The organism is Porphyromonas sp. oral taxon 279 str. F0450 (assembly GCF_000292995.1).
GTDB lineage: Bacteria > Bacteroidota > Bacteroidia > Bacteroidales > Porphyromonadaceae > Porphyromonas > Porphyromonas pasteri.
In genome coordinates this window covers 1-57,671 of the sequence record NZ_ALKJ01000021.1, presented here as the reverse complement: position 1 = coordinate 57,671, position 57,671 = coordinate 1, and the positions used below count along the sequence as shown (strand labels likewise).

Annotated in this window: 52 protein-coding genes, 5 tRNA genes and 1 pseudogene (1 of these 58 running past the window's edge); 15 read left to right on the top strand and 43 right to left on the bottom strand. The window is 56.3% G+C overall.

All coding sequences use genetic code 11. The features are described 5' to 3' along the window. The 6 genes from ahpF to uvrB form a co-directional block, all read left to right on the top strand. Positions 1–300, top strand: partial view of an alkyl hydroperoxide reductase subunit F gene (gene ahpF, locus HMPREF1323_RS06205; RefSeq protein WP_009433279.1) — the final stretch only. Its footprint begins 1,245 nt before the window's first position; 300 of the gene's 1,545 nt are visible here — the last part of the coding sequence; its start codon lies off the left edge, out of view; the stop codon is at positions 298–300. 170 nt (positions 301–470) lie between these two features. Next, a complete protein-coding gene (locus HMPREF1323_RS06200) occupies positions 471–3,287 on the top strand; it encodes a TonB-dependent receptor (RefSeq protein WP_009433266.1) in 2,817 nt (938 codons plus the stop codon). Positions 3,288–4,020: 733 nt separating this feature from the next. Further along, a complete protein-coding gene (locus HMPREF1323_RS06195) occupies positions 4,021–5,982 on the top strand; it encodes an LTA synthase family protein (RefSeq protein ID WP_009433249.1) in 1,962 nt (653 codons plus the stop codon). A gap of 17 nt (positions 5,983–5,999) precedes the next feature. After that, positions 6,000–7,355, top strand: a complete 1,356-nt coding sequence (locus HMPREF1323_RS06190) for an MATE family efflux transporter (RefSeq protein ID WP_009433253.1) — start codon at positions 6,000–6,002, stop codon at positions 7,353–7,355. A gap of 50 nt (positions 7,356–7,405) precedes the next feature. After that, complete coding sequence (locus HMPREF1323_RS06185) at positions 7,406–8,326, top strand: mechanosensitive ion channel family protein (RefSeq protein ID WP_009433283.1); 921 nt, start codon at positions 7,406–7,408, stop codon at positions 8,324–8,326. A 117-nt stretch (positions 8,327–8,443) separates the two neighbouring features. After that, positions 8,444–10,465, top strand: coding sequence for an excinuclease ABC subunit UvrB (uvrB, locus tag HMPREF1323_RS06180; RefSeq protein ID WP_009433248.1), 2,022 nt, complete (start codon positions 8,444–8,446; stop codon positions 10,463–10,465). A gap of 100 nt (positions 10,466–10,565) precedes the next feature. On the opposite strand, the gene HMPREF1323_RS06175 is transcribed toward uvrB, so the two are convergent. The 32 genes from HMPREF1323_RS06175 to HMPREF1323_RS06025 all read right to left on the bottom strand — a co-directional run bounded on the left by HMPREF1323_RS06175 (position 10,566) and on the right by HMPREF1323_RS06025 (position 39,314). Then, a complete protein-coding gene (locus tag HMPREF1323_RS06175) occupies positions 10,566–11,321 on the bottom strand; it encodes a porin family protein (protein WP_009433240.1) in 756 nt (251 codons plus the stop codon). A gap of 9 nt (positions 11,322–11,330) precedes the next feature. After that, positions 11,331–12,224 (bottom strand): PCMD domain-containing protein, encoded by an 894-nt coding sequence (locus HMPREF1323_RS06170; protein ID WP_009433258.1) that lies wholly within the window; start codon positions 12,222–12,224, stop codon positions 11,331–11,333. A gap of 152 nt (positions 12,225–12,376) precedes the next feature. Next, complete coding sequence (gene rplS, locus HMPREF1323_RS06165) at positions 12,377–12,736, bottom strand: 50S ribosomal protein L19 (protein ID WP_009433261.1); 360 nt, start codon at positions 12,734–12,736, stop codon at positions 12,377–12,379. A gap of 524 nt (positions 12,737–13,260) precedes the next feature. Next, positions 13,261–14,463, bottom strand: coding sequence for a BspA family leucine-rich repeat surface protein (locus tag HMPREF1323_RS06160; protein ID WP_009433254.1), 1,203 nt, complete (start codon positions 14,461–14,463; stop codon positions 13,261–13,263). Between the two features lie 759 nt (positions 14,464–15,222). Continuing rightward, positions 15,223–15,690: a 50S ribosomal protein L17 gene (gene rplQ / locus HMPREF1323_RS06155; protein ID WP_009433270.1), complete on the bottom strand. Its 468-nt coding sequence runs from the start codon at positions 15,688–15,690 to the stop codon at positions 15,223–15,225. Positions 15,691–15,698: 8 nt separating this feature from the next. Next, positions 15,699–16,712: a DNA-directed RNA polymerase subunit alpha gene (locus HMPREF1323_RS06150; RefSeq protein WP_009433274.1), complete on the bottom strand. Its 1,014-nt coding sequence runs from the start codon at positions 16,710–16,712 to the stop codon at positions 15,699–15,701. Between the two features lie 22 nt (positions 16,713–16,734). Beyond that, entirely contained in the window at positions 16,735–17,340 is a 606-nt protein-coding gene (gene rpsD / locus HMPREF1323_RS06145; protein ID WP_009433243.1) for a 30S ribosomal protein S4, read from the bottom strand. 303 nt (positions 17,341–17,643) lie between these two features. After that, positions 17,644–18,030, bottom strand: a complete 387-nt coding sequence (gene rpsK / locus HMPREF1323_RS06140; protein WP_005468193.1) for a 30S ribosomal protein S11 — start codon at positions 18,028–18,030, stop codon at positions 17,644–17,646. Between the two features lie 11 nt (positions 18,031–18,041). Then, positions 18,042–18,422 (bottom strand): 30S ribosomal protein S13, encoded by a 381-nt coding sequence (gene rpsM, locus HMPREF1323_RS06135; protein ID WP_009433263.1) that lies wholly within the window; start codon positions 18,420–18,422, stop codon positions 18,042–18,044. A 41-nt stretch (positions 18,423–18,463) separates the two neighbouring features. Beyond that, a complete protein-coding gene (gene ykgO / locus HMPREF1323_RS06130; RefSeq protein ID WP_009433293.1) occupies positions 18,464–18,580 on the bottom strand; it encodes a type B 50S ribosomal protein L36 in 117 nt (38 codons plus the stop codon). 12 nt (positions 18,581–18,592) lie between these two features. After that, a complete protein-coding gene (infA, locus tag HMPREF1323_RS06125) occupies positions 18,593–18,811 on the bottom strand; it encodes a translation initiation factor IF-1 (RefSeq protein ID WP_005468188.1) in 219 nt (72 codons plus the stop codon). A gap of 17 nt (positions 18,812–18,828) precedes the next feature. After that, positions 18,829–19,614, bottom strand: coding sequence for a type I methionyl aminopeptidase (map, locus tag HMPREF1323_RS06120; RefSeq protein ID WP_009433296.1), 786 nt, complete (start codon positions 19,612–19,614; stop codon positions 18,829–18,831). 1 nt (position 19,615) lies between these two features. Beyond that, positions 19,616–20,956 (bottom strand): preprotein translocase subunit SecY, encoded by a 1,341-nt coding sequence (gene secY / locus HMPREF1323_RS06115; RefSeq protein ID WP_009433250.1) that lies wholly within the window; start codon positions 20,954–20,956, stop codon positions 19,616–19,618. A 6-nt stretch (positions 20,957–20,962) separates the two neighbouring features. Further along, positions 20,963–21,409 carry a 50S ribosomal protein L15 gene (gene rplO / locus HMPREF1323_RS06110; protein WP_009433238.1) on the bottom strand — a complete coding sequence of 149 codons (447 nt, stop codon included), beginning with the start codon at positions 21,407–21,409 and terminating at the stop codon, positions 20,963–20,965. A gap of 28 nt (positions 21,410–21,437) precedes the next feature. Continuing rightward, entirely contained in the window at positions 21,438–21,614 is a 177-nt protein-coding gene (gene rpmD / locus HMPREF1323_RS06105) for a 50S ribosomal protein L30 (protein WP_009433280.1), read from the bottom strand. 25 nt (positions 21,615–21,639) lie between these two features. Continuing rightward, positions 21,640–22,164, bottom strand: a complete 525-nt coding sequence (gene rpsE / locus HMPREF1323_RS06100) for a 30S ribosomal protein S5 (RefSeq protein WP_009433282.1) — start codon at positions 22,162–22,164, stop codon at positions 21,640–21,642. A 14-nt stretch (positions 22,165–22,178) separates the two neighbouring features. Then, complete coding sequence (rplR, locus tag HMPREF1323_RS06095; protein WP_009433271.1) at positions 22,179–22,523, bottom strand: 50S ribosomal protein L18; 345 nt, start codon at positions 22,521–22,523, stop codon at positions 22,179–22,181. Positions 22,524–22,549: 26 nt separating this feature from the next. Then, complete coding sequence (gene rplF / locus HMPREF1323_RS06090) at positions 22,550–23,101, bottom strand: 50S ribosomal protein L6 (protein ID WP_009433290.1); 552 nt, start codon at positions 23,099–23,101, stop codon at positions 22,550–22,552. 18 nt (positions 23,102–23,119) lie between these two features. Beyond that, the gene (gene rpsH, locus HMPREF1323_RS06085; RefSeq protein ID WP_009433286.1) at positions 23,120–23,515 is read right to left on the bottom strand and encodes a 30S ribosomal protein S8; all 396 of its coding nucleotides are present in this window, start codon (positions 23,513–23,515) and stop codon (positions 23,120–23,122) included. A 1,012-nt stretch (positions 23,516–24,527) separates the two neighbouring features. Next, on the bottom strand, positions 24,528–26,546 hold the full coding sequence (locus HMPREF1323_RS06080) for a GmrSD restriction endonuclease domain-containing protein (protein ID WP_009433264.1): 2,019 nt from the start codon (positions 26,544–26,546) through the stop codon (positions 24,528–24,530). A gap of 9 nt (positions 26,547–26,555) precedes the next feature. Beyond that, complete coding sequence (locus HMPREF1323_RS06075; protein WP_009433255.1) at positions 26,556–27,911, bottom strand: DUF262 domain-containing protein; 1,356 nt, start codon at positions 27,909–27,911, stop codon at positions 26,556–26,558. Positions 27,912–28,466: 555 nt separating this feature from the next. Next, entirely contained in the window at positions 28,467–29,600 is a 1,134-nt protein-coding gene (locus tag HMPREF1323_RS06070; protein WP_044124150.1) for a metallophosphoesterase, read from the bottom strand. Positions 29,601–29,627: 27 nt separating this feature from the next. Beyond that, a complete protein-coding gene (locus tag HMPREF1323_RS06065; protein ID WP_009433273.1) occupies positions 29,628–31,022 on the bottom strand; it encodes an MATE family efflux transporter in 1,395 nt (464 codons plus the stop codon). Between the two features lie 200 nt (positions 31,023–31,222). Beyond that, complete coding sequence (locus HMPREF1323_RS09115; protein WP_009433277.1) at positions 31,223–31,372, bottom strand: DUF4295 domain-containing protein; 150 nt, start codon at positions 31,370–31,372, stop codon at positions 31,223–31,225. A gap of 18 nt (positions 31,373–31,390) precedes the next feature. After that, positions 31,391–31,579 carry a 50S ribosomal protein L33 gene (rpmG, locus tag HMPREF1323_RS06060; RefSeq protein ID WP_009433251.1) on the bottom strand — a complete coding sequence of 63 codons (189 nt, stop codon included), beginning with the start codon at positions 31,577–31,579 and terminating at the stop codon, positions 31,391–31,393. A gap of 10 nt (positions 31,580–31,589) precedes the next feature. After that, positions 31,590–31,841, bottom strand: a complete 252-nt coding sequence (gene rpmB / locus HMPREF1323_RS06055) for a 50S ribosomal protein L28 (RefSeq protein ID WP_009433260.1) — start codon at positions 31,839–31,841, stop codon at positions 31,590–31,592. 210 nt (positions 31,842–32,051) lie between these two features. Then, complete coding sequence (locus tag HMPREF1323_RS06050; RefSeq protein ID WP_009433281.1) at positions 32,052–32,600, bottom strand: FHA domain-containing protein; 549 nt, start codon at positions 32,598–32,600, stop codon at positions 32,052–32,054. A gap of 4 nt (positions 32,601–32,604) precedes the next feature. Continuing rightward, positions 32,605–34,317 (bottom strand): S41 family peptidase, encoded by a 1,713-nt coding sequence (locus HMPREF1323_RS06045; protein WP_009433241.1) that lies wholly within the window; start codon positions 34,315–34,317, stop codon positions 32,605–32,607. A 71-nt stretch (positions 34,318–34,388) separates the two neighbouring features. Then, positions 34,389–35,090, bottom strand: coding sequence for a YggS family pyridoxal phosphate-dependent enzyme (locus HMPREF1323_RS06040; RefSeq protein WP_009433276.1), 702 nt, complete (start codon positions 35,088–35,090; stop codon positions 34,389–34,391). Beyond that, a complete protein-coding gene (locus tag HMPREF1323_RS06035) occupies positions 35,071–35,517 on the bottom strand; it encodes a DUF4494 domain-containing protein (protein WP_009433257.1) in 447 nt (148 codons plus the stop codon). Before HMPREF1323_RS06035 ends, HMPREF1323_RS06040 begins: the two co-directional genes overlap by 20 nt. A gap of 48 nt (positions 35,518–35,565) precedes the next feature. Next, positions 35,566–37,389, bottom strand: a complete 1,824-nt coding sequence (locus tag HMPREF1323_RS06030) for an AMP-dependent synthetase/ligase (RefSeq protein ID WP_009433294.1) — start codon at positions 37,387–37,389, stop codon at positions 35,566–35,568. Positions 37,390–37,451: 62 nt separating this feature from the next. Continuing rightward, positions 37,452–39,314 (bottom strand): RNA-binding domain-containing protein, encoded by a 1,863-nt coding sequence (locus HMPREF1323_RS06025; protein WP_009433289.1) that lies wholly within the window; start codon positions 39,312–39,314, stop codon positions 37,452–37,454. A gap of 427 nt (positions 39,315–39,741) precedes the next feature. On the opposite strand from HMPREF1323_RS06025, the gene HMPREF1323_RS06020 reads away from it, so the two are divergent. Genes HMPREF1323_RS06020 through HMPREF1323_RS05995 form a run of 6 tightly spaced genes read left to right on the top strand, consistent with a single transcriptional unit; the run spans position 39,742 to position 45,228 of the window. Beyond that, the gene (locus HMPREF1323_RS06020) at positions 39,742–40,119 is read left to right on the top strand and encodes a DUF3276 family protein (RefSeq protein WP_232203992.1); all 378 of its coding nucleotides are present in this window, start codon (positions 39,742–39,744) and stop codon (positions 40,117–40,119) included. 28 nt (positions 40,120–40,147) lie between these two features. Further along, complete coding sequence (locus tag HMPREF1323_RS06015) at positions 40,148–40,555, top strand: hypothetical protein (protein WP_009433244.1); 408 nt, start codon at positions 40,148–40,150, stop codon at positions 40,553–40,555. Continuing rightward, positions 40,552–41,862 carry a tRNA (N(6)-L-threonylcarbamoyladenosine(37)-C(2))-methylthiotransferase MtaB gene (gene mtaB / locus HMPREF1323_RS06010; RefSeq protein WP_009433268.1) on the top strand — a complete coding sequence of 437 codons (1,311 nt, stop codon included), beginning with the start codon at positions 40,552–40,554 and terminating at the stop codon, positions 41,860–41,862. Before HMPREF1323_RS06015 ends, mtaB begins: the two co-directional genes overlap by 4 nt. Before the next feature lie 13 nt (positions 41,863–41,875). Continuing rightward, positions 41,876–42,835 carry a lysophospholipid acyltransferase family protein gene (locus tag HMPREF1323_RS06005; protein ID WP_009433291.1) on the top strand — a complete coding sequence of 320 codons (960 nt, stop codon included), beginning with the start codon at positions 41,876–41,878 and terminating at the stop codon, positions 42,833–42,835. A 16-nt stretch (positions 42,836–42,851) separates the two neighbouring features. Further along, positions 42,852–43,889, top strand: a complete 1,038-nt coding sequence (locus HMPREF1323_RS06000; RefSeq protein WP_009433267.1) for a glycosyltransferase family 2 protein — start codon at positions 42,852–42,854, stop codon at positions 43,887–43,889. Positions 43,890–43,917: 28 nt separating this feature from the next. After that, positions 43,918–45,228, top strand: coding sequence for a replication-associated recombination protein A (locus tag HMPREF1323_RS05995; RefSeq protein ID WP_009433297.1), 1,311 nt, complete (start codon positions 43,918–43,920; stop codon positions 45,226–45,228). A gap of 111 nt (positions 45,229–45,339) precedes the next feature. On the opposite strand, the gene HMPREF1323_RS05990 is transcribed toward HMPREF1323_RS05995, so the two are convergent. Beyond that, the gene (locus HMPREF1323_RS05990; protein ID WP_009433259.1) at positions 45,340–47,343 is read right to left on the bottom strand and encodes a DUF4954 family protein; all 2,004 of its coding nucleotides are present in this window, start codon (positions 47,341–47,343) and stop codon (positions 45,340–45,342) included. Between the two features lie 443 nt (positions 47,344–47,786). Between HMPREF1323_RS05990 and HMPREF1323_RS05985 the strand changes: the two genes are divergently transcribed. Beyond that, complete coding sequence (locus tag HMPREF1323_RS05985) at positions 47,787–48,860, top strand: acyltransferase family protein (RefSeq protein WP_009433239.1); 1,074 nt, start codon at positions 47,787–47,789, stop codon at positions 48,858–48,860. A gap of 19 nt (positions 48,861–48,879) precedes the next feature. On the opposite strand, the gene HMPREF1323_RS05980 is transcribed toward HMPREF1323_RS05985, so the two are convergent. The 10 genes from HMPREF1323_RS05980 to HMPREF1323_RS05935 all read right to left on the bottom strand — a co-directional run bounded on the left by HMPREF1323_RS05980 (position 48,880) and on the right by HMPREF1323_RS05935 (position 56,148). Beyond that, a complete protein-coding gene (locus HMPREF1323_RS05980; protein WP_009433288.1) occupies positions 48,880–50,193 on the bottom strand; it encodes a cobyrinate a,c-diamide synthase in 1,314 nt (437 codons plus the stop codon). A gap of 24 nt (positions 50,194–50,217) precedes the next feature. Next, positions 50,218–51,054 carry a 4-(cytidine 5'-diphospho)-2-C-methyl-D-erythritol kinase gene (gene ispE / locus HMPREF1323_RS05975; protein WP_232203991.1) on the bottom strand — a complete coding sequence of 279 codons (837 nt, stop codon included), beginning with the start codon at positions 51,052–51,054 and terminating at the stop codon, positions 50,218–50,220. Between the two features lie 63 nt (positions 51,055–51,117). Beyond that, positions 51,118–51,201 (bottom strand) — tRNA-Leu (locus HMPREF1323_RS05970). A 41-nt stretch (positions 51,202–51,242) separates the two neighbouring features. After that, positions 51,243–51,325, bottom strand: a tRNA-Leu gene (locus tag HMPREF1323_RS05965). Positions 51,326–51,413: 88 nt separating this feature from the next. Next, complete coding sequence (locus tag HMPREF1323_RS05960; RefSeq protein ID WP_044124149.1) at positions 51,414–53,087, bottom strand: THUMP domain-containing class I SAM-dependent RNA methyltransferase; 1,674 nt, start codon at positions 53,085–53,087, stop codon at positions 51,414–51,416. A gap of 140 nt (positions 53,088–53,227) precedes the next feature. Next, positions 53,228–53,302, bottom strand: a tRNA-Pro gene (locus HMPREF1323_RS05955). 66 nt (positions 53,303–53,368) lie between these two features. Further along, positions 53,369–53,445 (bottom strand) — tRNA-Asp (locus HMPREF1323_RS05950). Positions 53,446–53,512: 67 nt separating this feature from the next. Next, positions 53,513–53,583 (bottom strand) — tRNA-Gln (locus HMPREF1323_RS05945). Positions 53,584–53,816: 233 nt separating this feature from the next. Next, entirely contained in the window at positions 53,817–54,986 is a 1,170-nt protein-coding gene (locus tag HMPREF1323_RS05940) for an OmpA family protein (RefSeq protein ID WP_044124148.1), read from the bottom strand. Between the two features lie 28 nt (positions 54,987–55,014). Then, positions 55,015–56,148 (bottom strand): OmpA family protein, encoded by a 1,134-nt coding sequence (locus HMPREF1323_RS05935; protein WP_009433292.1) that lies wholly within the window; start codon positions 56,146–56,148, stop codon positions 55,015–55,017. Between the two features lie 232 nt (positions 56,149–56,380). Between HMPREF1323_RS05935 and HMPREF1323_RS05930 the strand changes: the two genes are divergently transcribed. Continuing rightward, on the top strand, positions 56,381–56,869 hold the full coding sequence (locus tag HMPREF1323_RS05930) for a hypothetical protein (RefSeq protein ID WP_009433269.1): 489 nt from the start codon (positions 56,381–56,383) through the stop codon (positions 56,867–56,869). 464 nt (positions 56,870–57,333) lie between these two features. After that, positions 57,334–57,671: pseudogene (locus HMPREF1323_RS05925) on the top strand (GTPase HflX); the annotation flags it as partial.

The following is a 57,671-nucleotide window of genomic DNA, read 5'->3' as shown; positions in this document are numbered from 1 at the left end:
GGCACGAAGGTCACGGGCCTCACCATCGCTCCACGTGATGGCGGCGACGAAGAGACGATCGCCCTCGATGGCCTCTTCGTACAGATCGGTCTCGCGGCTAACACCAAGCCCTTCGAGGAGCTGGTCGAGCTGCGCCGTGGCGAGATCGTCATCGACGAGCGCTGCCGTACCTCTGTCCCCGGCATCTATGCTGCTGGTGACTGCACGACGGTGCCCTATAAGCAGATCGTCATCGCTATGGGCGAAGGCGCAAAGGCTGCACTGACCGCCTTTGACGACCGCATCCGCTCGGCGAAGTAACCCCACCCTATCTTTAGTCCATAATGCCGCAGGCCCTCGCTCTCTGGAGCGGGGGCCTGCACTGCTTTTGGGGGGATCTACAAGTCCTTTTCAAAAAATTTACGCTGCGATTAAACGCGCCCTCCAGCTCGTACTCTAAGAGAGAAAGCGAACTCAAGAATACAGCATTTATGAATAGACTCCGTAGCCGCTCCATCATCGGCCTTATGAGCCTCCTGCTCTTGCTGCTTGGCCTGCCTGCAGGCCTGCGCGCTCAGGACTCATTATACACGATCACGGGCCGTGTCCTCGACGAAAAGAGTGAAGCACTCCTCGGCGCCAGCGTGAGCCTCCTCCAGAGTGACGGTAAGCTCAAGACGGGTGCCATCACCGCCAAGGATGGCGCCTTCCGCCTCAAGGGAATCGCCGGTGGGAGCTACACGCTACGCGTCTCCTTCGTCGGGTACAAGACCCACACCACCCCCATCCGTCTCGAGAAGCAGTCTCTCACGCTGCCCACCATCACCCTCCAAGCTGAGGGTGAAGTCCTCGAAGGTGTGAAGGTCGTCGGGAAGACCAGCGACGTCGTCATCAAGGGCGACACGATCGAATTCCACGCTGGCAACTTCACCACGAACCAAGGGGCGGTCGTCGCTGACCTCATCAAGAAGCTCCCTGGAGCCAGCATCGATGAGAATGGCAATATCACCATCAACGGGAAGACCGTCAAGCAGATCATGGTCGACGGCAAGCGCTTCTTCGAGGGTGACCCGAAGGTAGCAGCCAACAACCTCCCCGCCGAAGTCGTCGAGAAGGTACAGGTCCTCGACCGCGATAGTGAGTCCGCCCGCCTCTCAGGCTTCTCCGACGGCAATGAAGAGACCGTCATCAACCTCACCATCAAGGCGGGGAAGAAGAAGGGACTCTTCGGTACGGCCTACGCTGGTGCTGGTACGAGCAAGCGCTACGAAGCGAACCTAACCCTCAGCCGCTTCGCTGACGACAATCAGTTCTCCATCATCGGAAGTCTCAACAATACGAACAACGCTGGCTTCACCGACATCAGCCAAGACGGCAATCAGCTCGGCTTCATGATGGGTATGGGCGCTGGTCGCCGTGGCAACAGAGGTGGTGGCGGTATGCCCCGCCGTGATGCCAACGGTATCCTGACCTCGAGAATGCTCGGCGGCAACCTCAATCAGACGCTCTCCTCGAAGCTCCAGCTCAATGCCAACGCCCTCGGCGGTCGCAATACCACCAATAAGATCACGGACAGCTGGCAGCAGAACTACCTCTCCACGGGCTCGACGACGGAGACGGGGAAGAGCACGGAGCGTAGTGACAAGGACTCCTACGGAGCGAACATCCGTATGGAGTGGAAGCCCGACAGCCTGACGGAGATCATCGTCTCCCCCGAGCTCCGCTACGGCCGCAGTCAAGGCACCTACACCTCCACGACGAAGACCCTCGAGGATGCTACGAGCACGCTGATCAACTCCAGCGATCTCACGCAGAACACCCTACAGAAGAATATCAACGGGACACTGCGCCTCGATGGTAGCCGTCGCCTAAGTACCGCAGGGCGTACCCTCACGCTCTCCACGCGCTTCGGTATCGAAGATGAGACGGGCGAGGGGAAGTACCTCTACAACCTCTTCGACCGCACCTCGACGACGAATCAGTCCGTCGACCAGCGCATCGACAGCCGTACGCGTAGCACCAGTTATCAGGCACGCCTCGGCTGGGTAGAGCCTCTCGGCAAGGGCTACTTCACGCAGCTCACCTACCAGATCAAGGGCTCACAGAGCAATAGCTCACGCGACGCCTTCGACCCCGACGCTACGGGAGCCTACACGGTGCACAATGCGACGTACAGCAATGAATTCCGCTCAGAGTACCTCACGCATCAGGCAGGTATCGCACTGAAGAAAAAGGGCAAGACCTACGATGTGACCGCTGGGGTCAACCTCGAGTCATCGAGCATCAGCAGCCACTCCGTCGTCGGTGGTATCACGGCTACGCCTATCTCCCGCACGACGCTGAACTTCTCCCCTACCCTGCGTATGAGCTACAAGCCTCAGCGTGGCACGGAGCTTCGCCTCGACTACTTCGGCCGTAGCTTTGCTCCTACCAACGAGCAGCTCGCCCCCGTACAGGATGTGACGAATCCCCTCATCTCCTACGTCGGGAATCAGGATCTGCTCCCAGGCTTCCAGCACAACCTCTTCGGGCGCTTCAGCAAGTACTGGACGAAGACGCAGACGTCGCTCTCCGTCTTCGGTCGTGCTCAGGTCGTACAGAATGATATCATCCAGCGCTCACTCTACGACGTCACGACGGGTAAGCGCACCATCGACTATACCAACGTAGACGGCAATGCCTCGGTAGGTATCGGTGGCTTCCTCACGCAGACCCTCCCTGGGAAGAAGTTCTCCATCCGCGTAGCTTCCTTCAACGACCTGGCTCGCAGCAACACCCATATCAATGGTGACAAGAACCGTAGCCTCTCCCTCCGCCTGCGTGAGGAGCTCGGTCTGAACTACCGCGTCACGGGCATCGATATGACCCTCAAGGGAGGCTTCGGCTACTACAACGCCTCCAACACGCTGGAATCAGCCGTCACTCCCGCGACGAAGGACTACTCGCTCGGCTATACGACCAATATCACCCTACCGCTGGGCTTTGCCTTCGAGGGTGAAGCAACCTACACCACCTCACGTGGCTACGCCGCTGGCTACAATCAGGATCAAGTCCTGCTGAACGCAGGTCTCTCCTATAGCTTCCTCGCTGGGAAGAAGGCGACCATCCGCCTCAAGGGCTACGACCTCTTGAATAGCCGCCGCAGCATCTACCAGAGCATCACGGCGATGTCCAGCACCATCGAAGAGTCCAACACGCTCGGCCGCTACGCTATGCTCCACTTTATCTACCGCTTCGACAGCTTCAGCGGTGGTGGTAGCAAGAGCGACATGAAGCGTCAGGGGCCTCCAGGACCACCCCCATTCTAAGAAAGGAGTAGTGTATTAGAGCGTGTATTTTCAGTGTATATGCAAGTGTGTGTGATGTGTGGCGGTGAGACTTCGGTCTCATCGCCACATTTCTTTGCCACGCACCTCGATAGTGAAGCGAGCTACACTATATGAGTACGTGGGTAGAGCTATATAGCTTTGGACTGATTCCGTATAGCTTTGTGAAGTGACCTCTATTAGGCCGTTGCTCCGCGTAGGGATAAAACTTATGGACGAGTGGCAGAAAAGTTTGGGCTACGTACGTAGCTCTAATATCTACGTACGTGGATATTTGGATTTACGTGCCTGGTCTTTAAGACTACGTGCGTAGACAGAGGGAAGCACTACGTGAAGGCGCTTTTTTCTTCGCAAGAACAGCACTTTTCCCTCCGCTGAATAAGAGGAATACGCGCGATAAAGCGAAGGGCTTGTGTATCACTTCGGAGAGGCATATCGGGGGCTGAGCACGCGATGCCTTAGCACTCGAAATAGCGAACAGGACTCGTGGCAACAGTCTCTATATGAGGGAGAGGTATAAACCACTATGGGGTTGGTGGTTCATACTACCCCCTCTTACGGACGACGCTTCTGCAGGCAGAGAAGCGCCCCATCTAACGGGGAAGGAATAGGCACTATGAAGGGGCAAGCAAGGGCTTCTTCTTGCAAGCACGCCCCCAGTTGCTTGGACTAAGATTTGTACCTTTGTAGCCAAATAGATACATAGTAATTACCGATGACCTCCTCGTCTACGTCTTCGGCCCTCACGCCGCTCGGCGCTCAGGTCCGACTTCTCCTCCTGCGCTTCCTCCTCTCCTTCGTCATTTATAGCATCTGTCGAGGGATATTCTGCCTATACAATCAGGATCTCTTAGAGATCGACTCGGCTGGGCAGCTCGCCCTGATGTTCTGGGGCGGTCTACGCTTCGACCTCAGCGCTATCGTCTACACGAGCCTACTGCTGACGACGCTAAGCCTCCTGCCCCTGCCACAGGCCTACAGCCGTGGCTACCAGCGTATGCTGACGGGGCTCTATCGCATCGTCACGAGTCTGGCTATCATACTGAACCTCGGCGACGTCGTCTACTACCGCTTCACGCTGAAGCGTACGACGCTGGCGGTCTTCGAAGAATTCGGAGATGAGAATCCATTCCAGTTCCTCCGCTTCTTCGTGGACTATTGGGGGATAACGCTCTTAGGGATCGGACTTATCATTCTCTTCTGTATCATCGAGGGGAAGTTCCCCCGTCCTAAGCAGCGCCCCACGGGCCGTATGTGGGCCTTCTACCTCACGTCACTGATCCTCCTCGGCGGGAGCATCTACCTCTCCATCGTCGCTGGGCGCGGTGGCTTCACCAGTGAGACCCGCCCCATCACACTGAGCAATGCGAACATCTATATACGCCGTCCTCAGCAGCGTGCGCTGGTGCTGAATACCCCATTCAGCCTCATCCGCACCATCGGCAAGTCAAGCCTGCCAGAGTACCAATACATGCCCTTCACGGAGGTGCCGAAGTACTTCAACTCCGTCTACACCCCTGGCTCGACACCTGTCTCAGGGAAGTACAAGGGGCGCAATGTCGTCCTCATCATCTGGGAGAGCTTCGCACGAGAATGGGTCGGCGGGCTCAACCAAGATATCCCAGGTTACCAAGGCTTCACGCCCTTCATCGACTCGCTGATGCAGCGCTCCTATGTCTTCGCCAACGGCTACTCGAATAGTCAGAAGTCCATCGATGCGATGCCTGCGATCTTCGCCTCGGTCCTCAAGCCCCACGTCCCCTTCGTCCTATCGATCTACTCGGGGAACAACATCACGGCTCTACCCGCACGCCTCGACTCGATGGGCTACTCGACGGCCTTTTTCCACGGTGCACCAAACGGCTCTATGGGCTTCAATGCCTTCGTAATGCAGGCAGGCGTCAAGGAATACTATGGTAAGACGGAGTACGCCAATGATGCTGACTACGACGGCAACTGGGGTATCTGGGATGAGAAGTTCCTCCAGTACGTAGCTCGCCAGATCGGCTCGCTTCGTCAGCCCTTCTTCGCGGCAGAGTTCACGCTCTCCTCGCACCACCCCTTCCGTGTGCCCGAGGAGTATCAGAAGGTCTTACCCAAGGGTACGATCCCGATGCACCAGGCCGTAGCCTACACGGATATGGCGCTGCGGAAGTTCTTCGAGACGGCGAGCAAGCAGCCTTGGTATGACAATACCCTCTTCGTGATCGTCGCTGACCACGCCGTACCAGGTGCGCTGCCCCAGTACAAGAACTCGACGGGTGCCTTCCGTATCCCTATCATCATCTTCGACCCACGAGGCGAACTCGTCGGCCGCGATACAGAGCACCTCGCCTCCCAAGCCGACCTACTCCCCACGATCCTCGACCTCGTCGGGGATGATAAGCCGATGGTGACCTTCGGTGGTAACCCCTTCGACACGATGCGCCCCCGCTTCGTCGTGCAGGATATGGATGGCATCTACCAAATGATCGAGGGAGACTACGCCCTGCACTTCGATGGGCAGAAGGTGACCGCCCTCTACAACCTCAAGACCGATCCCCAGCAGCTCCACAACATCAAGGACCAGCCGGGGACGCCTCTCCCCTCGATGCTTCTCCGCCTGAAGGCCTACCTCCAGGACTACGCTTGGCGTATGAAGTACAACAAGCTCACCGAGCTCCACCCTCAGCGATAACGCCCGTAACAAACCCAATGCAAGACAAGATAAGAGACCTCACCCAAGGCGACCTCTCGAGCCACCTCTACCGCATCGCCCTGCCGATCATGGGGACGAGCTTCGTGCAGATCGCCTACAACATCACCGATATGATTTGGCTGGGGCGACTAAGCTCGCAGGCCTTAGCAGCGGTGGGTGCGGCCTCCGTCTTCCTCTGGATAGCTGCCTCCTTCGCACTCATCAATAAGATCGGGAGCGAAGTGACGATCTCGCAGGGTATCGGTGCTGGTCATCGTGACGAAGCCAAGAACTATGCCTCGCAGAACGTCTGCATGAGCCTCCTCCTGAGCGTGGGGATGCTGGCGATCTACCTGCTCTTTGCAGGCAATCTCCTGGACCTCTATGCGCTCATCCCGAGCGTACGGGCCGAGGGCTTGAGCTACCTCTACCTCTCGCTCGTAGGCTTCCCCAGCATCTACCTCACCGCCTCCTTCACGGGTATCTACAATGCTATTGGCGATAGCCGTACGCCCTTCCGTATCTCCATCCTCGGGCTGGCGACGAATATGCTCCTTGACCCGCTCTTCATCTTCACCCTCGGCTGGGGTGTGTCGGGTGCGGCACTGGCTACCGTCGTGAGCCAAGGCTTAGTGCTCCTGCTCTTCCTCTATCAGGTGAAGCGTGACAAGCTCTTCGGGGGCTTCCCCTTCCTTGTCCGACTGCACTGGACTCAGATACGACGCATCCTACAGATAGGTGTACCGCCGGCCTCGCTGCAGATTCTCTTCGCTTTCGTCAGCATCTACATCGGTCGTCAGGTATCCACTCTCGGTGGGCATATCGGCGTAGCGACGATGACGACGGGTGCACAGATCGAGTCGCTGACGTGGAACACCGCCTCGGGCGTCACCGAAGCCCTGACGACTATCGTCGGGCAGAACTTCGCCGCAGGCAAGCTCCGCCGCGTCTATACGGCCTTCTGCCGAGCCCTGAGCTTCACGCTCATCATCGGCGTACTGGGTACCTTCCTCTTTGTCTTCTGGGGTGAAGAGATCTTCTCCCTCATCGTCCCCGAGGAAGCTGCCTACAAAGCAGGTGCGGTCTACCTCGGTATCGTCGGACTCTCACAGGCCTTCATGATGCTGGAGATCACTGCCGAAGGGCTCTTCTACGGGCTCGGACGCACCTACCTCCCCGCAGCGGTCAGCATCGTCGGCACGTACCTACGCATCCCGATGGTCCTGCTCTTCGCCTCGTGGGGCTGGGGTATCCGAGCTGTCTGGTGGGCGATCTCCATCTCCTCGATACTCAAGGGGCTCACTATGCTCTACTTCTTCCTACGCTGGAGACACCGCACTCGGGAGGAGCGGAGACAGCAGGGCCTCGCATAGCTAAGCCATCCTATATATCAACCAGTATTCAATTCTAACTTATTCCTCTCATGAACCCTCTTTTCTTCGCACAGATACTACCAGCTGACTCGGCTGCAGGCTCGGAGCTCAAGGAAGCTATCGGTGCTGCCACGCAGCCCCTCAACCTTGACATCAAGCATTGGTTCAGCCGGAGCATGCTCGAGGAGTGGCTCAATGCTGGTATCAACTTCGGGCTGCGCGTCATCCTCGTGCTCGTCCTCTTCTGGCTCGGTAAGGTCGTCATCACCCGCCTGAAGAAGATCTTCAACGGGATCCTCCGCCGCCGCAGTATCGAGGGAGTAGCCGTCTCACTCCTTGACTCGGTCTTCACTGCGATACTGTACATCGCCCTCTTCCTCTTCTTGGCGGGTGTGCTCGGCGTAAAGTCCGTATCCTTCGCTGCCGTCCTGGCCTCTATGGGTCTGGCTGTCGGTATGGCTCTCAGTGGCCAGCTGCAGAATCTGGCTGGTGGGGTCATCATCATCGTCACCAAGCCCTTCAAGCTCGGCGACTTCATCTCGTCGCAGGGTACTGATGGCACGGTCAAGGCCGTCCGTCTCTTCCACACCGAGGTACTGACGCCCGACAACAAGACCGCCTTCATCCCCAACAGCCTCCTCAGCAGCAACAGCGTCGTCAACTACTCGCACGAGAATACCCGCCGTGTCGACTGGACCATCGGTATCGAGTACAACGAGGACATCGACCGCGCTCGCAACCTCCTGCGCAGCATCATCGAGTCCGACTCACGCATCCTCAAGACCCCCGACTACACCATCGCTCTGCTCTCTCTCGGTGCGAGTAGCGTGAACATTGTCATCCGTGCTTGGACGGCAAACGAGAACTACTGGGACGTCTTCTTCGATATCAACGAGCGTATCTATAAGGAGTTCAATGCCGCTGGCATCGGCTTCCCCTTCCCACAGCTCACCGTCCATCAGGCGAAGTAATCGCCCTCCCCTCGGATCCATCCAAATCCCCAGCAGTGGATCATCTCCATCACCCGCTGCTGAGGGTGGAGGCGACCCACTCTCTATATCCTCTATATCCCCTCTATCGCTCCATCTATGTCCTTCAAGCTCACCTCACGCTTCCGCCCCACGGGGGACCAACCGCAGGCCATTGACGAACTCGTCCACGGCTTCGAGGCGGGTGTTCCCTTTCAGACGCTCCTCGGGGTCACAGGCTCGGGGAAGACGTTCACCGCTGCCAACGTCATCGCCCGCCTCGGCAAGCCCACACTGGTGCTTAGCCACAATAAGACCCTCGCAGCACAGCTCTATGCGGAGTTCAAGGCGTTCTTCCCCGACAATGCCGTCGAGTACTTCGTCTCGTACTACGACTACTACCAGCCCGAGGCCTACATAGCCGCCTCCGATACCTATATCGAGAAGGACATGGCTATCAACGCCGAGATCGAGAAGCTCCGTCTACGCGCCACGGCTTCCCTCCTCTCGGGGCGTGAGGATGTCATCGTCATCTCCTCCGTCTCGTGCCTCTATGGTATGGCGGATCCCAAGGCCTTCGAGGAGAAGATCCTGCGCCTACAAGAGGGACAGCGCTACAGTCAGGAGCAGCTCAAGCGTGACCTGGTCCTCAATCACTACGTCAACGACCGCCTGACCTTCACCCCGGGCTACTTCCGTGTCAAGGGCGACACCATCGATATCTTCCCCTCCATCGAAGGCTTCGACGGTGTGGCGTACCGCGTGACCTTCTGGGATGATGAGATCGAGCGCATCGCTTCCTTCGACCCACAGAGCGGTAGAGAATACGGGCCGATGACGCGCCTCGTCGTCCACCCTGCCAACCTCTTCGTCACGACGCAGGAGCAGGTCAACTCCGCCGTCGGGCAGATCGACGTCGACCTCGGTCAGCGCGTGCAGGAGCTGGAGGAAGAAGGCCGTGCCTTCGAAGCCAAGCGCCTCTACGAGCGTACCACCTATGATCTGGAGATGATCCGCGAGCTGGGCTACTGCTCGGGGATCGAGAACTACTCCCGCTACTTCGATGGTCGCCAGCCTGGTGAGCGCCCCTTTTGCCTCCTCGACTACTTCCCGAATGACTTCCTCCTCATCATCGACGAGAGCCACGTGACCGTGCCACAGATCCATGCGATGTATGGTGGTGACCGCTCGCGTAAGACGAGCCTCGTGGAGTACGGCTTCCGCCTGCCCGCTGCGCTGGACAATAGACCGCTGAAGTTCGAGGAGTTCGACGACCTCACCCCACGCATCCTCTATATCAGCGCGACGCCCGCCGAATACGAGCTCACCAAGAGTGAAGGTGTCGTCGTCGAGCAGCTCATCCGCCCCACGGGCCTTCTCGATCCGCCTATTGAGGTACGCCCCACACTTCATCAGGTCGATGATCTCGAGCATGAGATACAGATCTCCATCGAGCGAGGTGAGCGCGTGCTCGTCACTACGCTCACCAAGCGCATGGCCGAGGAGCTCTCCGAGTACCTCATCAAGCACGGCGTCTCATGTAGCTACATCCATAGCGACGTCGACACGCTGACACGTGTGCAGATCATGGAGGACCTGCGTAAGGGCGTCTATGACGTGCTCATCGGTGTGAACCTCCTGCGTGAAGGTCTTGACCTACCCGAGGTAGCCCTCGTCGCCGTCCTCGATGCCGACAAGGAAGGCTTCCTGCGTAGCCACCGCTCGCTCACGCAGACGGCAGGGCGTGCCGCGCGAAACGTCAACGGCCGTGTCATCTTCTACGCCGACCACATCACCGAGAGTATGCGCCTGACGATGGACGAGACCGCCCGCCGCCGTGCCAAGCAGATCGCTTACAACGAGGCCAACGGCATCACACCCCAGCAGATCGTCAAGAATAGCTCCTCTGCCTTCCCCGACAAGAAGGGTGCCGACGAAGCCATTCCCTACATCGAGGCTTCGCCCGAGGCTGCTGTCGAAGACCCCATCGAGCAGTTCCTATCGCTCGACCAGCTCCGCGAGCTCGCCGAGACGAAGCGCAGCGAGATGATGGCCGCCGCGAAGGAACTCAACTTCGTCGATGCCGCCCGCCTGCGCAACGAGCTACAGCGCCTCGAGGAGAAGATTCGTCTACTGCAGTAGCCCTCCCCTATCCCCCCAAAAGCACTCCGCCCCGCTATGCTCACTCGTTGGTGAGACATAGCGGGGCGGAGTGTATTAGCGGATATCGCTCGCAGCGGGGCTATCGATTGATGCGGTAGCTGACGCCGAGGTTGAGGAAGACGTGGCGCAGCGAGTAAGGCATAACCTCGAAGCTCTTATCAAAGATCTTCGGCAGGCCTACGTTCATACGCGCTGTAAGCCCCCAGTGCGGGTCGATCTGATAGTCTGCACCGAAGCGCACACCGACGTCATTGCGCACGAGGAAGTCCCCGAGGCTGAAGGCAAGCACCGCACCCTCCTGATAGACACGACCATCCATGAGGCCGTCACCATCAAGCTTAGCGGTGAACTTACGCTTGAGCGCGTGAGCATAATAGCCCCCAGCCATGAGGCGGAAGGAGCTATTGGGCAGAGCGTAGCTCACCCCCACGGGCACCACGACGTAGCGCGTATCCATCTCGACACGCTGGTAGCCCGTGTAGTGCTGCTCCTTGAAGTCCTCACTCTGATAGCGGATGGGCATATCTTCGGCTTGGACGGTGGTGCTAAAGCTACGGATATCGTACTCCACCCCGAGGAGGAGGGAGAAGGGGGTTGCAGGTGTGAGGCGGTAAGAGAGGTCCAGCCCCACGTTGGGTGTCCCCCCGGGCATGAAGGCCGTGACCTTCTTGACGGGCTTGGGTACGGAGGGAGGCAGAGCACCACCGATGTTGAAGCCGAGGTGCACGCCTACACCGAGGCGTGAGGGCTGCTCGTCACCCGTCTCAGCGGCGCGAGCGGGGAGTGCGAGGAGGCCAAGAGAGAGGCTGAGGAGGAGCGTTCGAATCATCTTCATACGGCAGGATTAATGATGGGGCTTAATGCGGTCCTGGAGCTTGACCTCGCGCAGTCGTAGCTCGCTACCCACAGCACCGATGTACTCGGCACCACGGAAGCTCGAGGAGAAGACCAGAGCCAGACGATACTTCTTCGTCGTGAAGTCCACGGCTTCGTAGCGTGCTTCGTCGACGGGTGTGAGGCGCAGGCGATAGGTCTGCCACGTGTCAGCGGGAGTCGTAGGCTCCAGCTCGACGTAGCCCTTCGCTACGATACGCGCGTCCGTCTGCAGCGTCACGCCATTGAGGTAGCTATCATCGTCGGTGACTTCGTAGAAGACAGCCGAGACAGCAGCGCGGTCTTCGCTGGGAAGCTCGACCTTCTTATCCTGCCCATGGATGACCTTCTCCCCCGCCTTGTACTGATAGGTGAAGTCCACGATCTCGGGGATACCGCTGGAGTAAGGCTGGCCGAAGAGCGTCGACTCAAGGGGCTTCCCCACGAGATTGCGCGCATCGACCTGACCCGTATAGAGGGCACCCGCAATGACCTTCGTCCCGATACCGAAGAAGTAGAAGCCCTTGATCGAGCGGATGATGGCGCCATGAGCGGCTCCATTCTCCTCAAGTGGCACGACGGGATAGTCCGTAGGCGAAGAGGCGAGCAGGGTGTAGCCCTGATTGCTGGCCGAGGCCCAATAGGTATTCTTAGCGTCTTCGTCAGCACTGATAGCGGGCAGACGATAGGCGCCCTTGCTCACATCGATCCAGCGCGTGAAGTCAAAGCTCTGGCTGGCGGTGAGTACGCCCTCCTTGTACTGGCGATCGATGAGGCTGCGCTCCTTGCGCGTGATGGGGTCATCACACGAAGCGAAAGCCACGGCAAGAGCCATGAGGGCAAGTGAAGTGGAAATTCTTTTCATCAACATCTATATAGATATAAACTGGCTATCCCCCGAGGGAATAAGCAAGCATCAGCCCCATCACCGAGCGTGTCGGCGATGGGGCTGTATGCTTGGCATGAAGGCTGGGGGCACCCATCCGCCGTGAAGCGGAAGATATCCCCAAGGTCTTCTTACTTCTCAGCGACATAGCGGCGCTCCTTGATGCGCGCCTTCTTACCGGTGAGGGCACGGAGGTAGTAGAGCTTAGCGCGACGTACCTTACCGAACTTCTCGACAGTAATCTTTTCGATGAAGGGGCTTTCGATCGTGAAGATACGCTCTACGCCTACACCTTCGCTGATCTTACGAACCGTGAAACGCTTCTTGTCACCGTGACCGCTGATGCGGATGACGACGCCACGATAGCGCTGGATACGCTCCTTACCCCCTTCGCTGATGCGGTAGTCAACGGTGATAGTGTCACCACTACGGAAGGCGGGGTGGCTCTTACCAGTAGCGAAAGCTTCGTTGACGATCTTAATAAAGTCCATTGTTTGTCCTTTAGCTTATTTGATTAGTACTACACTAAACGCAATATAACAGGCCACACTTATTCATATATTCCTGACAGAGATTACGCAAAGCGTCGCAAAGGTACAAAAAAGCGCGCAATCACAAGGCCTTATCACGCAACACGTACGACGATTCACCCCCGACGACCGCCTCCCGCGCCCAAGGGACAGGAGGAAAAAGGCGTCGATTAAGCTCCCTCCTCATCGTCCGCTACCCCACCTCTCCGCGAGAAGGGTGTGTCAACCTATATAGGTCACGGCTCCGACTGCAACGGGCTCATAAAGGGGGACAGGTAGTTGGCGAGCTCATCATAGCCAGTGAGGATGGGGAAGATTTGAGCGTAGGGGGTCGTCGTCGACCACCTTTGCTGTGTTGAAGGTGGTGTCTTCGATGCCACCTCGTTAGAGAGCCATGCACAACATCTCCGTACATTTCGCGCCCTATCGAAATAGAACGTCAGTGTTTTCTTATCAGCGCTGAGATGTACATAAGCCTCATCCTTTTACGACAACACTTTCTTGGTGAAATATCCCGTTTCGGGATTTGCCATGCTTACGTCGTAACTATTTCCGACATTAGTCGCCGCACCTCTAAGAGAATTGCAGCCTGAGAACATATCATCTGAGAGTCTGTCACTCCATGATGAGTTGCAATAAATTGTGGTCAAAGATTCGCAACTATAGAACATCCCCCTCATATCCGTCACCTTTGAAGTGTCAAAGCTGGAGAGATCGAGGGCTGTCAATGATTTGCAACTATAGAACATCCCCCTCATATACGACACCTCTGAAGTGTCAAAGCTGGAGAGATCGAGAGCTGTCAATGATTCGCAACCAGAGAACATCTCCTCCATATCCGTCACCTTTGAAGTGTCAAAGCTGGAGAGATCGAGAGAAGTCAAAGATCCGCAACCTTCGAACATCCCCCTCATATCCGTCACCTTTGAAGTGTCAAAGCAGGTGAGGTCAAGAGAAGTCAAAGATCCGCAACCAGAGAACATCCCCTCCATATCCGTCACCTGAGAAGTGTCAAAGCGGGTGAGGTCAAGAGAAGTCAAAGATCCGCAACCTTCGAACATCCCCCTCATATCCGTCACCTTTGAAGTGTCAAAGCAGGTGAGGTCAAGAGAAGTCAAAGATCCGCAACCAGAGAACAGACCGCTCATAGACGTCACCTGAGAAGTGTCAAAGCGGGAGAGGTCAAGAGAAGTCAAAGATCCGCAACCTTCGAACATCCACCCCATATCCGTCACCTTTGAAGTGTCAAAGCAGGTGAGGTCAAGAGAAGTCAAAGATCCGCAACCAGAGAACAGACCGCTCATAGACGTCACCTTTGAAGTGTCAAAGCGGGAGAGGTCAAGCGAAGTCAAAGATCCGCAACCCCAGAACAGACCGCTCATAGACGTCACCTGCGAGGTATTGAGGTGTTCCAATCCTTCTATCCTTTCAAGTAAGTTGAGCTCGTAAAACCATCCTTCCGTGGTGGTGGGGCGAAAATCACGGAACGAAGCATCAAAGACAGCTGTGAGAACGGTGGTACTGCGAGGGTTAAAATCACCAGCCCAAGCAGGGCAGGAGAAAAAGGCATCCCAATCCCTTATTCCCCACGTTGTTCCGTTGCGATCGGTACGGAGGGTGTCGTAATAGAAGGTGAGGGTTGTTTTGTCTGTACTGAGATGTACGTAGGCTTCGGGAGTGGTGGTCATAAGGGAAAGGGGATGTGTAAATGGTGAAATGATGGGAGGCGGTTTTTATCCTTCTCTTTTTAGGGATTATCCCAGTAGAGGGATTTTAATGAGCAAATATAAATGATATTTTACATATGAGCAAGGTACAGGGCCACCGTACGACGATTCACCCCCGACGACCGCCTCCCCCACCCAAGGGGCAGGAGGGAAAAAGGCGTCGCTGAAGCTCCCTCCTCACCGTCCGCTACCCCACCTCTCCGTGAGAAGGGTGTGACGACCTATATAGATCACTGCTCCGACCTATATAGGTCACGCGCGCGACCAATAGTGGTTCGTCTGCGAAGCAATATAGGTTCACGTGCAGACCACTATAGGTTTCACCTGCATTCCACTATTGGTCCGCATATGGTACCAATAGTGGGATGAACGCAAACGACTATTGCTTTGACCCTCCCCCACTATTCCTCCTCCGACACGCCCCATACAAAGCCCCCCTTCAGCAGTGCATCTGATAGAGATGCACTGCTGAAGGAAAAAGCAACCAGTACTGGTCGGCGTCCTGACCAGTACTGGTAAGTGGTGGTGAGCAGTACTGCTTACTGAAGTGACCAGTACTGATCCGATCGGCGACCAGTAGTGGTCACTTTTGCCCCTCCCGAGAGACACTCTATCTCAGCCCGCCAAGAAGGAGAGCCTGATGCGCGAACGCAAAAGTGCCCGCTGCGACCGAAGTCACAGCGGGCACTAGCCGATAGAATATCGAAGGGGGGAGAGCTACTATTCTGCGCTTTCAGCAGCAGGAGCTTCAGCCGTAGCCTTCGTAGAGCGACGTGAACGACGCGTCTTAGGAGCAGCCTTCTTTTCAGCCTTTTCCTTGAGCATGTTCTCGTTGAAGTCTACGAGTTCGATGAAGCAGACAGCAGCGTTGTCACCGAGGCGGTTACCCGTCTTGAGGATACGGGTGTAGCCACCGGGACGGTCAGCGATCTTCTCAGCAACGGAGCCGAAGAGTTCCTTGACAGCAAACTTATTCTGCAGCTCAGCGAAGACGATACGACGTGCGTGCGTGGAGTCTTCCTTAGCGCGGGTCAGCAGGGGCTCGACGTATACGCGAAGAGCCTTAGCCTTAGCGACCGTGGTGAAGATGCGCTTGTGCAGGATGAGCGATGCAGCCATGTTGGAAAGCATAGCCTCGCGGTGCGCCTTCTTACGACCGAGATGATTGAATTTCTTATTATGTCTCATCTTTCTACTTAGTCATTATCTAAATTGTACTTGCTAACATCCATCCCGAAGGTGAGTCCGAGTCGCTCCATCAGCTCGTTGAGCTCGTCCATAGACTTCTTACCGAAGTTGCGGAACTTGCTGAGCGTATCAGCGTCGAGGACGACGAGGTCGGCCAGACGGAATACGTTGCCGGAGCGGAGGCAGTTCTGCGCACGGACGGAGAGATCGAGATCCTTGAGATCAGTACGGAGCAGCTGAGATACGCGATCGATCTCCTGCATGTCCAGTACCTCCTCGTCGCCTTCCTCGATGACTGCATTCTCTTCTACCTCGACAGGGTCAGAGATGAAGAGGCTGAAGTGCTCGATGAGGATAGCTGCTGCGTCCTTGAGAGCCTGCTGGGGATGAATGCTCCCGTCAGTGGTGATCTCGAGGGTCAGCTTCTCGTAGTCAGTCTTCTGCTCTACACGATAGTTCTCCGTGAAGTACTTGACATTACGGATAGGCGTATAGATCGAGTCGATAGCGATCGTCTGCAGCTCATTCTCCTGAGCCGTGTCGACCAGCTTCTCATCAGCGGGGATGTAACCACGCCCCTTGTTGATGGAGAGCTCGATAGTAAGGGTATACGCCTCATCGATGTGGCAGATGACCAGCTCGGGATTGAGGACTTCGAAGGAAGTAAGCTTGCCGTTGAGCTCGCCAGCGAGGAACTGCTGCTGACCAGAGATCGTCAGGCTGACGGTCTCCTCAGTAGCGTCCTGGACGAGGGCACGGAAGCGGACTTGCTTCAGGTTGAGAATGATGTTAGTTACATCCTCCAAGACACCCGGAATAGTAGCAAATTCATGATTGACACCTTCGATCTTGATGGTCGAGATGGCGTAGCCTTCGAGTGAAGAAAGGAGTATACGACGCAGGGCATTACCGACAGTGGTACCATATCCCGGCTCAAGAGGGCGGAACTCGAACTTAGCGTACGAGTCCGTCGCATCCATCATGAGGACGTTTTCGGGCTTCTGAAATGCTAATATTGCCATGTGAGTGAGATAATAGGGATTATTACTTAGAGTATAGTTCGACGATCAGCTGCTCCTTGATCTCTTCGGGGATGTCTTCACGCTGAGGAGCGCTGAGGAACTTACCGGAGAGAGAAGCCTGATTCCACTCGAGCCAGCTGTAGCTGCTGTGGCTACGACCAGCCAGAGAGTCGGTGATGACCTCTAAGCTCTTCGCCTTCTCACGGACGCCGACGACCTGGCCGGGCTTGAGGGTGTAAGAAGGGATGTTGACTACCTGACCATCGACGGTGATGTGACGGTGCGAGACGAGCTGACGAGCAGCTGCACGCGTCTTAGCGATGCCGAGGCGATAGACGACGTTGTCGAGGCGGCTTTCCAGGAGCTGGAGAAGCACTTCACCCGTGACGCCCTTCGTGCGCTGAGCCTTTTCGAAGAGGTTGCGGAACTGACGCTCGAGTACGCCATAGGTGTACTTAGCCTTCTGCTTTTCCTTGAGCTGGATGCCATATTCGCTCGTCTTACGACGGCGGTTGTTGCCGTGCTGTCCAGGAGGATAGTTCTTCTTGGAGAGTACCTTGTCGGCACCGAAGATAGGTGCGCCAAGCTTACGGGCGATCTTTGATTTTGGACCTGTATATCTTGCCATTGTCTTCTATTGTTGAAGCAGTACGAGCGACCTCTCGGGGAGAGGCAACGCTGGAGGCAAAGAGCAGCGGGTGGCGGGAGGGAGGCGGAGTGCAGCCGCGACCGGTTATGAGGAGAGGATAGATATATGAAAGTATAGCCAATCTTTCACTCGTCGTCTACCTCGGCGCCTTGCTTAGCTCAGGACTCTTAGCGTTCGCTCGCACCCTGGTGCCCGATGGAGGGAGCACAGTGAGCGGAGCGTCTCTGGGAGTGTACTGCGATCTTTATGAAACTACTCTGTGATCTGAAGCGAAGTCAGGGATTAGACGCGACGACGCTTAGGAGGACGGCAGCCATTGTGTGGCATTGGGGTCACGTCGACGATCTCAGTGACTTCGATACCAGCGCCATGGATGGTGCGGATAGCAGACTCACGGCCGTTACCTGGACCCTTGACGAAGACCTTGACCTTGCGCAGACCGAGGTCGTAAGCGACCTTAGCGCAATCCTGGGCCGCCATCTGAGCAGCGTAAGGGGTGTTCTTCTTAGAGCTACGGAATCCCATCTTACCAGCCGAAGACCAGCTGATGACCTGACCGTCGTTGTTGGTCAGAGAGATGATGATGTTATTAAAAGAAGAGTGGATGTGAGCCTGGCCCACAGCGTCGATCTTGACGACCTTCTTCTTTGCGACTACTTTCTTTGCCATATCAATCTCTATTACTTAGTAGCTTTCTTCTTATTTGCGACAGTCTTCTTCTTACCCTTACGAGTACGAGCATTGTTCTTCGTACTCTGACCGCGTAGAGGCAGACCGATACGGTGGCGGACACCACGGTAGCAACCGATGTCCATCAGTCGCTTGATGTTGAGCTGGACTTCGGAGCGCAGATCCCCTTCGACCTTGTACTCGGCACCGATCACCTCACGGATAGCGGCAGCCTGGTCATCGGTCCAGTCCTTTACCTTGATATTGCGATCGACCCCAGCCTTATCGAGGATCTTGGTAGCGCTGCTACGACCGATCCCGAAGATGTAAGTCAAGGCAATTTCTCCTCGTTTGTTTTGTGGCAAGTCGACGCCAACAATTCTGATAGCCATACTTATCTTAGTTCGTTAAAATATAGTCCGATGGTTAGAGACTACCCCTGGCGTTGCTTGAACTTGGGGTTCTTCTTGTTGATTACGTACAGACGCCCCTTGCGACGAACGATCTTGCAGTCGGCGGTGCGCTTCTTGAGTGATGCTCTTACTTTCATATCTATATAGGGTTATTTATATCTGAATGATATACGCCCCTTAGTCAAGTCGTAGGGAGACATCTCTACCTTGACCTTGTCACCTGGGAGGATCTTGATGTAGTGCATACGCATCTTCCCAGAGATGTGGGCGGTGATGACGTGTCCGTTCTCGAGCTCGACCTTGAACATTGCGTTCGAGAGCGCTTCGAGGATGACACCGTCGAGTTCTATTGCTGCTTGCTTCGGCATATACTGTGGTTGCGAGATTAAAACTCTCTGTCTACCAAGACTTCCTTGATAAAGTCAAACGAAGAGAGGATATCGGCCTTGCCATCGCGGATAGCGACGCAGTGCTCGAAGTGGGCTGAAGGCTTGCCCGTCTTAGTACGGACGGTCCAGCCATCGCGATCGAAGATGACATTCTTCGAGCCCATGTTCACCATTGGCTCGATGCAGATGCACATCCCAGAGCGGAGCTCAGGCCCCGTGCCACGGCGCCCGAAGTTGGGCACACCTGGCTCCTCATGCATGTTCTTCCCGATCCCGTGGCCTTCAAGTTCGCGGACGATATGATAGCCACGTGCTTCACAATACTGCTGGACCGCAGCGCCGATATCACCGACGCGCTTCCCCGCTACAGCATGCTCGATGCCGATGTAGAGGGATTCCTTCGTCGTGCGAAGGAGGGCGAGAGTCTCGGGAGCTACCTCACCTACAGCGAACGTGTAGGCGGAGTCCCCAGTGAAGCCTGCGAGCTTCGTGCCGCAGTCGACGGAGACGATGTCACCGTCCTTGAGTACGACCTTCGAGGAAGGGATCCCGTGCACCACATGGTCATTGACCGAGGTGCAGAGACTCCCAGGGAAGCCATTGTAGCCGAGGAATGCGGGAGTCGCACCGTTGTCACGGATGAACTCCTCAGCGCGCTTGTCCAGCTGCAGGGTCGAGACCCCAGGAGCTATGATCTTAGCGACCTCGGCGAGCGTACGGCCTACTAAGAGGTTGGCCGCGCGCATGAGTTCGATCTCTTCGTCTGTCTTTAAGTAGATCATCTTAGTAAGCAGCTACAGAGCCGGTACGTCCCTTGATACGACCACTCTTGAGCAGACCATCGTAGTGGCGCATCAAGAGGTGGCTCTCGATCTGCTGGAGCGTGTCGAGGACGACCCCGACAAGGATCAGCAGTGACGTACCACCGAAGAACTGAGCGAATCCCCCAGAGATACCGATGACACGAGCGAAGGCAGGCATGATAGCCACGATAGCGAGGAAGAAGGCACCGGGGAGGGTGATGCGGTCCATGATCGCATCGAGGTAGTCCTTCGTAGCCTTGCCAGGCTTCACACCGGGGATGAACCCATTGTTACGCTTCAGGTCATTGGCCATCTGCGCAGGGTTGATCGTGATCGCTGTGTAGAAGTAGGTGAAGAGGAGGATGAGGATCGCGAAGACCAGGTTGTACCAAATACCCGTATTGTCCATAAAGGCCTGTACGAAGCCATTGGCACTGTCACCCTGTGCCCAGCTGAGGAGCGTGATAGGGAGCATCATGATCGTCTGCGCGAAGATGATCGGCATGACGTTAGCGGCATTGACCTTCAGTGGGATGTACTGGCGAGCGCCTCCGTACTGCTTGTTCCCGACGACGCGCTTAGCGTACTGTACGGGCACACGACGCGTACCCTGGACGAGCAGGATAGCACCGGCCATGACGGCGAGCAAGAAGACGATCTCGAAGAGGAACCACACGAGCCCCCCAGCACCGCCAGAGGCGCGCGTCCCCCATTCGGCGAGCACAGCTCCTGGGAGGCGGGCGATGATACCGATCATGATGATCAGAGATACACCGTTGCCAAGACCCTTGTCTGTGATACGCTCACCAAGCCAAAGGACGAACATACTGCCTGCAGCCATGACGACGATCGCATAGATATCGAACCACAGTCCTTCGGGCAGTGAGCCCCCTGCTTGGCGCAGCTGCATGTTCAGGTTGACCAGATAGGCCGAACCCTGGACGAGCAGCAGGACGACGGTTAGATAGCGTGTCCACTGGTCGATCTTGCGGCGCCCGCTCTCCCCTTCCTGCTGTAGCTTCTGGATAGAAGGCACAGCGATAGCGGCGAGCTGCATCACGATAGACGCGGAGATATAAGGCATGATCCCCATAGCGAAGATCGAAGCATTAGAGAATGCTCCCCCTGAGAACATATCAAGGAGTGCCATCAGACCTTCGCTTGTCTGCTTGTGCAGGGCGCTGAGCTGGTTAGGATCGATCCCTGGGATGACGATGTACGATCCCAGGCGATAGATCAGGACGAAAAACAAGGTGGTGAGGATCCGCTGACGCAGCTCCTCTACCTTCCATATGTTTTTCAGTGTCTCTATTAAGCGCATGAGCTATTAGAGTTTTACTGCACTACCTCCCTGTGCGATGATAGCTGCTTCTGCGGACTTGGAGAAGGCGTTAGCCTCGACCTCGAGCTTCAGGCTGAGCGTACCGTTACCGAGGATCTTGACGAGGTCGTTCTTGCCGACCAGGCCAGCCTCGATGAGGTCTGCCTTAGCGATGCGAGTCAGGCTCTTAGCTTCTGCCAGGCTCTGCAGCGTGGAGAGGTTGACAGGTGCATATTCAACGCGGTTGATATTCTTGAAGCCGAACTTAGGCAGACGACGCTGGATAGGCATCTGACCACCTTCGAAGCCGATCTTCTTTGAATAACCCGAGCGGCTCTTAGCCCCCTTGTGACCACGAGTAGAAGTACCCCCGAGACCAGAACCAGGACCACGACCGATGCGCTTACGCGTCTTGACGGAGCCCGCTGCGGGCTTCAAACTTGATAAATCCATTTTTCTTCTGTCTTTCTTTATAGGGTGATTACTCTACGATGCGCACCAGGTGCTTTACCTTCTCGACCATCCCGCGGATCTGGGGATTGTCCTTGTGCTCGACCGTCTGGTTGAGCTTCTTCAGACCAAGTGCCTGAAGCGTGAGCTTCTGAGTCTTGGGGCTCTTGATCTGGCTACGTACTTGCTGGATCTTTATCGTTGACATTGTACTTAGAGTCTATGGATGATGATTAGCCCTTGAAGACCTTTTCGACAGAGATGCCACGCTGACGAGCGACCATCAGAGGCGAGCGCATCTGACAGAGAGCTTCGATCGTAGCCTTGACGAGGTTGTGAGGGTTAGACGAACCCTTGCTCTTAGCGAGGACGTCCGTTACGCCGACACTTTCCAGGACGGCACGCATAGCACCCCCAGCCTTAACCCCGGTACCGGCAGAAGCAGGCTTGAGGAAGACGCGAGCACCACCGAAGGATGCGGACTGTTCGTGAGGGATCGTACCCTTGTGGAGGGGGATCTGCTTGAGGTTGCGGCGAGCAGCAGCACCACCCTTCTGGATAGCTGCGGATACTTCACCAGCCTTACCCAGGCCGAAGCCGATACGGCCTTCTTCGTCACCGACGACGACGATAGCTGCGAAGGTGAAGGTACGACCACCCTTGGTAACCTTAGTTACGCGGTTGATGGCCACGAGGCGCTCTACGAGCTTATCCTTCTGCTCGGTATCTCGGTTTGTCTTTGTGCGATTATCTGACATTGCGATAGACAGTATTAAAAGTTAAGACCTGCCGCACGTGCAGCATCAGCGAGCTCCTTCACACGGCCGTGGTAGAGGTAGCCATTACGGTCAAATACTACGGTGGATACACCTGCGGCCTGGGCAGCCTTAGCTACCTCCGTACCTACGAGTGCTGCGATCTCCTTCTTCGTACCTTCAGCATTGAGCTTGAGGGAAGAGGCACTTGCGATCGTGACGCCATCGACGTCGTTGATCACCTGAGCATAGATCTGCTTGTTGCTTCGGAATACCGTCAGGCGAGGACGCTCTGCCGTACCGCTGATCTTGGCACGTACACGCGTCTTGATCTTCTGTCTTCTTATTTCTTTCTTCAACATGATTGCTTTATACGTGTTTTAAGCGGTTACTTACCAGCTGACTTACCCGACTTACGGCGGATGACCTCACCTTCGAAGCGAATACCCTTACCCTTATAAGGCTCTGGCATACGGAAGGAGCGGATCTTAGAGCACACCTGACCCAGCAGCTGCTTGTCAGCAGAAGAGAGGATGATCAGGGGGTTCTTGTTACGCTCAGTCTTCGTCTCCAGGTTGATTTCCTTAGGGAGCTGGAGGAAGATGTTGTGCGTGAAGCCGAGGCTAAGCTCGAGGATCTGACCCTGGTTGGATGCACGATAACCGACACCGACCAGCTCAAGCGTCTTGGTGAAACCTTCGGAGACACCGACGATCATGTTGTTGATGAGGGCACGATAGAGGCCGTGCAGTGAGCGCTCCTGGCGATCATCGCTACCGCGACGGACGACGACCTGAGCATCTTCTACGGCTACTTCGATACGAGCATCTACGCTCTGAGTGAGTTCGCCCTTAGCGCCCTTTACAGTGACGACACCATCCTTCACGGACACCGTTACGCCAGCAGGGATGCTAATGGGGTGCTTACCTATTCTTGACATAGTTTGTACCTCCTTGCTTTAGTAGATGTAACATAGCACTTCGCCACCTACCTTGAGCTGCGAAGCTTCCTTATCGGTCATGACACCCTTCGAAGTAGAGAGGATAGCGATACCGAGACCATTGAGTACGCGGGGCATCTCACGATAGCCGACATACTTACGAAGACCTGGGCGAGAGACGCGCTTCAGGGCCTTGAGGGCATTCACACGACCCGAGCGGTCGTACTTCAGAGCCACCTTGATGCTCCCCTGAGGGCCATCTTCGACGAACTTAAAGTTGAGGATGTACCCCTTGTCGAAGAGGATCTTCGTGATCTCTTTCTTTAGATTAGACGCGGGGATCTCGACCACACGATGGCCAGCCTTCACTGCATTACGCAGGCGCGTCAGATAATCTGCAATAGGATCTGTCATTAAATTGAGAATTAAATTGATCCGGACGTCCCGGACAATATTTAAACATACTGCTTAGTGCCTTCTCTACGACCAAGCGCCCCTCAGAAAGGAGCATATCGGCGCATAAAAAGCATGCAAATTTACAAACTATTTGCCACACTTGCAACTCACACAAGCATAAGCATATCGCATCAACTCAGCACAGCCTTAAGACACCCCCTATCCGAGGTATAATCCACCCCCTCCGTCACAACAGAAGCGCAACCTTCGTCACCACACGCTCCACCTACCGCAAAGGAGATAAAACCCTCTACCTCACCCGCTAATCCTTCGCAAGCCTTCACCCAAGCGACGCCCGCCTACTACCTGCCATCGCCTTCCCTCCCGAAAGAAACTCCCCTCTCTACAAGCCCGTAGAAGCAACCACTATATGGAGCCTCTTGCCGCAAGTCCCGCCCTCTATTTATTATGCTAAGGCATCGCACGCTCAGCCCCACGATATACCTCTCCGAAGTGACCGATCAAGCCCTTCGCCTTATCGCAAACATTCCTCCTATCCAGCGGAGGGAAAAGTGCTGTTCTCGCAAAGAAAAATGCTCCTTCCCGTAGTGGTATTCTTCTATCTATGCACGTAGTCTTAAAGACCAGGCACGCAAATCCAAATATCCTCGTACGTAGATTTATCGTCCACGTACGTAGTCCCAACTTATCTACCACTCGTCCGCAACTTTTACCCCTACGCGGAGCAGCGACCTAATAGGCTGAGCCTCCAAACCAAATAGTGGTATGAGTGCAAACGAGTAGTGGATGACACCTCGTACCACTATTCGTTTCACTGCAATCCAATAGTCGTTCGCACCGCATACCACTACTCGTTTGCACCCCACACCAATAGTTATTTGCACTCCTCCCCCGCAGAAGCAAGACTAAAGAACAACGCCACCCTCGGGGTTCTCTCCCGAGGGTGGCGAACTAACAGCGCATACTACTATCACAAGGTGCGTGCGCGAAAAGCGGAGAACCCTATAGCCTATTCCTCTTCTATGGCTTCCTGCACAGCCTCACAGAGTAAGCTGATCATCTTCTCCTCATGCTTGGCGCACTTTGACTGCCTCCACAGCTTCGCCGCCACTCCAGGCTTTTCTGTCTTACGCAACTTATCTATTATCTCCCCCATCTTTCGGAGCTTCAGGCTACCCTTCTGCACCATACCCCTATAGGTATCCATCTTCGATGCTGGCGAGAGATTGGAGAACTTGGAATTGACGCTTCGAGAGATGATGCACAGGTTCCCGAAGACATCTCTTTCATCCCATGGCTCAATGCTACCATCGGAGGGATGCTGTGGATACCAGTGCTCGACAGAATTGCGAAACTCAAATACAAAGTCCTTGTACGTCTTCTTTGCCTTCTTCCACAGCAAGTAGTCTAAGTAGTTGAAGACAATGTGCGGAGTCCCCACCCCAAAGGCATAGTCCTCCGACTTATATTCCTGAAGGTCATACGCTCCCATTTCCTCAAGCGTCTTCTCAAAGAAGCCCTCTGCCACAGCCTCTGCAGCTATACGCTCCGCCCTATCAGACAACTTGGGTAGCTTAAGCTTAGCATCGAACAAGCACTCCAACAACCGCGTCACCCAGTGCATAACCTTGGGCGAGGTGTACGATACACGAAGGGCAGACTGGATCATTAGACATTCTCTATTCCGCTCCAAAGACTTCTGCTCCTTTCCCCTCTCTCTGTAGTAGCCAAACTCCGTATTCGCATAGTAAGGCTTCTTATTAGGGGCACGTAGCTCCTTCAGACTCCAACTCCCCTCCTGATCACCCTCGACACGCTCACGCTTGATGATGAACTTATCAAACAGGAAGCGTGAACGCAGCAAGAACTGAATAAACTCACGAGCGAAGCCACCCTTATTCTCCTTGATAGGCCTACCATCCATTTGACCACAAGCGATCACCTTATTGTAGTCTGCAAGCAAGCACTTGTCATCAAGCAGACTACCAAGCTCCTCAGCACCATCCATAGACAGCCTTTTGACACGGCAGAAGACCCTGAGCACATGCAGCAGGAAGTATGGAAAGTCTATAATACTCTCGAAACGAGCCTCGGCATCACGCTCCTCCTGAGTACCATCCTCGTCCTCCTCCTTGTATTTAGAGTCAATGATCTCAGTAATATCCAGCCCATCCGACTTGCCTTCACTCCGTCTCTTGCCTCTACAAAGCTCCCTAAGAGCATCCTCTGAGGAAAGAGAAGACCACTGCTCTACGAAGAGCTTCTCCCGATCCTCTACAGAAAAGTGCATCTGGACGTAGCCCGTCATATCGCTACAAGCCTCCCAAATACGAGCGAAGGCCTCACGCTCACATGCGTCATCCAGGTAATTCATCAAGCGAGCCTTGAGAATATCATGCTGCTCCAGCTGCTCGCCTCGGGTATTCATGATCTCGAAGTAGCGATTGAGATCAGTATGCTCGGGGACCTCAATGCGGTAGAGCACCACATGCTTTAGGCGATCGACAAACTTCTTTTGATCCTTCACCCTATCACCAAACTCCCTCGCCAACTTCTTTTTAATGATATCAACCGCCAGAAGGATGGACTGATCCAGCAGCTCCTCTTTGCCCTCAGACTTCTGAGCATCACTCCGGATATAAGCCAGCGTACAGTTCGACTTAGAGCGGCAGTCAAACGACAACGCCTCCCCTACGCTTACCTCCCCTCGCGAGAAGTAGCCCTCATCCAGCAAGCACTGCAGTAGCAGGTAGATCGTAGTCAGGCGCTGCTGACCATCGATGACCTCATACTCCACCCCGTCATCCGCCTTCCGACGAGCGACTATGAGCGAACCGATGTAGTAATCCCTCTTAGGATCATTGTCATCGCAGATGTCATCTATCAGCTGCTCGATCTCCTTCTCCTCCCACGCATAGGCGCGCTGATAGCGTGGTATCACGTAGCGCACACCCACCTCGCTGAAGAGCGTCTTCCCCGCTCCTGCCAGTATCGTTAGCCTGTCGATCTCTCTTCTTTTCTTATTCATAGCATCCGCTTATTCTATGATAGTAGCGTCACATTGATTTAGCGCACGGAGCCCCTTTCGTAGCCTCTCCCATTTCTCATCACTTTGCCTTGGCTCCACATCTACCTTGAGCGATATATCTGAGATCTCCGTATGCTTACGCGCAGAGACTATCATTGAAAGGACAGGTATCACATTGGTGTATTGGTCTTTCTGAGGATCACGCTCCCCGATGGCGTATTTATTGATAGAGGCAAAGCCGAGATGCTGCATATTTACGCGAAGCATCATTGCCCACGTGAAGAGCCTCTTCACAGCCCGTGCATCCAAGACACCAAAGCGATCATAGTAGCAGAGCAGGGCGCAGAAGAAGAGGCGACACGCATGGCGGAAGCCAACAGGCTGACGATCTAAAGCCTCGTCTAATTCCTCAGCAGACGTTATCAAAGTATTCTTCTTATCCCTCCCAGAGGAAGCGATGAGAATCTCTTTCACCTCCTGCAAAGCTGGGTTCACTGCGATCTCCCGCTTGAGATCTTTCAGCATCTGCATATAGTGGTGCACCATCTTGAAGAAGTCACGCCCCGCAGGGAAAGGCTCTGTGATCTGATAGCGTGCGCCTGTCCGACGCACTCGGTACGCGTATGCGTACTCCGAATCAGGCTCAACACCCTTATAAAGATCGATATCTGCAGTAGTAAAGCCCCCACACTTACGCCTCCTCGCCCAATGCCAAATCGGGAAAAGGTAATCCCTAAATAGCTCTGCTATCGCCTTCGGATCTTTTACCTCCCACTCCTCGACAGCACGCTCCTCCCCCTTCTTCCCCGATATGATCCGAAGGTGGTAGGCCTTGAGCAAGTCATGAGGATACAGCGCTCGACCTCGGCTATTCTGCGAGTCAAAGAGCTGGAAGGCCTCGCTAACCTCATCGACCGTAATGACGACTACCTCCAAGTGCTTCTTCATAGCCTGCTTGAAGTCTTTACGCATCCCCGTAGAAGCGAAGGCGAACCACTCCCGTATGGCTTGACAATTCTCATGGAGATTCTTCTGCGTGACCTTGCTGGAGAACTTGGCAGATAGGAGACTACATGTAAAGTTTGGGCTCAGACACAGCTTCAATAGCAGGAATGAGAGAATACGCTGTTGTCCATCGACGATGTCATACGTCAGCTTCCCCTCCTCGATCTTCTTATGGAGGATCACAGTACCTACGCGATACTTGAAGTCCTTATACTTTTTCGCCTCGCGGATACTCGTCTCTATGTCGAGAAGCAGGTCTGTGATATTCTTCTTCGTCCACTTATACGGACGCTGATAGGGAGGGATCTGCAACTCTCTGCCCAGCAGCTCTTCAACTGAGCGTATTTCGGCCTTACTCATCTCTTCTACATCGATAATCTATACTTGGGGGAAATTCGCAGAGGCGTGATGGCGAACACCAGCTCGTATACCTCCGCTTTCGGCGGGCAAATATAGGCAACTTCACCTCATGAAACAATCAACCACCTCACAAACACTTACCCACCCCACACGATTTCCCGACCAAGAGTACCAGACACATAATCAGAAGACAATGCTACCCCCCCCTACTCTACCGTGCAAGGTGGCATCTCACTCCGAGGCTGAGAAAAAGGGGAAGCCGAGGAGGGGAATATCAACCTATACTGGTCGGCGGGCTGACCTATATTGGTCCACGCAGCGATCTATATAGGTCACAAGACGAATCTATATAGGTCAGCCCGCCGACCAATATAGGTTCACACCACCCCATCCATAGAGATCCCACGATGAAGCCATACAGACTGACCGCATACACTTATAGCAAAGCGAGATATACCGAGCTACGCAGCCGGCCCGACAAAGGACGAAAGCCAAGCGCCAGCCCTCACAAGAGAGCTGGCGCTTGGCTGTATTCGTATAGAGCGGTATAGCCCGCTACCAGTAGAGGTCGTAGACGCGGATCTCACTGCGCGTACCTACGCGGTAGGTCGCCCCCGCCGAGCCGACACCTGAGGAGATGCACACCTCACGCTCACCCACAGGGCGCGTACCCGAGACCATGCCGTAGCGCCACCAGACCATCAGTTGGCCGGGCCAGATCTGTCCACCATGGGTATGGCCACAGAGGATGAGGTCCACGGGGCTATCGCCGATGCTATCTATCGAGGCGGGCGTATGCTCCATGAGCACAACGGGCCCACGCAAGGGATCCGCTTCGTTGGCGATGACCTCGAAGGGCTTTCGGTTGCCATTCACCCAGTCATCACGCCCGATGAGCGTAAGCGGGCCATTCCCAGGGAAAGCGATACTGTCGCGAAGGAGCGTGCCACCGACTTCGGAAACCCAGCGGATATTGGCCTCCAGATCGTCACGATATTCGTGATTCCCCAAGACATAGTACACACCCAGAGTCGCATGGAGCGAGCGAAGCGAAGCCATCACGCGCGGATCATAAGCGTAGACGGCGCGGTGATCGATGAAGTCCCCACCGCAGAGGATGAGGTCAGGCTGCTGGTCTTGGATGAGCTTCACCGCACGAGCGATATAGTCAGGCGTCATCGCCTCGCCGATATGCAGGTCGGAGAAGAAGACCAGACGCATGCGCTTCTCGGGCTGTGCCCCTTCGGGCACTAGACGCTTGACGGTGTACTTCTGATACATGACGCGCGGGTAGCGCACATTGCGGTGGCCGATGACCATCGTCGTGAAGAAGACCGCAAGGGTAGCGATGAAGGCGACGACCTTCACCCCCTGCTTTACCGCGGGGCGAGCCGAAGTGTAAAGCTTGAGCGTGCGCGCATCGATATAGCGTAGGATATTCACCCCGACGACGACGGCCGTGGCGTACATCGTAGAGAAGAAGATGTACACGCTACCATTCATCACGGCACTCATCCAGTCAGCTTCGAAGCGGCGATGGATGAGGAGCGCGATGGAGAAGAGGACAAAGATCAGCACCAGCAAGCCCCAGAAGACGCGGCGCAGACGTGGCCCCAGCACTTGCCCTGCGCGCCACCCGAGGTACGGGAAGAGGAAGAGGCAGCAGAGGACCGAATACAAATAAACCATAGTATAAAGGGAAAGTGGCATGCGACCTTAGAGCCCCTCGGAGGAGAACTTACGGTCGAAGATCTTGAACTGATAGTACATCAGGATCATCCCCAGCACCCCTGCAGCGATGTCCGAGAAGGGCATAGCGAGCCATACACCCGTAGAGCCCCAGAGCAGAGGGAAGAGGAAGAGCGCAGGCAGGAGGAAGAGGATCTGACGCGAGAGACTCAAGAGAAGCGCCTTACCCCCGAAGCCAATACTTTGGAAGAACTGCGTAGCCGTGACCTGGAAGCCTACGAAGGCAAAGCCATAGAGGCAGAGGCGCAGCGCATGGACAGAGGCCTCGATCATCTCAGGCGAGCTGGTGAAGAGCGAGGCGATCAAGCCTGGTGCCACTACCGCTACGATAGTCACGAATGCACCGATACCGAAGTTCGTCATCGAGCAGATCTTGAAGGTCAGACGCACACGATCCATCGCACGGGCTCCGTAGTTATAGCCCACGATGGGCTGCATCCCCTGAGCGATACCGAGCATGAACATGAAGCCCACAAGGGCCGCGCTATTGATGATCCCATAAGCCCCCACCGCGCGGTCAGCCATCAGAGGGTTCTCTGCATAGCGTGCCAGGGTGGAGTTGATGAGGAAGGTGATACCACTACTGAGGAGCTGCAGGAAGAAGGGCGACATGCCGATAGAGAGGATCGCCAGGATCTGCTCGGAGGAAAGGCGCATATTGCGTCGGCGGAACTGCACCTCGCTCTTGCTACTGAGGAAGTGCTGCATCACAAACGCAGACGACACTGCCATAGCGATCACCGTAGCCCAAGCAGCCCCCTCGATACCCCAGCCAAAGCCATAGATGAAGAGCGCATCGAGGAGCGTATTGAGCCCTGCCCCGATGAGCATCGTGACCATCGCCTTGTAGGGATAGCCCGAAGCACGCATGATCGCATTGAAGCTGAAGCAGAGCGTCGAGAAGATATTCCCCGGGATCATGATCTTCAGATAGTCGTAGGCGAAGGGGAGCGTACGGTCGTTAGCCCCCAGAGCTCGGAGGATTTCGTCGAGCCAGATCATCACCGGCACTAAGGTCAGCACCTGCGTGACCAGAGTCAGCAGAAGGGCATTACTCAGGATACGCTCAGCCTGATCGTGCTTGTTCTCGCCGAGGAGGATGGACACACGAGACGAAGCCCCGACGCCGATAAGCATACCGAAGGCTTGGAGGAAGATCAGGATAGGGAAGGTCAGAGCAAGCCCTGTGATAGCAAATTCACTGACGCCCTGACCGATGAAGATGCGGTCGACGACGCTGTAGAGCGCGTTGACCATCGTCCCCACAATAGCTGGGACACCATAGTGAATGAGTAGGCGTGGGATGCGCTCGTGAGCTAAGCGCTCGATGCGCTCGGTGTTTTTTTCTGCCTGCGTAGACATGAAGATCTCTGCTTTATAGGGTCGGCACCGCTACTGATAGAGGCGCGGTGAGAGGAGTTAACTCGGAGGTCTCGAAAAGATAAGAGGCTGCCCGCTTGCATTGCATGGGGCAGCCTCTTGTAGGTGTGTGCTACACTCGGGTAGCGGCGGTGGGTGCGACCTCTATAGCGAGGGCAAAGCACCCGACGAAGTTCGTTCGATTAAGAGAAGAACTCCTTGACGGCTTCGTTGGGGACCATCTCTTCCTGGAAGATGTAAGCACCCGTCTTAGGGGACTTGACCATCTTGATGACCTTAGAGTAGGTACGACCGTCGGCCTTCTTGAATGATGCGACTGCTTTCTTTGCCATTGTCTTGTCTCCTCGTGATTACTTGATTTCCTTATGGACCGTCATACGCTTGAGGATGGGGTTGTACTTTCTCAGCTCAAGACGCTCGGTCGTATTCTTTCTGTTCTTGGTCGTGATGTAGCGGGACGTCCCTGGCATACCACTCTCCTTGTGCTCGGTGCACTCGAGGATGACCTGTACTCTGTTTCCTTTAGCTTTCTTTGCCATGATCTTCCTACTACTTTACTTTGATTTCACTTAGGTAGCCATTGTTTGCAGCCTGACGCACAGCGGCATCGAGACCGATCTTGTTGATGAGGCGGAGGCCTGCGGCAGACACCTTCAGGACGATCCAGCACCCTTCTTCTGGCCAGAAGAACTTCTTGGTAAACAGGTTGACTTCGAAGCGGCGCTTTGTCTTGCGATTGGAGTGCGAGACATTGTTGCCGACCAGGGCTTTCTTACCTGTAATCTGACAAATCTTTGACATTACTCTTATATTTTAGTTTGTTATTTCTAACGTAATCAGCGACTTGTATCTTCACCTCCCTCAGGAGGACTCTACAATCGGTCTGCAAAGTAAGCAAAAAATACGCACATAAGCAACCCACTATACCATGCAGACGTAAAAAATCGTCCACCACGACGAGAGCGGTGAGCGTAGCTCGTTGGCCCCGCGAGTGGAGAGGGAAGGCGCAAGCTACGACTCCTCGATGGTGGGATCTTCGGAGAGGGGTTCGTCGCTGAAGATGATGGAGGTAGCGCCGAGCGTGAGCACGTCTCCAGGCTGGAGGTAGCGCCACTCCTTCGGGGCGAGAAGCTCGCCTGCGAGGAAGGTCCCCACACGGCTATCGTCATCTGCCACAGCGAAGCGGAGCTTCCCCGTGCGCCCCTCAGTGACCTTGATGATCGCATGATGGCGGTCCATGCTGGGGTCGGAGGTGATGACAGGGATATCCGTAGCGGTATCCTTATTTCGACGGCCGATAGCATTCACCCCGACGTAGAGGGGGAAGAGCTGCTTATAGCCGAAGACATTCTCTACCACGATGATATGCCCGACGGAGGTGCGCTGCTCTTGTCGCTTCGTGCTCTTAGCCGAAGGCAAGCGCAGACGCAGGTTGAGCTGATGCGTGCACTGCGGGCAGATGATCGAGAGGCGATCCTCTCCCGAGGCCTGCAGCTCCTCGATACGCTCCCTCCTCAGAGGGATTGCCGTATCGCACTTGGGGCAAAAGATTTTCTTCATCGCACTACTTCGCTGTAGGGGTAGCAGCGGTCTTAGCCTCGGGGCGGCTCAGGACCTTCGTGTAGCGTGCGGGATCTGCGAGGAGATCCTCTGCGGCACGCACCATCTTGTCCTCGGCGACGCTGCGCTCCAGCGCCCCTCGATTGTAATAGTAGCGGGTGAGGATAGCCCCCGTCAGATACTGCTCGATGAAGGGACGATGCTCCTCGAGGTCGTGCTTGAGGTCGGGGACGAGGAGCTTCTTCAGCGCCTCGAAGGCCTCACGACTCTTGTTGTAATAGCCCTCGAACTTCGCCAAGTCCTCCAGCTTCTTCAGCTCCTTGCCACTCTGGCGGTCGTAGTCGAACTTCTTCTCGATCATGTGATTAGAGAAGGAGGCATAGTCTGCATCCGTGAGCTTGAAGTCACGGGGCGAAGCGATCGTGCGGTGGCTGCGCACATAGTCGGTGATCCAGTCGAAGGCATCGTTATTGACACGCAGGTAGTACACCATCGTGGGCAGCGAGTCATTCGTGAGAGCGATGTCGGGGAGGATACCACCAGCATCACGGACCTCACGGCCTGCTCGCGTATGGAAGACCTTCGTCAGGCTGTCGGGCAGGATCGTAGCGCCCTTACCCTCACGCAGCGACTGGTAGTTGATGCGCTGGATACAGCGACCGCTGGGGATGTAGTACTTCGCCGTCGTGAGCTTGATCGTCCCGTCGTAGGGGAGCTGCATCGTCGTCTGCACAAGGCCCTTACCATAGCTCTTGACGCCCATGACGACAGCGCGATCGAGATCTTGCAGAGCACCGCTCACGATCTCGGAGGCCGAGGCTGACTGCCCATTGATGAGCACTGCGATGGGGATCTGCGTGTCGAGAGGCTTGTCAGTCGTGCGATAGACGACCTCCTGACGGCGGGCATTACGTCCACGCGTCGTCACGACCTCCTCGCCTGCGGGGACGAAGAAGTTGACGATCTTGATGGCTTCGTCGATGAGCCCACCACCATTGTCGCGCAGGTCAAGGATGAGCCCACGGAGCTGGTGCTTGGACTTGAGGTCCAGGAAGGCCTTCTTCACCTCAGCGGCTGCCGTGTTGGGGAAGCCCGTGAGGGAGATATAGCCCATATCCTTCCCGATGACACCATAGTAAGGCACGGGGCTGACCTGAATCTTCTGACGGCGGAACTCGATACGGCGAGGCTTCGACTCCCCTGGACGCTGGATGAGGAGCACGATCTTGCTCCCAGGCGTACCCTTGAGGGCGGCACTCACCTTATCGCTGGTCGACTTACGGAAGTCCTGACCGTCGACCTCGAGGATGACGTCACCAGCACGCAGACCGGCCTGTGCAGCGGGCATACCCTCCATGGGGTCGTTGATGATGATCGTACTATCGGGGCGCTGCGAGATGACCGACCCGATACCGCCATAAGCCCCAGTCGTCAGGAGACGGAGCTTGTCGGTATCCTCCGACGAATAGTACTCGGTATAGGGGTCGAGGCTCTCGAGCATACCGTCCAAGCCGATACGGCTCAGACGCTTGATATCGATGGAGTCGACAAAGTGGCGGTCAAGGAGCGCCAGTGAGGAGCCGAAGATATCGACAGCCTGCACGTAGCTAAACTTATTATCCTTCTTCTTCTCTTCCTTGCCCTTCGTCTGAGCCGACGCAGGCGTGAGGAGGAGTAGGCCGAGCGCGAGGCTCAGGATCTTCGTCCAGTAAGTCATAGATGGATTGCTAAATTGAGGTAGGAGTCCTCTCCACGCTGGACAGCGGGGCGAAGACACCTCGATATATACTATGCGCGGTCTCCGAAGATAGCGGAGCCGACACGCACCAGGGTAGCGCCCTCACGGAGCGCCAGCGGATAGTCTCCACTCATACCCATAGAGAGCTCGGTGAAGAGCTCGGGCTGGAGGAGCAGTCCCGAGGAGCGGATCTCGTCGAAGAGACGATGCACCGTGGCGAACTCACCACTGATGACAGCCTCATCATCGACATTGCTCGCCATAGCCATCAGACCATAGAGAGCGATGCCACGATAGGTCTCGGGGCTCGAAGCGATGCGCCCAAGGAGCTCACGCAGCTCGTCGGGGGAGAAGCCGCTCTTCGTCTCCTCACGGGCTACATGCACCTCGAGGAGGATGGGGATGGTGCGCCCCACACGCTGGGCTTGACGGCATACCTCCAGAAGGAGACGCTCAGAGGTGACGCTCTCGATCATATGGATGAAGGGAGCGATGTACTTCACCTTGTTCGTCTGCAGCGGCCCGATGAAGTGCCAGATGAGGTCGGGATAGCGCTCACGGAGGCCCTCCCACTTCTCTACCAGCTCCTGCACACGGCTCTCGCCGAAGAGGCGCTGGCCTGCAGCGTGCGCCATCTCGATATACTCCGCTGGGTGGAACTTCGACACGGCCACCAGCCGTGCCCCACCCGTCAGCGTGGAGCGTATCTTATCGAGGCGCTCAGCTATATCCTCACCTCTCAGGGGCTTCATACTGGAAGACGTCTAAGATCTGCGTGTCGGTGACTGCAGCGATCTCGTAGCTGGCCATCTGGCTATCGAGCTGAGCCTTCAGCTCGGTGACAGCGTTAGGCAGCGAATCGGACTTGACGATCATCGTAGCGGAAGTCTTCTTCTCTGAGCCACTCTTCTCATCAACGGTGATGAAGTTCACCTTAGCACGGAAGTAGCGGTCGTCCTCGGCCTCATCGTTGAGGAAGAGCTCAGCGATACGAGCACGGCGGATGTTCACCACCTCCAGCTCACCGACTGAAACGAAGGGTCTAACCTCCTTGATGATGCGCTTCTCTGCCTCTGTGAAGGAGAGGGCATCTACCAAGTAGCTTTCGGAAACCTTCTTCATACCCATCGAGTCGGCCTGGCGCTCGTAGGAAACTTTGCATTCGAACCAATAGTTCATCGTCTGTATCTAATTCTTGTATTTATATTCTGTATCAGGGTGTCGAGGCTACTCCTCGTACATGTGGGCGATCTCGCTGGCGTAGTGCTCAGCGACGACCTTACGGCGTAGCTTGAGTGTATTGGTCAGCTCGCCGCTCTCCAGCGTGAAGGGCGTCGTCATCAGGTGGAATTTCTTCACCTTCTCATACTGCGCTACGGAGCTGAGAGCAGCCTCTACGTGCGCCATCACGAGGCGGTGCACCTCATGCTGCTTGCTGAGCTCCTCTTCGCTGAGGTCACGAGAAACGCCTCGCTCGGCAGCCTCACGGCGCAGCACCTCCCAGTTGGGGTAGATGAGCGCACTGACGAACTTATACCCGTCAGCGATGATAGCGACCTGCTCGAAGAGCGGATCGACCGTGAGCAAGCCCTCGAGCATCTGCGGAGCGATGTACTTACCGTTGGCCGTCTTAAAGAGGTCCTTGATACGCTCCGTGAAGTAGAGCACGCCATTCTCCATACGACCAGCATCCCCCGTGCGGAAGAAGCCGTCTTCGGTGAACGCCTCAGCGTTGGCCTCGGGATTGTTGTAGTACCCCGTCGTCACCGTCGGGCCCTTGACGAGGATCTCACTTGTCTCGGGATCGATCTTCACCTCGAGAGCGGGCATGATCGTACCGATTGACTCGAGGTCGAAGCCCACCATAGGCTGGGAGGACACCGTCGCCGTCGTCTCCGACAGCCCATAGCCCACACACATAGGCACATTGATCGAGCGCAGGAAGCGAAGGATCTCGGGCGAGACCGAAGCCCCTGCCGTGGGGAAGAAGCGGCCACGCTGGATACCGATGGCCTTCTTCACCTTCGCAAAGAGCGTCTTATCGTAGATCTTGTAGAGGAGCTTGAGGTAGAGTGGCGCCTTCTTCCCCTCATTCACGAAGTCGAAGAAGTAGCGACCCCCCACCTGGATAGCGTGGCGAAGGACATAGCGCAGGGGCTTAGGCGAGCGATTGATCTTGTCCTGCACACCGATATATACCTTCTCCCAGAAGCGGGGCACATTGCCCATCATGGAGGGGCGCACCATCGGCAGTGCCTCGAGGATACGCTTCGGGTCGCTGAGGACAGCCACCTGACAGCCCATGCTGAGGCAGAGGTAGCTCCACGCCTTCTCGAGGATGTGGTTCAGCGGGAGGAAGCACATCGAGACGTCGCGATTCGTGATGAAGGGGTACTTGAGCTGGTGCGCATAGAGCTGCTCGATGAAGTTGCTATGATGCAGCATCACACCCTTGCTCTTACCCGTCGTACCGGAGGTATAGATGATGACCGCCAGGTCGGTAGCCAGCGCTTGGCTTGCCGTGACGTTCGCCTTGTTCTCATAGGTGACGGAGTCCCCACGGCGCACGAACTCATCGTAGTACATCGAGGTCGTGTCCCCAGGGGCCAGTACCACCTCGTTGTCGAAGATGATCAGGCGGCGAAGTGACCCGCCACGCTGCTGCACCTCATAGGCATTGTTGTACTGGAACTGACCGCCGACGAACATCGTCTCGACGCCAGCATCCTCCACGATGAACTGCACCTGATCGGGCGTACTCGTCGCGTAGAGGGGCACCGAGACAGCGCGCATCATGAAGATCCCCAGCTCGGTAGTGATACAGCCCACACGGTTGGGCGAATAGATCGCGACACGGTCGCCCGTCTGGATCTGCAGGTAAGCCAAGCCCTTGGCTGCCGAGAGGCAGAGGTTAGCGACCTGCTCACCATTGAGCTTCTCCCAGCGCTCATTATGCTTGTTGTAGTAGCGCATAAGGGTCTTGCCTGGGTAGCGTACACGGAACTGGTGGGGGAACTCCGCCAGGTGATACTTAGGGTATGGAGGTGTCATTGGTCTGTCTATACAAGTGTGGTCGGGGTGGGATGCCCCGCTAATTCTCTTACAAATTTAGCCTATTCTTCTCGTCCCGCTCTATATTGCTGATTGGGATGCCGTTTTACAGAGAACCTTTGCTCAAGCACGCCTTGCTTGAGGAGACGAGGAAGGATTACATTTCTCACATGATCCTTTGTTCGATGTAGGTAGTCAGCGATCTCTTGAGCTGTCCGCCATTCGGTGCAGAAGCAGCAAACAAGTCGCTCCGTCTCCTGTGCACTGAGCTTACGCTTGGTAGCTTGCATCATTTGCTCTTCCGAGCTTGCATCGTTTGAAGGCGTAGCTTGCATCATTTGCTCTTCCAAGCTTGCATTATTTGAAGGCGCAGCTTGCATCATTTGCTCGCTTGCTTCACCACCATCATTAAGATGATAAACACACCCTCTCCCGCGCCCTTCTACTGTCAGTAGCCCATCTCGACGAAGCTTCTGAAGAACCTTTGTGATATCTGCTGGATGCATCGGGAGCAACTCTTTAAGTCGCTCATGATTAATAACGCCTTCACTCTGAGCGGTCGCAAGCAGTAGCAGTTCATTCTCATCAAGCTCATCAATAGGACTACCGAGCTGATCCTTCAAGGAGGTAAGAATACGAGGGTCCAGCAATGACTCTAAGGGCATCACAAGCTCCACTTTATTGGGGCGCAAGAGTTCGTTGGGATAGGGTCTACCCCAGTGCGAAGCCTTCCACCCTCTGAGGATCTTGTCAACACCGCTACCCGCCTTTTCGGCTTGCCCCATCATCATAAACATCTGCTGGAGCGATGTATTCCGACAGACACTCTCCCCGCCCCTAAAGAACTGTTCGCGAGAGATGAGGAGCACGCCTGGATTAGATAAGATGATCTTATCTGGATATTTGGTGACCAGAAGCGAAGCCTCCTCACTGTAGTCCGCATGCACACACAGATTGGCCATAGCTTCACGAAGCGCTTCATGAGCTGGCGTCCCCTCTCGGCGCACACCATCCTCTAAGCGAAAGGGGGTGGGCAGCGAATCTTGAAGCTTCTGCAGCACCCGACGATAGAACTGAAATAGGTTGGCCTCCCATGTGCCATTAGGATAAATACAATCACTCCAGCGGTCACTATCAGAAGTAATTTCCTTATAATCGGGGAAAAAGTTCGGCGCACAGGCAGGATCCTTGATGGCCTCGAACTTCCCAAACATCAGAAGCCCAGCCAAGGTGAATCCTTCTTCGCCACTCTCTCGATCCCGTCGATAGCCACCCAGTTTACGCATTAGTCCATCATTGTCCTCTGTCACCCAAGGGTGGTCGGGATGGACTGTCATAAAGAGACGCCGATACTTCTCGAGAGAGGGGAGATCAATATCTTCCCATGTAAATCCCTTAAGAATACGACCATCTGCAGGGCGGGATAAATCCGCATCGGCCATCATACGTCGTACCTCTGCTGGGGTACAGAGGAAGTCCCCCGTAGCATTGCGCCTGTAGGTCCCATCATCGGGTATGCGCTTCCAATAAATGGGTCGCTGTATCCGAGTTGCTTGAGGCACCCTCACAGTCAACACAAACGATCCATCCACATCTATGATCTGTACATCCTCATTGGATAGCAGACAAAGACTGATCACCTCCTTATTACGCACCTGTGACCAAAGCTTATCCTTACACTGCTCAGCCTCCTCTCGCGTGAGTCCACTTAGGCGCAAGCCATCGTTTTCCTCCTTGACACCAAGGACGATGACGCCTCCATGAGTATTAGCAAAGGCCGAATACGTAGGCCAAATCTCCTTCGCAAAGCCTCCCTTTGCACTCTTAAATTCAATCTCCTCACACTCACCTATGCCAAGTAGCTCATAGATGTAAGCCACTTGGTCCTCTGTGCTGTATTGATTGGTCATACTGATTGAAGTCATATTGAACTACTATGGGATACCTACAAAGATACGCCTTAAACGTACCCTTGCACTCAACAAAGATACGACGAGCCCTCCGTTTCTGCGGTGTGACTACCACTACTGTATAGATACGGAAGTAATAGAGAATGAGAGACTATTCTCAGCGAAAAAAGGTGCGGAGCAGTAGGAGATTTTCTTCGTCCACGTACGTAGACATTAGGACTACGCACGAGGATGATAGGATGCAGGTGCGTGGACGATAAATCTACGTGCGTGGACAGAGGAATAGATGCGGTGCTGTGGGAGTATCGCCATAGTCGAGGCGAATTACTCTCGCACTCTTCGGAGCAAACACCCCTACGGGGGCGGGGCAGTCCACCCGCAGGACAATGGAGGTATTTCCGTAACTTCGTAGCGTATAAAAAAGAATTGATCACTTATGAGTATGGATAAAGATTGGGGAGGATCAACCCTTTTGGCCTCACGTAAGCTCAAGGCCGGGACCAGATACTATTACATAGACGCCAAGCTCGACAGCAAGGGCAATAAGTACATCGTGCTCTCAGAGACCAAGCTCAAGGAGAGCGAAGGTAAGCTCGAGCGTCACCGTATCTTCATCTACGAAGAGGACTTCGCGAAGGTCTCAGAGGCCCTGCGCCAGACCATCCTCGAGGTATCCGACACCGCCATCACAGGCGATGAGCCCACTGCCGCCGAGGCAGGCACCACGCACGCTCACCATACAGAGGCCACGACCGAGGGACTTCACGACGAAGACCTCCAGCTCCAGTCCTTCGATATCGAGTGGACCGACGAAGCTTAATCCCACACCCTTCAGTCACCCACCTCTGATGACCCATCGTCAGCTCTATGGGCTCGCTGCCCTACTCTGGCTCATCGCTGGGGTCAATGTCCTGCGCATTGGCCTCGTGAACTGGCCCAGCGAAACGAATACCCTCGTGAGCATCCTCTGGCTCATCGGGAGCTTAGCTTTCTTCGCCGGCTTCATCTTCCCCCGTGTCGTGAAGCGTAATCTCACCGCCCTTGGACAGCGAGCCGAAGGTACCCTGCGCTGGTACCAGTGCTTCACGCCCTCCTCGTGGATCATCATGGCGGGTATGATCACCCTCGGCATCACCCTGCGCACCCTTAACCTCGTGCCTCACTCCTTCGTCACGGGCTTCTACACGGGGCTGGGACTCGCACTCATGCTCTCCACTTATCCCTATCTCCGCCTTCTCTTCCGACCCAAGCGATGACCGATACCTCTGTCTTTGAAGACAAGAAAGCTGCCTACTACACCCTCGGCTGTAAGCTCAACTTCGCCGAGACGTCGACCATCGGGCGCTCGCTGCTTGCCCAAGGGGTGCGGAGCGTGCGTCCGAGGGAAGTAGCCGACATCTGCGTCATCAACACCTGCTCGGTGACGGAGTTGGCGGACAAGAAGTGCCGCACGATGATCCGCAAGGCTGCCCGTGAGCATCCTGGCTCCTTCGTCGTCGTGACGGGCTGCTATGCCCAGCTCAGCCCCGAGGAGATCGCAGACATCGAGGGCGTCCATCTGGTCATCGGCTCGGAGAAGAAGCTCGACATCGCCGATTACCTCAATCTGGAGCGCCCCCGTGATGCGGGTGCCAGCATCGTGAGAGGGCGCACGAAGGATATACGCACCTTCCGCCTCAGCTCATCCTCCGACGAGCGCACGCGCCACTTCCTCAAGGTGCAGGACGGCTGTGACTACCACTGCACCTACTGCACCATCCCCAAGGCCCGAGGGCGAAGCCGTAGCGGCTCGATCGCCGAGATCGTCGCCGAAGCCGAGCGTATCGCCCGCGAAGGTGCTCGCGAGATCGTGCTGACGGGCGTCAATATCGGAGACTTCGGCAAGGGTCATCCAGGTGAAGACTTCTTCGCCCTCATCAAGGCACTGGATAAGGTCGAGGGTATCGAGCGCTTCCGCATCGGCTCCATCGAGCCCAACCTCCTCAGCGAAGAGATCATCCGCTACTCGGCCACCTCACGGCGTATCGCTCCCCACTTCCACATCCCCCTACAGAGCGGTAGTGACGAAGTCCTCCGCCTGATGAAGCGCCGCTACGACACAGCGCTCTTCCGCTCCCGTGTGGAGCTGATCCGTGAGCTGATGCCCCATGCCTTCATCGGTGTGGACGTCATCGTCGGCACCCGTGGCGAAGAGGAGCGCTACTTCGAGGAGTGCTATCAGTTCCTCGAGGGTCTACCCTTCTCCCAGCTCCACGTCTTCAGCTATTCGGAGCGTGAAGGTACGGCAGCCCTCTCCATAGAGCATGCCGTCACACCCCGCGACAAGCACAAGCGCAGTCAGCGTCTAGCCCGCCTCTCCGAGGAGCGTCTGCAGGACTTCTACCGCGCCAACCTCGGTCGTGAGCTTACGGTCATCTGGGAGCACGGCAACTATGATGGCCGCATGATGGGGCACAGTGAGAACTATATCCGTGTGGCGCAGCCCTACGATGAGGCGGCTATCGGCACGACGACACGTATCACCCCACAGCACCTCGACGAGTCGGGGACCTTCGTCTATTGAGCACGTACGAGAGATGACTGAGCAGCTGACCTACTACCTCCTTCGCGGACTCTTCGGCCTCTTGGCACGCCTACCGTGGGTGGTCATCCACGCGCTGTGCCATACGACCGCCTTCCTCATCGGGCGCCTCATAGGCTATCGCCGTGCCGTCGTGCGAGGCAATCTCTCCCGTAGCTTCCCCGAGAAGACGACCGAGGAGCTGCGACAGATCGAGCGGGACTTCTACCTGCAGTTCGCCTACAACTTCCTCTCCACGCCGAAGCTCCTACATCAGAGCCCCGAGCGGCTCACCAAGGAGCACTTCATCATGCCCGACCTCTCCCCCCTCGTGGAGGCAGCGAAGGAGTATGACTGCGTGCTCGTCGCCCTCGGGCACTACGGCAACTGGGAGCTCTTCTCCACGGGGCAGATCCAGCTCGCCACCATCGGCTACAGTATGGATCAGGTCTACCGACCGCTGAAGAGCAAGGCCCTTGATCGCCTCTTCGCCGAGCAACGCCAGCGCTTCGGTGCGCGCCTCGTCGCCAAGGACAAGATCGCGCGCCACATCGTCGAGTACGTGCGTGCCAAGGACGGCCGTCACTGGTTCGTCGCGATGATCACGGACCAAGCCCCGGGTATCGGTCACGCCACCTACTTCACCGACTTCCTCCACCAGCCGACAGCGATCCTCGACGGCATCGAGCGCCTCGGGAAGAAGTACCGCCTGCCCGTCTTCTACTTCGACATTGAGCGAAGGAGCCCCATCCAGTTCGTAGGGCGCTACGTGCCTATCTACGACCCAGCGGAGGGCGACCTGCCCGTCTATACCGTCACCGAGCGCTATGCCCGCATGCTGGAAGCAAATATCCAGCGCGACCCAGCAGCCTGGCTCTGGTCGCATAAGCGCTGGAAGCGCCCACTCGAGAACTACCCCGAGGCCGTGCGCAGTGCCCGACTCCAAGCACTCCTTGACTCTGAGCAAGACAACTAACTATACTACACACGCTATGCATCCTACCACACACGCCGAGGTGGCCGTCCTCGTCCTCAACTGGAATGGCCGTAGCCTCCTGGAGACTTTCCTCCCCTCTTGGGTGCAACACACCCCCGCAGGCGCAGACCTCATCATCGTAGACAATGGCTCGGCGGACGACTCCGTGGCCTTCGTCCGCGAGCATTATCCCGAGGTGCGCCTCCACCTCTTTACCGAGAACCACGGCTTCGCAGCGGGCTACAACAAGGCCATCGCCGAGCTGGACTACAAGACGGTCGTCCTGCTCAATAGCGACGTCGAGCTCAGCCGAGGCTGGCTCGATGAGCCCCTCCGCCTCCTCGACTCCGACCCCACGATCGCTGCCGTCCAGCCTACGATCCGTGCACAGTGCGACCCGAAGAGCTTCGAGTACGCCGGTGCTGCTGGTGGCTTCATCGACTCACTGGGCTATCCCTTCTGCCGTGGCCGTCTCTTCGGCACGCTCGAGGAGGACCACGGGCAGTACGCTAACCCCACGGATCTCTTCTGGGCATCGGGCGCCTGCCTCATCATCCGCCGTGACGTCTATCTCGAGGTCGGCGGGCTGGATACGATCTTCTTCGCCCATCAGGAGGAGATCGACCTATGCTGGCGACTCAATGCCCGCGGGCATCGCATCACCTTCGCTCCCACCTCAGTCGTCTACCACGTCGGTGGTGCCAGCCTCTCGGCAGAGAGCCCGAGGAAGGTCTTCCTGAACTTCAGGAACAATCTCCTGATGATCTACAAGAACCTCCCCGCACCCCGCCTGCACCGTGTGCTGCTCTGCCGCTTCTTCCTTGACGTCTTCGCCGCCTTCGTCTACCTTCTTCAGCTCAAGCCCCGCCACTGCTACGCCGTCCTCGAGGGCTGGCGCTGCTTCATGATCAAGCGCCTGCGCTACGAAGAGGTGCGCAGGGAGAATATCGCTAAGACCGTCCGTCCGCTCCCCACGAGCCTGATGAAGCCCTACAGCCTCCTCGTGCAGTACTACCTTCGTGGACGCCGACGCTACAGCGACCTCCCTCAATAATCCCCCGCCTACCAGCCCACTCCCGCCTATGACCTCCCTCAAGCCGCTGGCCGAGCGCATGCGCCCGACGAGCCTCGAGCACTACTTCGGCCAGTCTCACCTCGTCGGGCCGCAGGGTATCTTACGCCCTATGATCGAGCAACAGCGCCTCCCGTCGCTGATCTTCTGGGGCCCTCCAGGAGTGGGTAAGACGACGCTCTCGGAGATCATCGCCCGCAGCCTCGATACCGCCTTCTACTCGCTGAGTGCCGTCCACTCGGGCGTCAAGGATGTGCGCGAGGTGCTGGAGCGCATCCAGTGTGAGCAGAGTGGGATCTTCGGCTCGTCGGTACGCCCCATCCTCTTCATCGATGAGATCCATCGCTTCAGCAAGAGCCAGCAGGACTCCCTCCTGGCAGCTGTGGAGCAAGGTATCGTCACGCTCATCGGCGCCACGACGGAGAATCCCAGCTTCGAGGTCATCCGCCCTCTCCTCTCCCGCTGTCAGGTCTACACGCTTAATCCCCTCTCCAGCGAGGAGATCATCGGCCTCCTGCAGCATGCCATCACGACCGACGAGCTCCTCTCGCAGCGCCGCCTCGAGCTCACCGAGACCGCCGCACTCCTACGCTACGCTGGTGGTGACGCACGCCGTGCGCTGAATATCCTCGAGCTGGTCGCCCTATCGACGACCTCCGACCCACTTCAGGTCACGGACGAGCTGGTCAGTCAGCGCGTACAGACGAATCCCTTGGCCTTCGACAAGGGCGGAGAACTCCACTACGACATCGCTTCGGCACTCATCAAGAGCATTCGAGGGAGCGATCCCGACGCCGCTATCTATTGGCTCGCACGTCTCATCGAGGGCGGCGAAGACCCTTCGTTCATCGCGCGCCGACTAATGATCTCCGCCGCCGAAGACATTGGCCTTGCTAACCCCAATGCCCTCCTTCTCGCCACCTCCTGCGCCGAGACCCTCGAGCGCATCGGCTGGCCCGAGGGGCGCATCCCCTTGGCCGAGACGGTCATCTACTTAGCTTGTAGCGAGAAGAGCAATAGCGCCTATATGGCGATCAACCGTGCCCTCTCCTTCGTCAAGCAGACGGGCAACCTCCCCGTACCGCTCCACCTGCGCAATGCTCCCACGGAGCTGATGAAGGACCTGGGCTATGGCGAAGGCTATCGCTACTCGCACGACTACCCAGGGCACTTCGTACAGCAAGCCTACCTCCCCGAGAGCATCGGGCGGGAGCGCTTCTGGCAGTCGGACGAGTCCAACGGTGCCGAGGCGAAGATGATGGAGCGTCAGCGCTCGCGCTGGCAAGGCCGCTTCACGCCCCCGACAGAGCCCGAGAAGTAAGCCTCCACTACAAAAAGCACACGGAACGAATCATTGTCCCCCAATGATTCGCTCCGTGTCTTTTCCCCACCCCGTAGCCGAAGCTCTGCGGGGCGTCGTCGTATCGTCTCCTTAGCGCAGCGGTGCGAGGCGACCGAGTAGCTCCTCGCCGAGGGCACTCTTCTCCTCGATATGCTGGAGGATGGACTTCACATAGGTATTGCTGTCAAAGTCGCCACGGACCTCCTCGAAGTCCTGCGCCTGCACACGCTCATCGCCGTCAGCACCGAAGCCCGTCATCGCCGAGAGGGAGAATTCCTTCTTCGCGTCGGCATAGAGCTCGCGGTCCAGCTCGACGACCGAGCTACGCCAGCGCTCAACGAGTTCGGCGATCTGCTCTGCCGTCACTTCGGTGAGATCAATACCATAGAACTCCTGGATCTTGTCATACGCCCACGTCCATTCGTACTCGTAGTAGTGGAGGTGTAGGTCGGCAAGGCGCTGCTGTAGCTCGCTGATAGCCTCGATGCTGCGCATCTCGATGTCCTCGATGATACGCAGCACCTCGGCCTTCGGAGCGATGAGGCCCGAGAGATCGACCCAGTCCCCGTGCCCGATGGATGTACGGGGCTGTAGGGCTTGGCGCACGACTTCGATAGAGGTACAGTCTATGCCCTCGAGGCGCTTGATGAGCGAATTGCCGAGGAACTTATGGATCGCCAGCTCGTAGAAGTGGATCCCCTTACGGAGCGAGGAGGCCTTGATCTTCGCGCTCTGATAGGAGTAGATCTCGGAGGTCACCCCAGCGACACGCCTTAGCTCGGTGAGGATCATGCGCCCGTTGAGCATCTTCTGGATGGTATAGGGGCTCAAGAGGTTGTAGTTGATCTGGTCAAGGCGATGCGGGTCGGTGCGCGCATCACGGCGTGGCCACTTCTGCGCATCGCGGATCGTCCCCACGCTCTTGAGGTTGACCCCAGGGATGAGGAAGGTCGTATCACATGACTCGATGAGGTAGGAGAAGGGGAGGTTCGACAGGTCGGGGTGCGTGGTGTGACGCCCCATGACAAGCGAGAAGGCACCGATACGCGCGGGCCAGAGGATGTAGGAGTCGGACGAGGTCTTCGCACCGCGCTCCATGATGCCCTGATGGATGGGCCCGAGCTTGTACATGTGGTTGCTCTGATTCGAGCCCGAGCCAGCATTCATGAAGGAGAATTGGCTGGCGATAAGTAGCGTAGACTTGTGGTGCGTCACGGTGAAGGGCCCAGCGAAGATCGCACAGGCCTCGCCATTCTCCTCGTGGCAGTTGCTGAAGAAGAGCGAGTCCGAGGCAGAATAGCCGTGAGCGAGCGTACACGCCTGCCCGATGAAGCAGCGGGAGAGCGCCGTGCCACTCTGCACACTTGAGCCCGAGGAGATGATGAAGTCCGTACAGATGACGCTGTAGCCCAAGCTGACGGGTGCTTCCTTTACGCTATTGATACTCCCGTTGTAGAGGCGGCGCGTGCCGACGATGCTGGCATAGGGGCCGATCTTCACGTTCGTGATATTCCCCACATCCGTGATATGCGCATGGGCTCCGATCGTGCCGTGGGCGGAGCGTAAGCCATCGATATAGCCCCAGATGAGGTGACGTAGCTCCGAGATGAGCGCAGGGCGGTGGCGGTAGATCGCCATGAAGTAGGCTTCGTGCGCTGAGAGCTGGTCGTAGCTCAGCACCTCACGCCCGCCCGTCTCATTGAGGACAGAGACCTCGACGCCGTTGCCAAAGGTCGTCTCGCCATCGACGAGGATGGTATCGACATTGCTGATGAAGGACTCTTCACCGATGGTGTAGTTGGCGATATAGTTATTGACGTGCTCGATGCAGCAGTTATCGCCGACCTCGACATTGTGCAGGTAGGTGTAGTAGAGTCCTGAGTGCTTTGAGATACCCCCAGGTAGATCAAAGGTCTTCTCGAAGAGCCCCAAGCGTACCCAGCCCGAGAAGTGCGTATTGAGGATGTAGCGGGGGACGAAGCCTTCCTTGACCCAGACCTGGCTCCAGTCGTCGGCGGAGTTGGCGTGCTCACGCAGGACGCTGATCTCTTCAGCCGTCAGCGGGCGGTATTCTTTATGAAGTGCGGTACTCATTGCCTTTATATTTATAAAAGTACACCACAAATGTACAGACTTTCATACAAGCATCTCCCCAGCATACCCCAAGATACTGCATTATGATCCTCGAGGCATATTACAGATGTACCGTAGCGGTTCGTAGACAAAGCTGGGTAGGTCGGATGCGCAAACAACTACTGGTTTCAGGTACGAACGACTATTGGTTTGTCTTCAATCGACTATTCGTTCCCTATGCGAACCACTACTCGTTCGCACCCCGAACAACTATTGGTTTGAAAACAAACCAATAGTACTATCAAGCCTGACTACCCTGAATCCCTTTGATAACGCCCCAAAGAGCGAATGCCGTTAGGGAGACAACTGTCTTTGCAGAGATGTAGATAAGTCCCTACAGTAGGAGATAAATAGCTATTTTTGCCACACAAGACAATCCCTTTATCCCCACATAAGAGCTCCCTATGAGTAAGCCCTCTACGTCCAGCTTCTCTGCAGTCATCACAGCGCTACGCTTCCCACTGATCATTATGGTCGTAGCCATTCACCTCATTTCAGACAAGCTAACACTACCTCAATGGGGTGCTCCGAACTGGCTCTACATCTACGTCAGCGAATTCCTGTCACATAGCCTTCCCCGCATAGCCGTCCCGATGTTCTTCTTCATCTCGGGCTATTATGCTTTCTATAAGAAGGACTGGAGTCAGCGCTCCATCTGGACGGTAGAGCTGAAGAAGCGCGTGAAGACCCTGCTCATACCCTATCTATTGTGGAATAGTATCTACCTCGTCATACTCCTTGCGAAGACACAGGTGGGATTGCGATTGGGCGTCGGAGCCAGTGACCCCTTCTATATCACGAGCTTCATACAGTTCCTCAGCTATTACTGGGGGGATGTCATCGTCTACCCACTCTGGTATATCCGCGATCTGATGGTGCTCTGCGCTTTGGGCCCCATCCTCTATCAGCTCCTTTCTTGGACTAGAGGCTATATCCTCCTTCCCCTACTCGTCCTCTTCCTCATAGGATGGGAGTGCGGAGTCGCGGGCTTCGGTACGGTTTCATTCTTCTGCTTCATGCTCGGCGGGCAGCTCGGCACAAAACAAATTGACCCACTGGAGGTCATCCAGCGGGTCAAGTATCTTGCAGGAGTCATTGCTATCGGGACGGTCTTTGCCCTACCTCTACTCAGTGGATGGGCAGGCTACATCGTCGTACACAATATCTATATCCTCACAGGTTCAGCATCAGCTCTCCTTTTGATGCAGTATATTGGGCGCAGAAGTCCTGAAGTAATCCAGCGCCTAAGCAACCTTAATAAATACGTCTTCTTCATCTACGCCGCACACACCGTACTTCTCGTGAACTGGGCTCGTGGTATCGTCTTCCGCGTACCATTCCTCAGCGAAGAGGGCTCTGGCGCAGTCTTGGGCTACCTCCTCATCGGAGTGCTTACTTTGGCATTCAGCTTCGCCAGCTACACCGTAATAAAGAAGATCGCCCCACGCACTCTCGCGATCCTCTCAGGAGGGCGATAGCGTCGCAGGGCAAAGCTCATTAGGAGAAGAGCGCGAAGGGATCTTGCTCAGCGAAATAGAGGTGGGTATAGCCCGCCAGCACATTGCCACGGCGGTAGAGGAGCGTCGGAGCGACTTCGTCACGCGCTGTCAGCTGCTCGCCGACCGTCTCTTCGCCGACCTCCTGAGGTACGATGGACGAGTAGTGGAACTCATGCCCACGGTATTCATGCCCCCCAAGACGGAGCTTGCGGTAGCCTAAGCGCAGACGCATGCCCTCCATCGTGGCCTCTTGATCCAGTACACCACACATCGGGTAGGCCTTCCCCTCCTCATCATGGATAGCACGACAGAGGTACATCATCCCCCCACATTCGGCTAAGACACGCCCGCCAGCAGCGGCATAGGCAGCGATAGAGCTACGTGAGCGCTCGGCAGCAGCCAGCTCGCTGAGGTAGAACTCCGGATAGCCACCAGGCAGGTAGAGGAGGTCGCACTCGGGAAGTAGCTCATCCTTGAGCGGAGAGAAGAAGGACACTTCGCCCTGTGCAGCGAGTGCACGGATATTCTCCTCGTAGATGAAGTTGAATGCTTCGTCACAGGCAACGGCGATCTTACGCCCAGGGGCGGACGTAGGCACGGCCTCCTCCGCAGGGAGGGCAGGGCGAGGGCGCATACAAGCCTCAAGCAGGCGATCCACATCGACGTGCTTCTCGATGAGCGCTGCCACATCTTCGGGGAGCGCATCCAGCTCCTGCAGCTCGCGAAGTGAGAGCCCAAGGTGGCGCGATGGCACTTCAAGGAGCTTCGTCTTCGGGATATAGCCGAGGGGAATGACCCCAGCATCTTCGGCAGCCTCACGCAGGAAGCGGTAGTGATTCTCCGAGGCCACGCGATTGAAGACCACCCCAACGACCTCCGTATCCTGACGGAAGTGCTTGAAGCCGTAGAGAAGTGCCCCGACGGAATAGGCGGAGGAGCGTGCATCGACGAGCAGCACCGTCGGGATACCCACGGTCTTAGCGACCTCAGCCGACGAGCCATGCATACGCACATAGCCATCATACAGCCCCATCACCCCCTCGAGGACGACGGCATCAGCCTCCTGCGTGTGGCGTGCATAGACCGCACGCACATGCTCGGGGCTCATCATGAAAAGGTCAAGATTGATAGAGGGGCGACCGCTGGAGAGCTGGTGGAACTTCGGGTCGATGTAGTCGGGGCCGCACTTGAAGCTCTGCACGGCGAGGCCACGACGCTTGAGTGCACGCAGTAGGCCGAGCGTGAAGGTCGTCTTGCCACTGCCCGACGAGCCAGCTGCCACGAGGAGCTGGGGAATAGATGTAGAAATCATAAGGAAGGTCTTGGTAAAGGGTAGTTAAAGCTTCCCCTCGTAGAGGAAGTAATCCGCACGGCGGAGGGAGTCAAGCTGGAGGGGCTGACGCGACAGAGCGTAGAGCGCTGCACCCGAGCCCGTCATCAGAGCGAAGTCTGCGCCCAAGGCATAGAGCTCGTCCTTGATCTCCGAGAGGACGGGATGATGAGGGAAGAGGCTTGGCTCGAAGTCATTGAAGAGGCAGTCGCGCCACTCTGCTACGGGGCGAGCCACAAGCTCCTCAATGGGAGTCTCTGCGGGCTTGAGCGGAAGAAGCCCACGGAAGGCCTCTGCCGTAGAGATATGGATGGGAGGCTTGACGATGGTGAGGTGATAGCCCTTGAGATCGAGAGCAAGGGGAGTAAGGACTTCGCCGATGCCTCGCCCTACGGCAGGCTGATTGCGCACGAAGATGGGGCAGTCGGCGCCGAGCGTGAGGGCGATGGCCTCCAGCTCCTCGGTAGAGAGACCGAGCGAGCACAGCTCATTGATAGCAGTTAAGGTGAAGGAAGCGTCCGCTGATCCGCCACCCATGCCCGCACCCGAGGGGATCAGCTTGGTAAGGCGGAGGCATACTGAGGGGAAGGAGTGCAGCTGACGCAGGGCGCGTACGGCGCGTAGGACAAGGTTGTCCTGCAGGGCTCCCGTCTCTACCCCACCCGTGACGATGAGCTCGTCTTCAGCGGCATCAGAGAGCTCCAGCTCCAGCGTGTCGCATAGCGGTATAGGGAGAAAGGCGGTCTCCAGTAGGTGATAGCCATCGGAGCGACGCCCCATGACGAAGAGCCCAAGGTTGAGCTTTGCATTAGGATAGACGATCATCGTAGTACGTATCGGCATGTATGCATAAACGAAGAGACTCCTCAAGAATTACTTCTCGAGGAGTCTCACTCTCTTTCTTTGTACGCGGGATGAGATTTGAACTCACACGCCGTAACCGGCACTACCCCCTCAAAGTAGCGTGTCTACCAATTTCACCACCCGCGTATTTGAAGCTTGCAAACTGAGGACGCTGTGCGTCAAGGCTGTGCCCAGGACAGGAATCGAACCTGCACGTCTTTTGAACACTCGCACCTGAAACGAGCGCGTCTACCAATTCCGCCACCTGGGCTGACCTGTTTGCACTGCAAAGGTACAACAAAATTTGATACTACCAAATACCAGGTCCAAGTGACGGCTGTAAACTCCGCTATCAGTGGCTACTCATCGCCACCTCCAGAGAAGGTCTGGATATGCTTAGAGCGCTTATTCCTAATACGTTCACGTCCCTCTTCATCGCGGTAGCGGAAGCGATCATTAGGCCACAATCCCCCTTCATTTTTTTTCGAGGGACTGCCTCCTTTGCGGCGATCTTCACGACGGGGACGGTCTGAGAAGCTCGGACGATCACCATCACGACGGCCTCCTTCACGGCGATCTTCACGACGGGGACGGTCTGAGAAGCTGGGACGATCACCCTCGCGACGGCCTCCTTCGCGGCGATCTTCGCGACGGGGACGGTCTGAGAAGCTGGGGCGATCACCATCACGACGGCCTCCTTCACGGCGATCTTCACGACGGGGACGGTCTGAGAAGCTCGGACGATCGCCATCACGACGGTCTCCTTCGCGGCGGTCTTCACGGCGGGGACGGTCAAAGCGACGGGGCTTCTCGGAGCGAGGGCCACGCTCACGCTCGGGACGTGGAGCACGAGGAGCACGCTCCTCTTCGCCTTCGCCACCAGCACGCTTGAAGTCCTCACGCTTGCCAGCGAAGAGGGTGTAGGCGCGCAGCTCACACTCCAGCGAGCCGTTGAGCATCTTGATGCGGTCGCTGTGGCGCAGACCGATCTTATCGAAGTGCTCGAGCTTGTAGGCCAAGATCCAAGCCGTCGATCCGGCATAGTTGTGCTTGAGGCGCTCGCCGATCATGCGGTAGAGCTCCTCGCCATCGCGCAGACGCAGACGCTCGCCGTAGGGCGGGTTCGTGACGATGAGGGCGGGAGCCTCGGGAGCGGGGCAATCCTGCATAGCACGATGGCTGACGGTGATGAGGTCGGCAAGGCCTGCCGTGCGGACGTTGTGACGTGCCACCTTCACCGCCTCGATGGAGCTATCCGAGCCATAGATATGGTGCTCGAAAGGCTTCAGCTCACGGCACTCGGCCTCTACATCAGCGAAGAGGGCGGGATCATAGTCCGCCCAACGCTGGAAGGCGAAGCTCTTACGGAAGGAGCCTGGGGCGATACCACGGGCGATGAGGGCTGCCTCGATGAGGAGCGTCCCCGAGCCACACATGGGATCGATGAAGTCCGTCTCACCCTGCCAGCCAGCCAGAAGCAGGATACCAGCGGCGAGGACTTCATTCAGCGGAGCCTCCGTCTGCGCTGCTCTCCAGCCACGCTTGTGCAGGCTCTCACCCGAGCTATCGAGTGCCAGCGTCACCTCGTCGTGCGAGATATGGATATGGAAGAGGCGGTCGGGATTGTCCAGACGCACCATGGGGCGCTTCTCCCCACGCTCGGTGAAGAAGTCGACGAGGGCATCCTTAGCGCGGTAGCCGACGTACTTGCTGTGGGTGAAGGTCTCTGAGTAGACGACGGTGTCGAAGGCAAAGGTGTCGCCAGCCTGCATCCACTCGCTCCAGTCCAGACGCTTGAGCTGACGATAGAGCTCATCGGGGTCATTGGCGCGGAAGGAGGCGATAGGCAGGAGGATGCGCAGGGCCGTGCGCAGACGATAGTTCGCACGGTAGAGCACCTTCTTGTCCCCAGTGAAGGAGACCATACGGCGCCCCTGCTCGATATCGGTAGCCCCGAGGGCCTCGAGTTCTTGTGCCAAGACGGGCTCCAGGGCCTGCAGTGTCTTGGCGATCATACGTGATTCTTGCTTCATTAGTCTATTGGAGAGAGGGATGGAGGCGACGGCCTCACAGCGTAAAGGTACGACATCGGCGCTGAAGCCCACCCCCTCTGGAGATGATATAAACGAAGGAGGTCTGACGTAGTGCTCTACATCAGACCTCCTTACTTGTGTCGGGATACCAGGATTCGAACCTGGGACCCCCTGCTCCCAAAGCAGGTGCGCTAACCGGACTGCGCTACATCCCGAGCTAGGCTTTTCGGAAGAGAAGCTGTGCTCACTCCTCCTCGTGGAGAAGGGGACACAGCTCCTTCTGGCGGTATGGACGGGACTCGAACCCGCGACCCCCTGCGTGACAGGCAGGTATTCTAACCAGCTGAACTACCACACCGTACTTGGCCGTTTGCCTTTTGATGGTGCAAAGATACATATTTCTCATCACACTACCAAGAGGCTTGTTGTCTCGCAAGGATTCGAACCTTGACAAACAGAACCAAAACCTGTTGTGCTACCATTACACCACGAGACAGCCTAATCACTCGCCCACCCCAGCAGGGGTGGAGAATGCGGTGCAAAGATAAGACATTGCCCCCAACTAAGCAAGCAGGCAGTGAAGAAGACACTGCTGACACCCCCACCCCAGAGGGTCACTCCCCCACGGATCGACATAAAAGAGCCCGCCCTCGGCGACGCTGTAGTCAGCCGAGGGCGGGCGTTGGGTGGTGAGCAACAGGGCTCACCTTAGGGAGCTATGAGCGAGGATTACTCAGCGCTCATGAGGACGATACGGTTCCAAACGTTTTCGTTGTAAGGCTGTACCGTGTCACCCTTCCAGTCGATCTTCAGACGATCGCGAGAGATGCCGTACTTCTTGACGAGGATGTCAGCGACAGCTTCTGCACGACGCTTAGAGAGAGCGAGGTTGTAAGCAGGGTTACCAGTCTGGCGGTCAGCATAACCAACGAGCGTGATCGTCTCGGTGTTGCTCTTAGCGTATTCGGCGATGTTGTAGACGTTGACCATCTGGTTCTTGTCGACGACAGCGCTGTTGATACGGAAGTAGATCACGTTACCGATGACCTTAGAGTCAGCTACGGGGACAGCTACGTCAGGGCAGTTGACAGGGCGCTTAGCGAGCTCAGCGTTCTCAGCACGGAGAGCGTTGATCTGGCCGTTGAGGTCAGCGATGAGCGCAGGATCGTTAGGCGTGATAGCTTCGAATTCCTTGCGACCGAGGTGGAAGGTGAGCGAAGCACCAGCCTGAGCGATGAAGCTGGCGTTGCTGAAGCCTTCGCTTGCCGTACCAGCTACACGAGCTTCACCCGCAGAGGGGAGACGCAGGTCGGTAGCCGTGACCTTACCTTCGAGGTTAAAGTCTACGAAGCGAGCGAGGCGGAACTTCAGCTGAAGACCAGCGTCAGCCTGAGGACCGAAGCGGTGGCTGTTATCCTTGACACCAAGTACTTCCGTCTGATGCTTGTAACCCACACCAACCCCTACGAAGGGAATGAGGTGGAAGAAGCGATCTTCCTTGTAAGGAGCGAAGTAATTGATGACGTCGAACATAAAGTCATACTGAGCGGAGCCGTAGATGACGTCCGTACGGAGGTATGGTGCCCCCATAGCGGGGTTCGAGATATAGTCGTAGAGCTTACCACCCTGGAGCTGGAGGCGCATCCCGAAGGCGGGAGTTACCCAGCGACCGATAGCGAGGTTAGGGTTGATGAAGCTAACGCGATCGCCGAACTTGACGTCGTAGTTGTAACCGCCGAGGCTGAGGGTAGCAGCGTCCCCGAGTTCGAGGAACCAGTGTGCCTTACCATCCTTGACGAAGGCAGTCTTGTGCGAAGGCTGCTGAGCGGGCTCCTGGGCCTGCAGGGCACTCGTCGCTGCAAGAGCGCAGAGTGCAAGCGTCATTATTTTCGTCTTCATTAGAATTGAATGTCTTGACTTGAGGTGATTACTTAGAGCGAATGATCACAACGCGGTTCCAGCCCTGCTGGTCAGCGCTATAAGGAGCTTCACCAGCTTCCTTCCATTCGACGGTGATCTTATCAGCTGATACGCCATACTTCTCCGTCAGGAGGGTAGCGACAGCCTTAGCACGCTTTTCGGCGAGGCCTGCGAAGCGGCTTTCGTTCTTAGCTACATAACCCGTGACGACGAGTTCACCTTCGCCCTTGTTGACGAATTCAGCAGCGTCGAAGACGGTGATGAGCTGGTCGTTGCTGACAGCAGACTTACCCTGTGCGAAGAGGATAGACTTATCAGCTACGAAGCGATCATTAGCAGCGGGAGCTACAGCCTCTACATCGGGGCAGTGCTCGGGGCGCTTAGCGAGCTCAGCGTTCTCAGCACGCAGGGCGTTGATCTGAGACTGCAGACCATCGATGTAAGCCTGATCGAGGGGCTCAACAGGAGCGAAGCCCTGACGACCTACGTTGAAGGTCAGACCCGCGACAGCAGACAGACGGAGTGCGTTGGAGAAGTCAGGAGCGTAAGACTTACGGATGTGGAAGCCGTTGTACGTAGCTTCACCCTCGACAAAGATGTTGACGCGGGGAGCGACGTGGAAGGACAGCTGGAGACCACCGTTAGCCGTAGCAGCGTGCGTGTTGGGCAGACCGGCTACCGTGTGGTTGAACTTGTACTCATAGCCTACCCCTACGTAAGGAATGATGTGGAATACACGGTTGGGGTTGTAGGTAGAGAAGAAGTTCACTACATCGAACATGAAGTCGTAGTGACCACCGACGAAGTAGTTGTCGTTGCGAAGCGCAGAGTTGAGCTTGCTGTAGGTGTAAGATTCACCACCGACGACCTTCAGACGGGTAGCATAGTAAGGGTTGTGCCACTTACCGAGAGAGAGGGCTGCCGTCCAAGAGAGGCGATCGGTGAACTTGGGCGTGTTGTTTCCTTCGAGGAACATAGCGCCTACACCACCGGCGAGCGAGATGAAGTAGTTAGCTCCGGGCTCGTGAGCGAAAGCTACACGGTGAGCGGGAGCTTCGATCGTTGTGGGCTGCGAGGTCTGAGCCTGTGCGGCCAGGGAAGAGATCCCTGCTAAGACCAGCAGCGAGTACTTGAGATTCATAATTTAACTATACTATTAAGCGAGTTAGCATATATAGGGACGATACAAAGTTAACCGATTTTCTCTATCGTGGTACTCGTGCTGATCACGCGCTCTTCTTTTTTACAATTCACACTATCGCCCACTATATGCAATTACCTTATAATCAAGCGTTAGAAGAGTAGTCAATCGGGCGTTCGCTTGCTGCGCCCTATCTTTGTGACCACAGACAATATATAATAGTAAACCACAGATGAAGCGATTCACCACTCTTTTACTCCTCGCCTTCGGGGCGATTCTCGGCCTCTCGGCTTGCTCCTCAGAGCCCGAAACGGATGCCCTCACCAGCACGGTCTGGACCATCCCCAACCTCACGACCACCTCGGGTGGCACCACGACGACGATCGACGTCACCATCTCCTTCATCCGCAAGGGTCAAGCCTCCATCGAGGTCGGCTATGGTGAGTTCACCCAGAACATCCAGGATGGGGGCTCTCAGACCAAGAAGCGTGAGCTCTCGGCTACGATGTCTACCAGCTACGTCTACCGCAATGGCGTCGTCCACCTCAACCGCCCTACCTACTCCTCTCACGTAGGGCAGAGCATCAAGGGCACCGAGGTCGAGACCATCATCAACCGCCTCGAGGCCGACGCTGCCGTCGATATCCAGGCTGGCACGATGACCTTCAACCCCACGGACAACGCTAAGCGCTTCACCGCTCACCTCAAGTCGAAGAAGTAAGCATCTCCCACTCTACCCTATCACAGCGCCCGCACCGAGCCATCGACTCGGTGCGGGCGCTGTCCGTTTCACTACAAGCATTCGCTCGAAGAACCGGTGCAAAAGCACCCGAGCTATAGCGCTATTCCTCCGAAACAAGCGAGCTATTTCTTTGTCTACGTACGTGGTTCTAAGGTCTACACACGATGATCCTATGGACTACGTACGTAGATGATAAGACCAGGTACGTGGATCAAACTATTTCCAATGATTTGGCACGTTTTTCTCGGCTCAGACAACCCTTTTTCTTACGCTGGAGAAGGATCTTTCTCTTGGAGGGAAGCGCACACGCTTCGCGAGGTGTCACCCGCATAAGGGCGGGAGTGAAGAGCGAGTGGTCGTAGAGCGCCCAGCACCGAGCTTTCGGGCACGGCGACAGTGCGCTGGGCGGACTCCTTATATATTATCGTATTTTTGTCTAGATTATGAGAGAGTTTATCATCACTGAAGCCAAGAGCGAGGAAGCCGTCCTCGTCGGGCTCATCACTAAGAACCAAAACGAGGAGCAGGCCCGCGAATATCTCGACGAGCTGGACTTCCTCTCCTCCACAGCTGGTGTGCGAGCCGTACGTCGCTTCACCCAGCGCCTTGATCAGCCCCACTCCGTCACCTTCGTCGGTAAGGGTAAGCTGGAGGAAATCCGCCTCTTCGTCGAGGAGAATGAGATCGGTATCGTGATCTTCGACGACGAGCTCAGCCCCAAGCAGCTTCGCAACATTGAGCAGGCTCTGAAGGTCAAGATCCTTGACCGCACGAGCCTCAT

Coding starts and splice junctions, on each gene's coding strand:
- rpmG (WP_009433251.1), bottom strand. CDS start 31,579: ATGGCAAAGAAAGCTAAAGGAAACAGAGTACAGGTCATCCTCGAGTGC.
- HMPREF1323_RS06065 (WP_009433273.1), bottom strand. CDS start 31,022: ATGTCTACGCAGGCAGAAAAAAACACCGAGCGCATCGAGCGCTTAGCT.
- HMPREF1323_RS06160 (WP_009433254.1), bottom strand. CDS start 14,463: ATGACCACCACTCCCGAAGCCTACGTACATCTCAGTACAGACAAAACA.
- rplF (WP_009433290.1), bottom strand. CDS start 23,101: ATGTCAAGAATAGGTAAGCACCCCATTAGCATCCCTGCTGGCGTAACG.
- secY (WP_009433250.1), bottom strand. CDS start 20,956: ATGCGCTTAATAGAGACACTGAAAAACATATGGAAGGTAGAGGAGCTG.
- HMPREF1323_RS05930 (WP_009433269.1), top strand. CDS start 56,381: ATGAAGCGATTCACCACTCTTTTACTCCTCGCCTTCGGGGCGATTCTC.
- HMPREF1323_RS06015 (WP_009433244.1), top strand. CDS start 40,148: ATGACCCATCGTCAGCTCTATGGGCTCGCTGCCCTACTCTGGCTCATC.
- HMPREF1323_RS06020 (WP_232203992.1), top strand. CDS start 39,742: ATGGATAAAGATTGGGGAGGATCAACCCTTTTGGCCTCACGTAAGCTC.
- HMPREF1323_RS06070 (WP_044124150.1), bottom strand. CDS start 29,600: ATGGTTTATTTGTATTCGGTCCTCTGCTGCCTCTTCCTCTTCCCGTAC.
- rpmB (WP_009433260.1), bottom strand. CDS start 31,841: ATGTCAAAGATTTGTCAGATTACAGGTAAGAAAGCCCTGGTCGGCAAC.
- ykgO (WP_009433293.1), bottom strand. CDS start 18,580: ATGAAAGTAAGAGCATCACTCAAGAAGCGCACCGCCGACTGCAAGATC.
- map (WP_009433296.1), bottom strand. CDS start 19,614: ATGATCTACTTAAAGACAGACGAAGAGATCGAACTCATGCGCGCGGCC.
- HMPREF1323_RS06075 (WP_009433255.1), bottom strand. CDS start 27,911: ATGAGTAAGGCCGAAATACGCTCAGTTGAAGAGCTGCTGGGCAGAGAG.
- HMPREF1323_RS06175 (WP_009433240.1), bottom strand. CDS start 11,321: ATGAAGATGATTCGAACGCTCCTCCTCAGCCTCTCTCTTGGCCTCCTC.
- rplQ (WP_009433270.1), bottom strand. CDS start 15,690: ATGAGACATAATAAGAAATTCAATCATCTCGGTCGTAAGAAGGCGCAC.
- HMPREF1323_RS06040 (WP_009433276.1), bottom strand. CDS start 35,090: ATGAAGCCCCTGAGAGGTGAGGATATAGCTGAGCGCCTCGATAAGATA.
- rpmD (WP_009433280.1), bottom strand. CDS start 21,614: ATGTCAACGATAAAGATCCAGCAAGTACGTAGCCAGATCAAGAGCCCC.
- rplO (WP_009433238.1), bottom strand. CDS start 21,409: ATGGATTTATCAAGTTTGAAGCCCGCAGCGGGCTCCGTCAAGACGCGT.
- HMPREF1323_RS06190 (WP_009433253.1), top strand. CDS start 6,000: ATGCAAGACAAGATAAGAGACCTCACCCAAGGCGACCTCTCGAGCCAC.
- rpsK (WP_005468193.1), bottom strand. CDS start 18,030: ATGGCAAAGAAAGTAGTCGCAAAGAAGAAGGTCGTCAAGATCGACGCT.
- uvrB (WP_009433248.1), top strand. CDS start 8,444: ATGTCCTTCAAGCTCACCTCACGCTTCCGCCCCACGGGGGACCAACCG.
- HMPREF1323_RS05940 (WP_044124148.1), bottom strand. CDS start 54,986: ATGAAGACGAAAATAATGACGCTTGCACTCTGCGCTCTTGCAGCGACG.
- HMPREF1323_RS06000 (WP_009433267.1), top strand. CDS start 42,852: ATGCATCCTACCACACACGCCGAGGTGGCCGTCCTCGTCCTCAACTGG.
- HMPREF1323_RS05935 (WP_009433292.1), bottom strand. CDS start 56,148: ATGAATCTCAAGTACTCGCTGCTGGTCTTAGCAGGGATCTCTTCCCTG.
- HMPREF1323_RS05990 (WP_009433259.1), bottom strand. CDS start 47,343: ATGAGTACCGCACTTCATAAAGAATACCGCCCGCTGACGGCTGAAGAG.
- mtaB (WP_009433268.1), top strand. CDS start 40,552: ATGACCGATACCTCTGTCTTTGAAGACAAGAAAGCTGCCTACTACACC.
- HMPREF1323_RS05980 (WP_009433288.1), bottom strand. CDS start 50,193: ATGATTTCTACATCTATTCCCCAGCTCCTCGTGGCAGCTGGCTCGTCG.
- HMPREF1323_RS09115 (WP_009433277.1), bottom strand. CDS start 31,372: ATGGCAAAGAAAGCAGTCGCATCATTCAAGAAGGCCGACGGTCGTACC.
- HMPREF1323_RS06195 (WP_009433249.1), top strand. CDS start 4,021: ATGACCTCCTCGTCTACGTCTTCGGCCCTCACGCCGCTCGGCGCTCAG.
- HMPREF1323_RS05960 (WP_044124149.1), bottom strand. CDS start 53,087: ATGAAGCAAGAATCACGTATGATCGCCAAGACACTGCAGGCCCTGGAG.
- HMPREF1323_RS06200 (WP_009433266.1), top strand. CDS start 471: ATGAATAGACTCCGTAGCCGCTCCATCATCGGCCTTATGAGCCTCCTG.
- HMPREF1323_RS06025 (WP_009433289.1), bottom strand. CDS start 39,314: ATGACTTCAATCAGTATGACCAATCAATACAGCACAGAGGACCAAGTG.
- HMPREF1323_RS06045 (WP_009433241.1), bottom strand. CDS start 34,317: ATGACTTACTGGACGAAGATCCTGAGCCTCGCGCTCGGCCTACTCCTC.
- HMPREF1323_RS06185 (WP_009433283.1), top strand. CDS start 7,406: ATGAACCCTCTTTTCTTCGCACAGATACTACCAGCTGACTCGGCTGCA.
- rpsM (WP_009433263.1), bottom strand. CDS start 18,422: ATGGCTATCAGAATTGTTGGCGTCGACTTGCCACAAAACAAACGAGGA.
- HMPREF1323_RS06170 (WP_009433258.1), bottom strand. CDS start 12,224: ATGAAAAGAATTTCCACTTCACTTGCCCTCATGGCTCTTGCCGTGGCT.
- rplS (WP_009433261.1), bottom strand. CDS start 12,736: ATGGACTTTATTAAGATCGTCAACGAAGCTTTCGCTACTGGTAAGAGC.
- HMPREF1323_RS06080 (WP_009433264.1), bottom strand. CDS start 26,546: ATGAATAAGAAAAGAAGAGAGATCGACAGGCTAACGATACTGGCAGGA.
- rpsE (WP_009433282.1), bottom strand. CDS start 22,164: ATGTCAGATAATCGCACAAAGACAAACCGAGATACCGAGCAGAAGGAT.
- rplR (WP_009433271.1), bottom strand. CDS start 22,523: ATGTTGAAGAAAGAAATAAGAAGACAGAAGATCAAGACGCGTGTACGT.
- HMPREF1323_RS05985 (WP_009433239.1), top strand. CDS start 47,787: ATGAGTAAGCCCTCTACGTCCAGCTTCTCTGCAGTCATCACAGCGCTA.
- rpsH (WP_009433286.1), bottom strand. CDS start 23,515: ATGACAGATCCTATTGCAGATTATCTGACGCGCCTGCGTAATGCAGTG.
- rpsD (WP_009433243.1), bottom strand. CDS start 17,340: ATGGCAAGATATACAGGTCCAAAATCAAAGATCGCCCGTAAGCTTGGC.
- HMPREF1323_RS06050 (WP_009433281.1), bottom strand. CDS start 32,600: ATGAAGAAAATCTTTTGCCCCAAGTGCGATACGGCAATCCCTCTGAGG.
- infA (WP_005468188.1), bottom strand. CDS start 18,811: ATGCCGAAGCAAGCAGCAATAGAACTCGACGGTGTCATCCTCGAAGCG.
- HMPREF1323_RS06030 (WP_009433294.1), bottom strand. CDS start 37,389: ATGACACCTCCATACCCTAAGTATCACCTGGCGGAGTTCCCCCACCAG.
- HMPREF1323_RS05995 (WP_009433297.1), top strand. CDS start 43,918: ATGACCTCCCTCAAGCCGCTGGCCGAGCGCATGCGCCCGACGAGCCTC.
- HMPREF1323_RS06150 (WP_009433274.1), bottom strand. CDS start 16,712: ATGGCAATATTAGCATTTCAGAAGCCCGAAAACGTCCTCATGATGGAT.
- HMPREF1323_RS06035 (WP_009433257.1), bottom strand. CDS start 35,517: ATGAACTATTGGTTCGAATGCAAAGTTTCCTACGAGCGCCAGGCCGAC.
- ispE (WP_232203991.1), bottom strand. CDS start 51,054: ATGCCGATACGTACTACGATGATCGTCTATCCTAATGCAAAGCTCAAC.
- HMPREF1323_RS06005 (WP_009433291.1), top strand. CDS start 41,876: ATGACTGAGCAGCTGACCTACTACCTCCTTCGCGGACTCTTCGGCCTC.